Source organism: Marivita sp. (assembly GCF_048006345.1).
Taxonomy (GTDB): domain Bacteria; phylum Pseudomonadota; class Alphaproteobacteria; order Rhodobacterales; family Rhodobacteraceae; genus Marivita.
In genome coordinates this window covers 3272018-3326720 of sequence record NZ_CP180351.1, presented here as the reverse complement: position 1 = coordinate 3326720, position 54703 = coordinate 3272018, and the positions used below count along the sequence as shown (strand labels likewise).

The window sequence follows — 54703 nt, the reverse complement described above, 5'->3', positions numbered from 1 at the left end:
AAACGAGCCAGAAGCCCGTCGTGAAGACCGACCAGAACATCAGCATCGCACCACAGACCGACGGATAAATGATGCGCTTGGGCGTGTCTTTGAACCCGACCAGAGACACCACGACCAACAGCGCCGCAAGCACCCAGAGCAGCCCCATCGCGAAGATGTTCACCTCGATGAAACAGGACAGGCTGTCGATCCCGAAATCCTGCGCCACCGGCACCGCATCGCCGAAGGCATCGGGCAGGGCGGCAAAGGCCGCGCAGCCCTTGCTTTGCGACGTAAGCGTGTCAGGCAGGGCCGCGAAAACGGATTGAAACTGTGCCCTCATCGCGTCGGCCGCAAACACGCTCAACGCCAGCAGCAGCGCCGCAAGCCCGGACCAGACCAGCACCCCCTGCCGGAACACGGTCATGAGAAACCGGGGATTCCTCGCACCGATATGTTTCAGATAGGCCCATAGGCCGACACCCAACCCGACATTCGCCACCAGAACCGACAGGTAGCCGACGCCGGGCAGGTAATCATGCCCCAGAACCAGAATCGTGCCCACCAACAGCATCGCATTGATGACCGCGATCCCACCGTAGAACACCCAGTTGAAGAAATGCACCAAGCCCCGGTCGAACAGAGAGGTCTTGGTGTTCTCGACATTGTCCATGGCGACATAGCCAAGGCCGAGAATCAGCTTCAGCAGATCGAGAATCGTTGCGATGGCGCCCTTCGGCGCGGGGGACAGATCTGACCAGTGGACCTCGGCAAAGACGGCGCGTTGCTGGCCATGCCCTGCCGGTTCCAATGTGTGCGTGTGACAGGTGAACACTGGCTGGACCGGGTCGTCGCTGCCTTCTGCGAAGTTCTGTTCCGTGAGCGTAAGATGCGAGGATTGCACCGATATCGGGGCCTCGGCAAGATCAGAGACAGGGCGTGACGGATGCCGGGCAATCGCTCCGGCAACAACTTGATCGACGGTTTCCCCACAGGATTGTTCGCCGATCCCGTGAACCACGAGGATGAGGTGCGTTTCTGAATGTGACATGTGACCAAAAAAGGTTCGTGCTTAAATGCCTATCAGGGTACGCCTCTGGCCGGGTTCCGACAAGAAAATTCGCAAAAACGCTTTCAGCCGCGTCTGAATGGTCTTGGCAATCGCTCGAAAAAGCCTGTGACAATCGCTCTGTGCAACACCCTTTCGCAGACGCAGCAAGTCCTGTAAGAGCCACGCTCAGTCCAGCAGCCGGATACGACAGCGGAGGCTGGCAAGTGAAAGGAGAGCCAAATGGGCTACAGAGTCGTCGTTGCAGGCGCCACCGGTAATGTGGGCCGCGAAATGCTGAACATTCTGGCCGAGCGCCAGTTCCCCGTTGACGAGATCGCCGCGCTTGCGTCGCGCCGGTCGCTTGGCACGGAGGTCAGCTTTGGCGACAAGACGCTGAAGACACAGGATATCGACACGTTTGATTTCACGGGCTGGGACATCGCCCTGTTCGCCATCGGCTCCGACGCGACCAAGAAATACGCGCCGATCTCGGCCAAGGCAGGCTGCGTGGTGATCGACAACTCGTCGCTCTATCGCTACGACCCTGACGTTCCGCTGATCGTGCCGGAATGCAATGCCGATGCGATCCACGGCTATTCCAAGAAGAACATCATCGCCAACCCCAACTGCTCGACTGCGCAGATGGTTGTCGCGCTCAAGCCGCTGCACGACCGCGCCCGCATCAAGCGCGTTGTGGTCAGCACCTACCAGTCCGTGTCCGGCGCGGGCAAGGAAGGCATGGACGAGCTTTGGGACCAGACAAAGGCGGTCTACAATCCGGTGACGGATGTGCCCCCCGCCAAGTTCCAGAAGCAGATCGCCTTCAACGTGATTCCGCAGATCGACGTTTTCATGGAAGACGGGTCGACCAAGGAAGAATGGAAGATGATGGTCGAGACGAAAAAGATCCTCGACCCGTCGATCAAGGTCACGGCCACCTGTGTGCGGGTGCCGGTCTTTGTGGGCCACTCCGAGTCGATCAACATCGAATTCGAAGATCATCTCGACGAAGACGAGGCCCGCGACATCCTGCGCGAAGCGCCGGGGATCATGGTGATCGACAAGCGCGAACCGGGTGGCTACGTGTCGCCGATCGAATGCGTTGGCGACTATGCCACCTTCATCAGCCGCATCCGTCAGGACAGCACCATCGACAATGGCCTGAACCTCTGGTGCGTGTCCGACAACCTGCGCAAGGGCGCTGCCCTGAACGCGGTGCAGATTGCCGAAGTGTTGGGTCGGGAAGTCCTGAAAAAAGGCTGACACCTTCAAAGTTTCGGGGAAAGGCGTCGCAGACATGCGGCGCCTTTTTTCGTGCGTGCATTGCTCCGTGATGCACTGTGACCACCTGTTTCCAAACGAGGCGGTGATCCACGGAATGGTCTTTATTCTCCTTATTGATGCCTAAAAATAGGTCAGTTCGCCCCGTATGCATCCTTAGTTGTGCATAGAAGAAAGCGGGTCGGTATCATGTCTGAAACTGAAATTCCCTTGCTCTTCGAGAAGGGTCCACTGCGGATCAGATATCTCGAAGGTGATGGGCCCGATCTTGTTGTAAGCTTTTCTGGCGTCGGCAAGAAAAGGAACATCGAACCCCCACCCGAATTTCCCGGCATTGCATCGGCTGGCCGTCAGAACCATGTGCTGTTCGTCAGTGACAAGTCGCGAAGTTGGCTCAATGCCGATGGAATGGCCGATCAAATCCTGTGCTGCATCCGGGCAACGGCTGAACATGTGAACGCCGAGCGTGTGATCGCAATCGGCAATTCGATGGGTGGCACCATGGCGTTGCACCTGTCGCGCTTCTTCGACTTCGAACGTGTGATCGCGTTTACCCCGCAATTCTCTGTGTGCTCCGAAGAGGTGCCGGAAGAGGATCGCTGGTTCTACTTCAGAAAGCAGATCAAGACGTTTCATTTTCCGAAAGTCGAGGCTTTGCGGCCCAACGCGACCAAGTATTACATCTTCCACGGCGACGAAAAACGCGAGCTGGCCCATGCTCTGCGGTTTCCAAATGCACCGGGAATTTCGCATTACATCATGCCAGAAACCGACCACAACGTGGCTGCAAAGCTCAAGGATCGCGGCCTCTTGGCCCCGATGGTGCAGAATCTGATCGGTGGACAGCCGCGAAAATTCCGACGCCAAGTGGAAGACCTCGGCGGTATTCCGATCCTTCGGTTCACCCCACCAGCCGCGATTGGTCCAGCGCAAAACTTCGCTGCGATCCACTGATACGCGCGTCCCGTTTTGAACATGTCCCGCGCTGGCGAATACCAGCGCGGGTATTCGCTATGCCTGAACAATGCTCACGGAACCCAACCGTCTGTTGCGAGTTCTTCACACCAAGGAGCGGTTCTTTTGGCTGCCCCATTCTTGCCGCAATTGACTCGCACCCTTTTCGGATGCGTTAGGAAACAGTGAAGGCGCCTCCGATGGCAGTACAATCCGTTCCGTTCTCGACTGAAACAACGTCCGGCATGCCCCTGCCGCTCGACAGTGAAACAGCGATGCTTCTGCGCACTGTTCTCTTGCCGCACTTCGAACGCGCGACAAGCTGGGGTGATCTCTGCGCCCGTCTCGCGGCCAAAGGCTACGAGATCACGTTCCGCAACGGCCATCTTGTTCTTGCGGACGAAAGCGGCAAGCCCGTCTGTACCGGGTCAATGATCGGGTCTCCGCTGGCACGACTGGCCGAACGGCTTGGTCGGCCCAAGCTGCGGACCGATTGCACCGGCGCATGCGCCACTTTGCAGAACTGATCAGACGGGGTGGAAGTCCCGGCTCTTCGGGTCGAAAAATTCCAGACCCCCTTCGCCGATATCGGTCCACAGACCATGTAGCGTCAGCAAATCCTGCTCGACGGCCTCGCGGATGAACGGGAAGGTCATCAGGTTCTCAAGTGAGACGATGACCGATTCCTTTTCAAGCGCGCGAACTTGCCCTTCGGGTGTGTTCATCGCCTTGACCCGCTCATAGCCAGGTCGCAGGATATCCATCCAGCGCCCGACAAAGCTCGATTGTTCCTCAAGATGCGGCGCATTGCCGGAACACATGTCAAGGCAGCCCTGAACCCCACCGCAATTCGAATGTCCGAGCACGATCAGATGGGCGACGTTCAGTGCCGTCACGGCATATTCCACCGCAGCAGATGTGCCGTGGTGGTCGCCATCCGGCTCATAGGGCGGCACAAGGTTCGCGATATTCCGGTGGATAAAGAATTCGCCCTGATCCGCGCCAAAGATGGACGTTACATGCACCCGGCTGTCGCAACAGGAAATCACCATCGCCCGCGGGCGCTGCCCTTCGGTCGCCAGACGTTTGTACCACGCGCGGTTGTCCGAATAGGTTGTGGCTTTCCAGCCTTGGTACCGTTGAATGAGATACGCGGGCAGCGGCTTCGCGGCGTTCATGAAATCCTCCGCCTCTAGGGTCGTCGTTCCCAGCGGGATACGTGGAATTTGAACGGAATTCGAGAGAAAAACCGCAGCGAGCTTACCAATTGGCAAGACTGCTCTGCAAGAGTGCGCGTCGGGTCGGGGTGAGAAAGGATTTAACATGATGCAGAAGATCTCGGTCTTGCATCCGCGCGATACCGCATATTTCGACGAAGAAACGCTGAACGGTCTGAGCCGTGATCTGGGTCAGTCCGTTGCCGAAAACATACTGTGCCGCGCGCTCGAAGACATCGCAGCGCGCTTTGTCCTGATCCGCGACGAATATACGACCGGCAATCATCCTGCCTTGCGCAAGTCGGTTCACGCGATCATCCCGATGGCGGATCAGATCGGTCTGCGGGGTTTGGCTCAGATCGGGCGGGATGTCGTCGCCTGCGTCGACACGGGCGACCCCGTGGCGCTTGCTGCGACGCTGTGCAGGTTCCTGCGCTCGGGTGAAATGGCGATGGCCTACGCCGATATGGGCATCGATCTGTCTCTGTGATTCCACTTGCAGCGCCTGTGCAAGGGCGTACCTTCTCTGCATCGGAGAAGGGGATTTCCATGACTGTCGCACTCGCGCCTGCGGGCACTAAAGCTTTGCCAATCCACGTTCTGGGCACAGAGGATGTCGCCCTCTGGGCGGGGCAGCAAAGCGACCGCATTCGCACCTGGGTCGAAGCCAGCACGTTTAAGGGCAACATCGGAACGGCGTTGATGATCCCCGACGACGCCGGCCACCCCGCGATGGCCTTGGTCGGCTACGGGACGCCCGCTTCGCGCAAACGCGACCGATTTACCCTTGCAGCGGCGCTGTCGAAACTTGCGCCCGGCACCTACCGCATCGAAAGCGGGATCGACGCGGATCACCTTGAGCAGGAATCGCTGGGTTGGCTCTTGGCCAGCTACGGCTTCAACCGGTACAAGGACCACCCGAAAGAGCATCCGTCGCTGGTCACACCCGAAGGCGTCGATGCCGACCGGGTTTCGATCATGGCAGAGGCGGAATTTCTCACCCGCGACCTGATCAACACCCCGGCCTCTGACATGGGCCCGGCAGAGCTTGAATCCGCTGCGCGCGGCTTGGCTGACAAACACAAGGCCAAGATCACGGTCATAACCGGCGACGCGCTGCTCAAGGAAAATTTCCCGATGATCCACACCGTGGGTCGCGCCTCCGATCGCGCACCCCGGCTGATCGACATGTCCTGGGGCAATCGCGGCCCGAAGATCACGCTGGTGGGAAAAGGCGTCTGTTTCGACACAGGTGGCCTGAACCTCAAACCGGGCAGTTCGATGGGCCTCATGAAAAAGGACATGGGCGGCGCAGCCAACGTGCTGGGTCTCGCCCATATGATCATGGCCTCGGGACTTGAGATGCGGCTCCGCGTCCTGATCCCCGCAGTCGAAAATTCCGTCAGCGGCAACAGCTTCCGCCCACAAGACATCCTGACCTCGCGCAAAGGCCTCACGGTTGAGATCAACAACACCGACGCCGAAGGCCGTCTTGTGCTGGCGGATGCGCTGGCCCTCGCCTCCGAAGGCGAACCGAACCTGATCGTGTCGATGGCAACTTTGACGGGCGCGGCCCGTGTTGCCGTGGGCCCAGACCTCGCGCCCTATTACACCGATGACGATGTCGCGGCGACCTCGCTTGATCTTGCCGCGCGGCGTATGGCCGATCCTGTCTGGCGCATGCCCTTCCATGAGCCTTACGAGGCGATGATCGAACCCGGCATCGCGGATCTCGACAACGCGCCCAAGGGCGGGTTCGCGGGCTCCATCACGGCAGCACTTTTCCTGCGTCGCTTCGTCAACGCGCAAGACCGCTACATCCATTTCGACATTTATGGTTGGCAACCCAGCGCCGCTCCGGGAAGACCGAAAGGCGGCGCATTGCAGGGGGCGCGTGCATTGTTCGCAGCCTTGCCGGACATGATGGATCTATGACCGACAGGCGCACGTTCTGGTCTACTGCCACGGCAGACGAGATCGCACAGGTCTGTGCGCAACAGGGTCTGGAACGGGTCGCCCCAGAGGTCAGGCGAATTGCCCGACCTGTCGCTGATCTCTGTGTGTCCCCCAAAGGGGCGCGGGACCGCCAGATGTTGTACGGTCAGAGCTTTACGCTCCATGCCATGTCAAACGAGGGGTGGGCGTTCGGGGAAACAGTGGCAGATCGCTATTCGGGCTGGATCGAGCTGTCGCATTTGAAAAACCAAACGGACGCCGCACCAACCCATCGGATCACCGCAGCAACATCTTATGCGAAATCCACGGAAGGCCTGAAAACACCGGGACAGGTGACGCCCTTATCCATGGGCTCCGAACTGGTGGTTGCGGAAGACACGGACGGATGGTCGCGCGTTGCATCGTCCAATAAAGAGCATGCGCGGGCATGGTTCGTGCCGTCCCTTCACCTTTCCCCGATCAATTCAACAGACCCCGACCCGGTCACCATCGCCGAACGTCTGCTCGGAACGCCCTATCTTTGGGGCGGCAACTCCGCCTTTGGCATAGATTGCTCGGGCCTCGTGCAAATCGCCTGCCATGCCTGCGGCCATGCCTGTCCCGGTGACAGCGATCAGCAGATGGCACAACTTGGCGAAACTCTTGATCCCGGCACACCACCCCAGCGCGGCGATCTGCTGTTCTGGAAAGGCCATGTCGGCTGGGTGTCGGACCCGGCCACGCTGCTGCACGCCAACGCCCATTCCATGTCGGTGACCTATGAACCCCTGCAGGCGGCCATCGCACGGATTGCGGCACAGGGCGATCTGGTCCTGCGCCATGCCCGCTTGACGCTCCGCTGAAAAGGCGTCTAATCGCGCCAGTTTCGGAGCACTCTTATGCAACCCCGCGCCTCCATTTTCACCCCCGTGCTCATCGGCGGGTGCATCATCATCCTTGTGTCCTTCGCGATCCGCGCCAGTTTCGGCGTGTTCCAGATCCCGATTGCCGAGGAATTCGGCTGGCTGCGTGCCGAGTTCTCGCTCGCGCTGGCGATCCAGAACCTCGCATGGGGCATCGGGCAGCCGCTCTTTGGGGCGCTGGCCGAAAAGATCGGCGACCGGAAGGCGATCATGCTGGGGGCACTCACCTATGCCGCGGGTCTGGTGTTGTCGTCCTTTGCCGTCACACCGACCGCGCACCAATTCTACGAGATCCTCGTTGGGTTTGGCGTTGCAGGCACTGGCTTAGGCGTCATCCTTGCCGTTGTGGGCCGCGCCAGTTCCGATGAAAACCGCTCCATGAGCCTTGCTATCGTCACCGCTGCAGGCAGCGCCGGGCAGGTTTTCGGCGCGCCGCTCGCGGAATGGTTGCTGACCTTCCTAAGCTGGCAAACGGTGTTCCTCTGCTTCGCCGCGTTCATCCTTGCAATGTTGCTTGTATTGCCCTTTATGCGCTCGCCCACGCCACCAGCAACCAAGGCCGAACTTGAGGAAAGCATGGGCACGATCCTTGTCCGTGCCTTCCGCGACCCGTCCTACACGCTGATCTTCCTGGGCTTCTTCAGCTGCGGATATCAGCTGGCCTTCATCACCGCGCATTTCCCCGCCTTCGTGACCGAACTTTGCGGGCCGATCCAACCGGGCGGCATGCTCCACTCGATCGGGATCACCACCACCTCGGCGCTGGGCGCGATATCGATTTCGCTCATCGGGATCATGAATATCGTCGGCACCCTGACCGCAGGCTGGGCCGGCAAACGCTTTACCAAGAAATACCTGCTTGCAGGAATCTACACAGGCCGCACGATCATTGCGGCGCTCTTCATCATGTTCCCGATCACACCGGCATCTGTGCTCCTGTTCTCGGCGGCGATGGGCAGTCTTTGGCTCGCAACAGTGCCGCTCACGTCGGGGCTGATCGCGCATATCTACGGGCTTCGCTACATGGGCACGCTTTATGGCATCGTGTTCTTCAGTCACCAATTGGGCAGCTTCATCGGTGTGTGGCTTGGGGGCCGGATGTATGACCTTCACGGCGACTACACGCTGGTCTGGTGGATCGGTGTCGGCGTCGGAGCCTTTAGCGCTCTGGTCCATCTGCCGATCCGCGAGAAACGCCAACCCGTCCCGCTCGCCGCCTGACAGGGGCGCGTTTCGGTCAACCGAAACGCGCGATGCGCCGACGCATCGTCCCCCGGCCCTACCGATTTCGCCAGCGGTCCAGAATGTAGCGGCTGACCATCAGGTCCAGATGCGCCCCGCCGCCATTCTTGAACACCGTGATCTCATCGTCTGACCGTCGTTCGAACGCACCCAGATCATAGTAATCCGCGACGATGTCACCCTCGCGGATGACCCCCCGCGCAATAGGATCCTTGATCTCCCCGATATGCCCGACAGTTGTATCCCGCGAATCCACGAACAGCCGCCCCTGCGCCAGTACAGCGTCATCCGCCTCTCTCATGTCGGGCCTATATGCGCCGATCAGGTCCACATGGGCACCGGGCCGCAGCCAATCCCCCCGCAAGACAGGCGCGGTCGACATGGTGGCACAACTGACGATATCGGCCCGCCCCACGGCATCAGCCAAGTTGTCCACCGCCGTCGCATGCGCGAACTGTTCCGCCAACTCCTGCGCCTTCGCACCCGTCCGGTTCCAGATCATGAACCGCGCCTCCGGAAAGGCCGCCGAATAAGCCTCGACCAAGGACCGCGCGACTGTGCCCGCCCCGACGATCAGGATAACGGCACTGTCTGCCCGAGCCAGCCGGCGCGCCGCAAGAAGACTGTCGCCTGCGGTTTTCCACTTGGTCACGAGGTGAAAATCGACAATCGCTTCCAGAGTGCCGTCGACATCGGAATAGACCGACACCCCACCATTCACCGCAGGTTTGCCAAGACCGGCATTGCCCGGAAAGATCGTCGCCGATTTCACGGCAAGCCCCATCCCGTCGATCCACGCCGCCCGGTTCAGGAGCGTGTCTCCCCCGCGATAGAGAAAACTGTCAGCAATCTCGGCTTTGGGCAGGTCATGCCCCGCAGCCATCGCATCGGTCAGGCCGATCCAGTCCAGCTGCGCCTCACCTTCTGCAAAGGGAATGATCTCGGGTGTTGTCATCGCGGCTTCTCCCCTCAAATCCTAGCGCGGCACATCCTGCGCCGCCGCCCGCATCTCGCGCTCCAGCGCATCCAGAAACCGCGACCGATCCGCCTTGGAAAACGGTTTGCCACCGCCTTGCCGGAAGGGATCGGCGGCACGCAGATCCGCCATCAGGTCGCGCGTCGCCAGCACTTGCCCGATATTGCGGGCATCCAACCGCTCGCCAGTGTGCTTGAGCACCCGCGCGCCATTCTCGACACAGCGCGCCGCCAGCGCAATGTCCCCGGTGATCACGACATCGCCGGGTCCGGCCCGCTCCGCGATCCACATATCGGCCACGTCCGGTCCGTCGGGCACCACGACCACCTCGACAAACGGGTTCTCGGACATTCGCAGCCCGCCGTTTGACACCAGATACATCTGCGCCTTGTGTCGCGTCGCAACCCGCTCTGCCTCGGCCTTCACCGGACAGGCGTCCGCATCGACGAAAACCCGCGTCACAGCCCCAGCGCGTCAGCGTGGAACGCGATGTGATCGGGAATGAAGGTCGAGACAAAGAAATACGAATGGTCGTAGCCCTTCTGCATCCGGAACACGCCGTCCTGACGCCGTGCGGCCATCGCGTGGCTCAATGCCTCTGGCTTGAGCAGGTCGAGGAACTGATCAGACGCACCCTGATCCACCAGCACCGGTCCATCAAACCCGACCGCCTGCATCTGCACCGTCGCATCATGCTTGCCCCAAGTGCTTTCATCCGCCCCCAGATAAGCACCCAGCTGCTTGCGGCCCCAATCGCTCTGGCTCGGATTGGCAATGGGCGCAAAGGCCGACACCGAGGCAAACCGCCCCGGATGCGCCATCGCAATCGTCAGCGCGCCATGACCGCCCATCGAATGCCCGGTGATCGCCTGCCGATCCAGATTAACGGCAAACTCCTGGCTCAACAGCGCAGGCAACTCCTCGGCCACGTAATCCCACATGCGGAAATGCGGCACCCAAGGGTCTTGCGTCGCGTTCACATAGAACCCCGCGCCCTTGCCCAGGTCATAGGCGTCGTCATCCGCCACCGCGTCTCCACGCGGGGACGTGTCCGGGAACACCACCGCCATGCCGGCGTCAGCGGCAAAACCTTGTGCCGCCGCCTTGGTCATCGCGTTCTCATGCGTGCAGGTCAGCCCCGACAGGTACCACAGAACCGGCACCGGCCCGTTCTTGGCTTGCGGCGGCAGATAGAGCCCGAAGGTCATGTCGCAGCCACAGACGTCCGACGCGTGGGAATAGACGCCCTGTACCCCTCCGAAACAGGTGTTCTCCGATACGGTTTGCATGGCGCTTCCTCTCCTAAACAAGAACCTGACTGATCACGTAGGACACGGTCACGATGCTGACCGTGGTCGAGATCAGGATAGCGGCAGACACCCGTTGCGGCGCCACCTTGTAATGCTGGGCCAAGATGAACACGTTGCCCGCCACTGGCAAGGACGCGGCGGCCACCACCACACCCGCCTTGTAGGGGTCAGCCGGAAACAGCACGTAAACGCCAAGCGCCACAGCCGCCGGGTGTATGATCAGTTTGCAGCAACTCAACCATCCCGCGATGTTCAGCCGCTCAGCCGATTTGCTGGCCAAGGATGCTCCGATGGCGAACAACGCGCCGGGTGTCGCGGCAGCCCCAAGGATGGACAGGAATTGATTGACCGGCTGGGGAATCGGCGCGCCGGTGGCAGACACCATGAACCCCGCCACGATCGACACGATCATCGGGTTTTTCAGCAGCCCCAGACCCACCGTCTTGAAGATGCGCATCGACATGCGCCCTTCGCGCGATCCCACCACAAGGATGACGATCAGCGAAGAAAACACCACAAGGTCGATGGTCAGAACAAGAAGGATCGGCCCAACCGCCTCTTGCCCCATCAAGAGCGCCAGCATCGGCACACCCAGAAACCCGGTGTTTCCAATCGCGGCGACCTGACCTTCGAACGCCGCTGTTTCGGTGTTCATGCCGCGCAGGAAAGCGACCGCCATGCCAACACCGTAAACAAAAGCGGTGCCCCAGAGATACCCCGCCGCGATCCGCCAGTCGAAAATCTCGGCCAGAGACAGGTTCGCCGAAAAGCGAAAGATCATCGCGGACAGGGCAAAGTAAAACACGAACTTGGTCAGATAGGCGGTCGCTTCCTCGGTGAAGAACCCGGTCTTGCCCGCGCCGTAACCTACGGCGATCAAGGCGAAAAACGGCAGGGTCTGAAGGAAGATGTCCGGCATATGTGCCGTGTTACCATGCAGACGGGCGGGGTCAATCTCGACAGGGTTCTGTTAACCACCTATATTTAGACTAGGCGTGTATTTCTGTTCGGGACGCTTCAATGACACTGCAAGAACAATCCATTGCCGACGACAAGATGCGCGCGGAAATCGCGAAGCTTGTCGCTGAAACCTCTGAAATCAACCAGAACATGAAGTATCGCTTCTGGGTCTTGATGGCTGCCTACGTCAGCGCGATGGGTATTCTGTTCAAGTTTTTCTGACGGAAAAGCATCCCAAAACCCCATAGAAGAATCGCGCGCTGCATGCTACATCTCGTGGCATGAACTCACACGCACCCAATATACGCGCCTCAATTCAACTGCTTGAGGAAAGTGCGATCAACCGCATTGCTGCGGGTGAGGTGGTTGAGCGTCCGGCATCAGCGGTCAAGGAACTGGTGGAAAACGCCATTGATGCCGGGGCGACGCGTATCGACGTCGCCATCGCTGACGGTGGCAAGACTTTGATCCGTGTCACCGATGACGGCTGCGGTATTCCTCCCGATGAACTGCCGTTGGCGATTGCGCGCCACGCCACCTCCAAGATCGACGGCTCGGATTTGCTGAATATCCACAGCTTCGGGTTTCGCGGCGAAGCGCTGGCATCACTTGGGTCTGTTGGTCGCCTGACCCTGACCAGCCGGGCCGACGGCCATGATGCGGCTGAACTGTCGGTCACGGGCGGCAAGTCCGACCCGATCAAACCCGCCGCTCTGTCGCGCGGTACCGTTGTCACATTGCGCAACCTCTTCTTCGCCACACCCGCGCGGCTGAAATTCCTCCGCTCGGACCGGGCCGAGATGCAATCGATTTCCGATGTCCTAAAGCGCCTCGCGATGGCGGAACCTTCGGTCAGCTTTACCCTGCGCGATGTGTCCGGCGGCGGCGAAGGCCGCGTGACCTTCCGCGCCGATGCGGTGACGGGCGATCTGTTCGACGCATTGCGAGGGCGGTTGACCCAAGTGATGGGCCGCGAGTTCACCGACAACGCCGTTGCAATCGACGCGGATCGTGAAGGTGTGCGACTCACTGGACTGGCAGGTCTGCCCACCTATTCGCGCGGTGCTGCGGTGGCGCAGTTCCTGTTCGTCAACGGACGCCCTGTGCGAGACAAACTTCTGATTGGCGCATTGCGCGGGGCCTATGCCGATTTCCTCAGCCGCGACCGTCATCCGGCTGTGGCGCTCTTCATCGACTGCGACCCGCACAAGGTGGATGTGAACGTGCATCCGGCGAAATCCGAAGTGCGGTTCCGTGACCCCGGTCTGGTCAGGGGCATGATCGTGTCCGCCCTGCGCCACGCCTTGGCCGAGGCAGGGCACCGCGCGTCGACTACGGTTGCCGGTGCAACGCTTGGCGCGATGCGACCCGAGGCCCCGCAAGGGCAACCACGCATCTACCAGATGGACCGCCCGAGTTTCGCGGCGAAACAGACGGCCTATGCGATGCAATCGCCCGGTTTTGCGGATATGCAATCCAGCTATTCCGGGCGCGTGGTCGAGGTTGAGGAGGACTCGGAAGAGATCGCCGACACCCCACGCGAACACCGACCGCTCGGCGCCGCGCGGGGCCAGGTGCACGAGAACTACATCATCGCCCAGACCGAAGATGGCATCGTCATCGTCGATCAACATGCCGCGCATGAGCGTCTGGTCTATGAGAAACTCAAAGCCCAGATGGCGCAAAATTCCGTACCGGCCCAGGCGCTGCTGATTCCGGATGTGGTCGAGATGAGCGAAGGTGACAGCGCCCGCTTGCTCGAAATCGCAGACGATCTGACCCGTATGGGCCTTACCATCGAACCCTTCGGCAACGGGGCTGTCGTGGTGCGCGAAACCCCTGCCATTTTGGGAGAGGTCAATTCCGATGCCCTGCTGCGCGACATCCTTGACGAACTTGATGACCAAGGCGAAGCGCGCGCGGTGCAGGACCGGATCGAGGCGATCCTGAGCCGGGTGGCGTGCCATGGCTCCATCCGGTCGGGCCGTCAGATGCGGGCGGAAGAGATGAACGCTTTGTTAAGAGAAATGGAAGCAACGCCCTATTCCGGCCAGTGCAACCATGGCCGACCCACCTATGTCGAACTGAAACTCAGCGACATTGAAAGACTGTTTGGCCGCACATGATCCAGATCGGTGATCTTGTCCTCGACCTGAGCGATCCGGTCGTCCTTCTGGCTCTTGGCTTGGGTGGGCTGGTTTTTGTGCTGCTCATCATGTCGCTCCTGTCCGCTCGTCGCGCTGCGAAACTGTCTGAGCCGTTAGTCTACCAGCTGGCCCAAGTCGGCCAGCGCGTGCAAAGCCTGAGCGATGGGCAGGAACGGCTGTCGGGTGGTCTGCATCATGTGAGCGAAGCACAGGCGCAAAGCCAAACCGCGATGCTGCAACTGATGGAGCGGCGTTTGGCGCAGGTGCAGGAGCAGATGAACGAGAACCTGCACGGCTCCGCCCGGCGCACGGCGCAATCGCTGGGGGATTTGCAACAGCGACTCCAGAGCATCGACAAGGCTCAAGAGAACATCACCAAGCTGTCGGGCGACGTGCTGTCCTTGCAGGACATCCTGTCGAACAAGCAGACGCGCGGCGCGTTCGGGGAAATCCAGTTGACCGACATCGTGGGTAAGGCACTGCCCAAGGACAGCTATACGCTGCAGGCGACACTCTCGAACGGCAAACGGGCGGACTGTCTGATCCACCTGCCGAACCCGCCGGGGCCAATTGCCATCGACAGCAAATTCCCGCTGGAGGCCTATGAGCAACTGCGCCGCGCCGAGACGCAAGAGCAACTGACCCGCGCCGCGCAGCAGCTTCGGCTTTCGCTGCGAAAGCACATCAAGGACATTTCCGAGAAATACATTATCGAAGGCGAAACCGCGGATGGTGCGCTGATGTTCCTGCCATCCGAGGCGGTCTATGCCGAACTGCACGCGAACTTCCCCGAAGTGGTGCGCGACGGGTTCGCGGCGCGGGTGTGGATCGTGTCTCCAACCACCTGCATGGCTACGCTGAACACGATGCGGGCCATCCTTAAGGATGCGCGGATGCAGGAACAGGCGGGTGCCATTCGCAAGGAACTGGGCCTGCTTTACGCGGATGTGGACCGGCTGGGCAGCCGGGTCGAGAACCTCGACCGGCATTTCGGGCAGGCGGCGAAGGACATCGCGGATATCAAGATCAGCGCCGACAAGGCGGGGCGCAGGGCGCGGCGGCTTGATAATTTCGATTTCGAGGAACTGGCCAAGGATGACCCTGTGCCAGTGGTGCGGCTGGCGACCCCACCCGGGGAATAGGTCAGCATCCGTGCCGGAATGTTTCGCGCGCGAAACAATGGGACCGCTTCGGACCCTTTAACCGTTTGTTAACAGATGCGCCGAATGCGATGCGTCGACGCATCGCGCGTTTCCGTTGACGGAAACGACCCCAGCGTAACATGTTACTTGTCAAAACACGGTTGGATTGGGATAAATTCTCATGAACTCGATTGAACTGGATCAATTCGACAAGGCAATCCTGCGCATCCTGCAACGCGATGCCAGCCTCAGTGTCGAAACCATCGCCGATCAGGTTGCCCTGTCACGCAATGCCTGTTGGCGGCGGATCAAGGCGATGGAGCAGTCCGGAATCATCACCGGGCGTGTCGCGCTGGCAAACCCGGCCAAGCTGGGATGTCCCTTGGAAGTCATGGTGATGATCCGCGCCGGGCGGCATGACGCAGATTGGCTGGACAGCTTTCACAAGGCGGTGCGCACCATGCCTGAGGTGGTCGGAGCCTATCGGATGACAGGGGATCTGGATTACCTGTTGCGGGTCCGCGTGGCGGACGTTCCGGCCTACGATTCGTTCTACAAGCGCGTGATCGCACGGATTCCGCTCTCGGATATTTCGGCCAGTTTCGTTATGGAAGAGATCAAGGAAACGACGGCCTTGCCGATCTAGGGGGATGATATGGCCCAGGACATTCGCACTACGGCGGAATATGCCGAAGCCGATGCATTGCCACGCAAATATGATTCCCACGCCAAGGGATGCGGCGAAAGCGGAGAAAAAACGCTGCCGGACATGGTGATGCGGCGGTCGTTCAAACAGAAAAGCGACGCAGAATGGGCCTATGAGCGCTTGATCCTCTATATCCAGAATTTCGAGGAACAACTGGACAACGAACACGAGGTCGCGATGGGCTTTGCCGGAAACGACACCGGTGTGCTGCGCATCGAGGGGCTGGGCTATTTTGACCCTGATATCGTGACCTTCTACGGATCGGACGAAGAGGGCGGACGGATGCAACTGATCCAGCATGTTTCGCAGCTCAACGTGACGCTGCGCGCGCTGCCGATCCCCAAGGAAGACGCAGCACCGCGTCGGATCGGGTTCGAACTTGCTGCAGAATTGGAACAATCCACCTAGACCGCGACACACTGCGCGCTTGGCATGGGTGACAGGGTCGGGCAAATCGGGTAGCGACTCGAAAACATTAATGAGGGATGTCTCAAATGGCTGAACACAAGCACGGTACAATGGATACAACCGCTCAGGAAAAGACCTTTGATGGCTTTGTCCGCTGGTCTGTCCGGGTTGCCGCTTTCTCGATCGGGGTTCTGATCTTCCTCGCGATCTTCAACTCCTGAGTTCTGCCCAGAGGCTGACATGACCATCGTATCGCGCATTCTTGCCGGACTGGCCCTGTTGGCCTTGATGGGGTGCGGCGCGGGCGCGGAATTGCGCCCGAATGCCTCACCCGAAGTGATCAGCAGCGCGTCCTACCGCCATCCCGGCCCGACCGCGCTGACGCTGTTCACGATGATCAACAATCGCACCGGTCAGGGCGCCCACACCAGCCTGATGATCAATGGATCGCAACGGGTGATCTTTGATCCAGCGGGGTCTGTCCGGCTGAGTGCGGTGCCGCAAAGAGGAGATGTCCTCTATGGCATCACGCCCGCTGTTGCGGATTTCTACGCGCGCGCTCATGCGCGGGAAACCTTCCACGTCGTGATACAGACCATCGAGGTCTCGCCCGAGGTGGCAGAACGCGCGCTGCGCCTTGCGATGTCGAACGGTTCTGTGGCTTCGGCGCAATGCGCGCTGAGCACAGCGGCGATCCTGCGGCAGCTCCCGGGCTTCGAAAGCATCGGATCGACCTGGTTTCCGAAACGTCTGATGGATGATTTTGAAAGTTTGCCCGGTGTGCAGACGACCAAGATTTTCGAGAATGACAGCGACGACAAAGCTGTCGCCATTGCCCAGTTCGAACAGGCGCTTGCGGGTCAGTGACCCACGTCAGAACAGCAGGCTGAGCGACACCAGAACGGCCGCGCCGACACCCATGGCCGCAAACACATTCTTTGTCAGATACCCCACAGCAAAGGTCGCAACCGCAGCGGCAAGGCGGGTGGCGTCCGGCTCTCCGCCGGTGGCAGTGGGCCAGATCACCAGCGGCGCGACCAGCGCCGGGATCACGGCAACAGCCGTATAGCGCAGGTGCCGCAGCAGCCATTCGGGCATCGCGCGGTCGCCCACAAGCCCGAGGAAAGCAAAGCGCAGGCAGAAACTGCCCAGCCCAAGCGCGATGATGATGGTCCAAAGTTCGGTCGTGTCGGTCACGGTTTGATCCCCAGACGAAGTTCAGCCTGAGCACCCGCCATCATGCCGCCCAGACCGGCGACCAGAAGGCCCATATTGTAGGGCAGCCAGGCAAAGGCCAGCGCGAGGATGACGGACACCAAGGCGGCAATCCGATGCGCGGGCGTACGAAGCATGGGGCCGACCATGGCTAGAAAGGCGATGGGAAGTGCGAAATCAAGCCCGAGGCTGGGTGGAATGCTTTCTCCCAGAACCGCGCCGACGAAGGTGAACAGATACCACGGCGGGCAGATCGGTGTCATCACACCAAGAAAATAGGCGAATTTTTCGGCCGTGGTCTGATCCGGGTTCTTCTCATAGTCGAGGATCGATTGCGCATAGGTTTGATCGACGAGGAAATACGCCACGATCCCGCGCTTCCAGAGCGGCAGCGGCCCCAGATGCGGGGTGATCGACGCGGAATACATCGCCATGCGCAGATTGACGGCCAATGCCGAGGCGAGCACCACCAGAGTCGGCGCGTTTTCATTGATCAGTTGCAGCGCGGTGAATTGGGCTGCCCCTGCGATCACCACAATGGAAAAGCCCATGGTCTCGTACACGGCCAGCCCGGCCTCGGTGGCGAGAACGCCAAAGAGCATGGCAAAGGGGCCGACGACGGCAAGGAAGGGCAGCCCGTCCCGGAGGCCCCGCCAGTAGCTTGACATTGCGGTCCCTGCCGCCATCACTGTGCCTCGTCTGCTGTGTTCGGATCGGACGTAGCCTTGGACGAGGGGAGATGCAATCTATGCCGGATGACGTGCTTCGGGACTACCTCATCGCGCCCGATCCGGGCGCGCCACGGCTGACGCGCCGGGTGGTGGGCACCGATCACACCGGGGCCGAGACCGAGATCAGCGTGGTCGAGGAACGGCCCCTGACGATTTTCCTGAACGCGCAGGAAATCGTGACGGCGATGACGATTGGGGATTATCCCGAGTATCTTGCGGTTGGGTTTCTGCGCAATCAGGGCATGCTGCGCGACGATGATGTAGTCACCAAGGTCGAGTATGACGATGACCTTGAAGTGGTCGTTGTGCGGACCGAGCGGCAGACCAGCTATGAAGAGAAGGTCAAGAAAAAGACCCGCACCAGTGGCTGTGCCGTGGGTACTGTCTTTGGCGACATGATGGAGGGGCTCGACAAGGTGGTGTTGCCGCAGGTCGAGCTGCGGACCTCTTGGCTTTATGCGCTGGCGCACAAGATCAACACGACGCCCTCGCTGTATCTTGAGGCGGGGGCCATTCACGGCACGGTGCTCTGCCACCAGGATCGCCCGCTGGTCTATATGGAAGACGTGGGCCGCCACAACGCTGTCGACAAGATCGCGGGCTGGATGTTTCAGGAAGGTGTCGGGCCCGAGGACAAGATCCTCTACACCACCGGGCGGCTGACGTCTGAGATGGTGATCAAGACGGCGTTGATGGGCATCCCGGTGCTGGCCTCGCGGTCGGGTTTCACCGCATGGGGGGTCGAGATCGCGCGGCAGGTGGGGTTAACCTGCATCGGGCGGATGCGTGGCAAACGGTTTGTGTGCCTGTCGGGTGAAAAGCGTTTGGTGCGCGACATGGATCCGGACTCTGTGCCCGAAGAAAGCCGCAAGAGCCGCAGGAAGAGTGCGGAATGAGTTTGCCCTTGGGAGTGATCCTTGCCGGTGGGCTGGCCACCCGCATGGGCGGCGGTGACAAGGCGCTGTTGCAGGTCGGGGGGCAGACGCTGCTGAACCGGGTGATCGACCGGTTGCAGCCGCAGGTCGCGGGAATGGCTTTGAACGCCAATGGGGATGCGGCGCGGTTCGATGGGTTCGGATTGCCGGTTCTGCCTGACAGCATCGACGGCTTTCCCGGCCCGCTGGCGGGTGTTCTGGCGGGTCTTGATTGGGCGGCGGAGCAGGGCGCAGAGGCGATTGTGACCGTGGCTGCGGACACGCCGTTTTTCCCAGCCGATCTCGTCGCGGTGCTGCAGGACACCGTCCAAGGCATGGCCCATCCGCTGGTTCTGGCTGCGACGCCGCGCGGTGAGGAAAAGACCAAGTCCATGAGCCGCTCTGGCCTGATCCGGCATCCGACCTTTGGCCTCTGGCCGGTGGCTTTGCGGGACGATCTGCGCGCGGCGCTGGAGGAGGGGATCAAGAAAGTGGTGATCTGGACCGAAAAACACGGCGGGCGCGAGGCGGTGTTCGACACGGAGAATGGCGATCCGTTCTTCAACGTGAACACACCCGACGACCTGAAGGCAGCAGAGGCGATGGTATGAGGATTTACGGGGTCACCGGCTGGAAGAACGCGGGCAAGACCGGGTTGATGGAACGTCTGGTGACCGAGATCACCGGGCGGGGGATCGCCGTGTCGACGGTCAAACACGCGCATCACACCTTTGACGTGGACCATCCCGGCAAGGACAGCCACCGCCACCGGGTTGCGGGCGCAACCGAAGTGCTCTTGGCTTCGCGCAACCGTTTTGCACTGATGCACGAGCTGCGCGATGAGACGGAACCGACGCTGGAAGAGTTGCTGTCCAAGCTGATGCCCGTCGATCTGGTTCTGGTCGAAGGCTACAAGCGCGACCGCCACCCCAAGGTCGAAGCATTCCGGGCCGAAACCGGCAACGACCTGATCGCGCCGGGCGACCCGACTATTCGCGCTGTGGCAAGCGACACGCCGATGGACCTTGACCGTCCGGTGTTTGACCTCAACGACACCAAGTCGATTGCCGATTTCATCCTGTCAGAGGTTGGGCTTTGACGGCGTTCGACACGATTGCGATTGTCGATTGGTCCGCCGGGAAACGCGCGCCTGCCCGCCCGTCGAAAGATGCGATCTGGATTGGTGTTGTGCGCGAGGGTGCAGAGCAGGAGCCGGTTTATTGCAGATCACGCATCGAGGCCGAGGGATGGCTCGCCGGGTTTCTTGATGCCGAGGCGCAGGCCGGGCGGCGCGTGCTGATCGGGTTCGATTTCCCGTTCGGCTACCCAAGCGGATTCGTGCGGCATGTCACGGGTACCGACGACCCGCTGGCGTTTTGGGATTGGCTGGAGGCGCGGATCACCGACAGCGAGGCGGGCGAGAACAACCGCTTCGATGTCGCGTCAGAGATCAACCGCCTGTTCGACGGGCCGGGGCCGTTCTGGGGCAAGCCGTCCGAGGAGGGTTGGCCGGATGTGCCCTATCGCAAGGTTGGTGTCACTTACGACAGTTTTGCGGAGCGGCGCGCCTGCGATCTTGCGGCAAAAGCATCGTCTTCCTGTTTTCAACTCTTCTTTAACCCGACTGTGGGAAGTCAGGCCTTGATGGGTCTACCGATGCTCGCGCGGTTGCGGCGACGTGCGGGTGTGTCGGTCTGGCCGTTTCAAAACTGGGCGGAGGCACAGACTGTCTTGGTCGAGATTTGGCCGGGCTTGATCGAACCGGCGGTGAAGGAGGTTCAAAGCGACGGAATACGGGATGCTGTGCAGGTCCGGCTGTTGGCGCGGGCATTGGCTGGGCTGTCATCCGAGCGATTGACCGCGCTGTTGGCGGATGTCGGACCAGAGGCCAAGGAGGAAGCCTGGATCCTCGGCGCCGGGCATGCCGAAACGCTGACATTTGCGGCGCGGGGTCGGGTGGCGCTGGAGCCACCCCCCTTGCGCAACGATTGTTTCGCCTTGCCTGCCGGTGTGGACTGGACGCCGGTGGACGATGCGCTGGCGCTCTTGCGCGAACGGATGACCCCGGTGGTGGGTGTCGAAACGGTGCCTCTGATGCAGGCAGCCGGGCGCGTGCTGGGCGGTGATGTGGTGGCCAAGCGGTCGAACCCGCCACATCCGAACACGGCTGTCGACGGGTATGGATTTGCTGGTGAGGCGATCGGCGATGGTCCGCAAATCCTGCCATTGGTCGAAGGGCGTGCGGCGGCGGGTGCGCCCTTTGCGGGCTCGGTTCCAACAGGGCACGCGATCCGTGTCCTGACCGGGGCCGACCTGCCCGACGGTGTAGACACCGTCGTGTTGGACGAGGACGTGCGTGTTGGCGACGGTCAGGTCGCCTTTCGCGGACCGTTGAAGCGCGGTGCGAACACGCGCAAGGCAGGCGAGGATATGCTTCAAGACGAGGTCGCGCTTGTAGCAGGGCGGGTGCTTACCCCGGCGGATCTCGCGCTGGCGGCGGCGGTGGGGCATGGCGCGCTTGACGTGCGCCATCGGCTGCGCGTTGCGGTTCTGTCGACCGGGGACGAAATTGTCGAACCCGGTGCTCCGGCGGCAGAGGGGCAGATTTATGATGCCAACCGTCCGATGCTGCTTAGCCTTTGTGCCGGGTTCGGATTTGAGGTGGTCGACATGGGCCGCGCTGCGGATGATCGCGCTGCGGTGCGGGCGGCCTTGGATGCGGCGGCCGCGCGGGCGGATGTGATCCTGACTTCTGGCGGCGCGTCTGCGGGCGACGAAGACCATATCTCGGCCCTCTTGCGCGACACGGGGGCAATGCAGGAATGGCGGATCGCGCTGAAACCCGGTCGACCGCTGGCCTTGGGCCTTTGGCAGGGTGTTCCGGTGTTTGGCCTGCCGGGCAATCCCGTTGCGGCGCTGGTCTGTACGCTGATCTTCGCGCGCCCGGCGATGCGGGCGCTGTCAGGTGCCGGCTGGGCAGAGCCTCAGGGGTTCACCGTGCCTGCGGCTTTCGAAAAGCGCAAAAAGCCGGGCCGTCGTGAATACTTGCGAGCACGGATGCGCGATGGCCGGGCAGAGGTGTTCAAGTCGGAAGGATCGGGGCGGATCAGCGGGTTGAGTTGGGCGGAGGGCCTGGTCGAGTTACCGGATGGTGCCGTGCATGTTCAGCCGGGTGACCCGGTTCGGTATGTCCCGTTCTCGTCTTTCTCCACTTAGGTCCGCCCCGATTTTTCGTACGAAAAATCGGGTCCCGCGAAGACATGTCAGGAAATGGTTAAGGCTTCGTGACTGTTTACGAAACGCGTCAGTCGAACGTCCCGGTCACTCGGCCCAGCAGCATGAAGGCGCGCGCGGTCCGTGTGCTTGCAAGGTCAGAGATCTCTGCGTCCGACGCAGTGTTTTCGAACCGCGCAAATCCCTTGTCGAACAGCCGCAGGAAGTGATGCGCGGCATCGCGAAAGATGGGGTCCTGTTTCATTCGACCCGCGGTCAGCGCCAGTGACGAGCGGTCGCGCACGCCGCCCAAAGCAGCGATCGTGCGCCCGCGTTCGCCCTTCGCAAAGCGCCGCCACATCTCGGGGCGCGCCATGTCGGGGCGCAGGTCGTCCATGTAAATCCCGTCCTGGCTGAGCAGGGTCAACACGTCCTGTGCCGCCTGTACCAGTTGCGCAGAGGGTCGGTCTTTCAAGGCGCGACGCAGGGCTGCAAAACCCTCTTTGTCGTCGGCGGTTTCCGGGAAATGCAGCGCTCGGATGAAATCCGAATTCGACAGCGGCGGCTGCAACGCCTCTGCCGGTGTTCCCAAGGCCAGCGTGGGCTGGTCGCCGATTTCGGGGTCCGGTGCACCAGCCTGCACGGCAATCTGTGCGGCGCGGGTCGAGGTGAACATTGCCAGGGTGGTTTCGGCCTTTTTCTGCGCGTCGGCGATCTCTTCCAGTTTCTTCACGATAGACGGGTGCGGGGCCTGATCGCGCCCACCCGCCTGGTTCTGGGCAATATAAGCCTGACGGATCGCGTCGATTGCGGTTTGCAGCCGCGCGCTTTCTTCTCGCATGATGCGGGACGACCGTGCGCCGACAGCGGCCACCCAGATCATGCCGACCGGAAAGAAGATCACCATCAGCGTCAGCAGAAAGCGCAGGCCGTCTGTACCGTCATCGCCTGAGAACAAGAAAAACGCAGCCGAGATCACCAGCCAGACCACGCTGAGCGCTGCCGCGGTGAGTTCGATTCCGCTCAGCCCACGGGTGATCTCTCCAGGGCGCGCCTGGATGGCTTTTTGTCCGGAGCGTGCGTCTTTTTGCTGTGTCATGGCGGGGGTTCGACCCATCAGATGTATTCAATCTTCAACACTTCGTAGGACTTGTCACCACCTGGAGTGTGGACTTCGACACTGTCACCCTCTTCCTTGCCGATCAGCGCACGGGCAATGGGCGATTTGATGTTGAGCAGACCCTTTTCGATATTGGCCTCATGTTCGCCGACGATCTGCCAGGTCTTTTCCTCGTCCGTGTCTTCATCGACCAGAGTCACGGTTGCGCCAAACTTGATCGGGCCGGACAGCTTGGTCGGGTCGATCACCTCGACGAGGCTCAGCACACCTTCAAGTTCCTTGATGCGGCCTTCGATGAAGCCCTGCTTTTCGCGGGCAGAATGATATTCCGCGTTTTCCTTGAGGTCGCCCAACTCGCGCGCTTCGGCAATCGCCTGGATGACGGCGGGACGCTCTTCGGACTTGAGCGTTTTCAATTCGGCTTCCAGCGCGGCGTGGCCCGCGCGGGTCATGGGCAGCTTTTCCATGGGACGGTTCCCTCTAGGTCGGCAGAGCGAAAACTCTGGCGCCATATTACGTTGGCGCGGTCTAAACATGTCACTTGCGTTGGCGCAACAGTGACCTGACCCGCCATCGAAACGCAAGAGGCGTTGCGCCGGATTGGCGGGGTATGGCGCAGGAAAATGCTGCAATTCCCGTGCAAACCGGGTTGTAACGCCGTGTCGCAATTGACCGCTCTTGACCTGCACGTTACGTGACCCAGCAGGTTTTCGACACGTGACATTCAGGAAAGAGCCCGACATGACCGAACACACGCGCGAAGCGATGGAATATGATGTTGTCATCGTTGGCGCAGGCCCCGCTGGCCTGTCCGCCGCGATCCGTCTGAAACAACTCGACGCCGAACTGAACGTCGTTGTTCTGGAAAAAGGCTCGGAAGTGGGCGCGCATATCCTGTCGGGTGCGGTTCTTGATCCGTGCGGTCTTGATGCGCTGATCCCCGATTGGAAGGCAAAGGGCGCGCCGCTCAACGTTCCGGTCAAGGACGACAATTTCTACATGCTGGGCGAAGCGGGCCAGATCCGCATCCCGAACTGGCCGATGCCGCCGCTGATGAACAACCACGGCAATTACATCGTGTCGATGGGCAATGTCTGCCGCTGGATGGCCGAACAGGCCGAAGAGTTGGGTGTCGAGATTTTTCCAGGCATGGCGTGCTCGGAAATCGTCTACGGCGACAATGGCGAGATCAAAGGCGTGGTTGCCGGCGAATTCGGCAAGAATTCAGATGGCACACCGGGGCCGGGCTATGAGCCGGGGATGGAGCTGCACGGCAAATATGTTTTCCTGAGCGAAGGCGTGCGCGGCAGCCTCGCCAAGGAAGTGATCGCCAAATACGATCTTTCGAAAGGCAAGGAACCGCAGAAATTCGGCCTTGGCATGAAGGAAATCTGGGAGATCGACCCCGAGAAGCACCGCGAAGGCTCCGTCACCCATACGATGGGCTGGCCGCTGGGCAGCAACGCGGGCGGCGGTTCGTTCATTTACCACCTCGACAACAACCAGGTCTATGTCGGCTTCGTGGTTCACCTGAACTACGAGAACCCGCACCTCTATCCCTACATGGAATTCCAGCGCTTCAAGCACCACCCGATGGTGGCCGAGCTGCTCAAGGGCGGCAAGCGTGTGGCCTATGGCGCGCGGGCGATTTCCGAAGGGGGTTACCAGTCGATGCCCAAGATGGTGGCACCGGGTGTGGCGCTGCTGGGCTGCTCGGTTGGCATGGTCAACGTGCCGCGCATCAAGGGCAACCACAACGCGATGCTGTCCGGCAAAGCTGCTGCCGAAGCCGCCTATGCCGCCATTCAGGACGGCCGCGCCTCGGACGAACTGACCGCTTACGAAACCGAAGTGCGCACCGGCGCCATCGGCACTGACCTCAAGAAGGTGCGCAACGTGAAACCGCTCTGGTCCAAGCGTGGGCTTCTGGCCTCGCTCACCGTCGGTGGGTTCGACATGTGGACCAACACGCTGGGCTTTTCGCTGCTGGGTACACTGGGGCATGGCAAGTCCGACGCCGAAGCGACGGGTGAGGCGAAGAACTTCAAGCCGATCGACTACCCCAAGCCGGATGGCAAACTGTCCTTTGACCGCCTCACAAACGTGTCCTTTGCGGCCACCAACCACGAGGAAAGCCAGCCTGCGCACCTGAAGCTGAAAGATCCGTCCATCCCGGTGTCGGTCAACCTGCCGAAATACGGCGGCCCATCAGCGCGGTATTGCCCGGCGGGTGTCTATGAATTCGTCAAAGACGAAAAAGGCGATGACAAGTTCGTGATCAATTTCCAGAACTGCGTGCACTGCAAAACCTGCGATATCAAGGACCCAAGCCAGAATATCAACTGGACAGTGCCACAAGGTGGGGATGGGCCGAACTATCCGAACATGTAAAGCGACGAGGCCGGGCCAACGCCCGGCCTTTTGCTTTGGTTGCGTGTGCCCAAGCGCCGCGCTACGCTTCGCCAAATTCGCCTTTTTCAAGGAGAAAGACATGGCGCAATCGAGCATGAAACGGCTTCTGGGAACTGCGGCGCTTGCGCTCTGCCTGATGACACCCGGAGGCGTGTTCGCCAACAGTCTGTCGGGGGATTACCTTGCCGGCCGGCAGGCCAGCATCGAAGGCGATATTCAGGCGGCGGCGTCCTACTATGGGCGCGCGGTCATGCATGACCCCGAGAACCCCGTGATCCTCGAACGGGCGGCACTGGCCGAGATGTCGCTCGGCGACTTGGAGCGGGCCGCCGCGCTGTCCAACAAGCTGGTCAATGAAGGTCATCGCAGCCAGGTCGCGCAAATGGCGATTGTCGCGCAACTGGCAGCGGCCGAGGATTACGATGCGCTCGTTGCCAAGGTGAACGAGGACCGCGGTGTCGGCCCCTTGGTCGATGGTCTTCTTCTCGCGTGGTCGCAACTGGGCCGTGGCGACATGTCGGCAGCCCTTGTGCAGTTCGACGATCTGTCCAAACAGCAGGGTATGCGCAATTTCGCGATGTATCACAAAGCCTTGGCTCTGGCATCGGTAGGGGATTTCGAAAGCTCTGCGGCGATCCTCGAAAACGCGGGCACCGGAGGCATGCAACTCACCCGGCGCGGCGTGATGGCCCATGTCGAAGTCCTGAGCCAGCTTGACCGCAACGACGATGCCCTGACGCTGATCGAGACCGCCTTTGGCGCAGAGCTTGACCCCGGCCTGAGCCTGATGCGCGATGCGCTGCAAACGGGCGAAGCAATCCCCTTTACCCATATCCGCGGGGCGCGCGATGGTCTGGCCGAAGTGTTCTACACACTCGCCGCGGCCCTTGCGAACGAGGCGAATGACGAATTTACCCTGCTCTACACACGGGTTGCGGAATACCTGCGCCCCGATCACATCGACGCCATTCTGCTGACCGCCAGCCTGCTGGACGATATGGGCCAGTCCGAGCTTGCCGTCAAAGCCTATGCCGAGGTGCCCGAAGACCACCCGGCTTATCACGCCGCCGAACTGGGCCGCGCTGCCGCCCTGCGCGACAGCGACAAAGTGGATGCGGCGGTCGAAGTGTTGCAGAAACTGGCCAAGACCCATGGTGATCAGCCCATCGTCCATTCGACGCTGGGCGATACGATGCGGCAGCTGGAGCGCTATCAAGAGGCCATCGACGCCTACACTCAGGCGCTGGACCTCTTTGAGGTGGAAACCCGAAGCCAGTGGTTCCTGCACTATGCCCGCGCGATCTGCTTTGAGCGGCTTGATCGCTGGGACGAGGCCGAGGCCGATTTTCGTGCGGCTTTGGAGCTGAACCCGGATCAGCCGCAGGTGCTCAACTACCTTGGCTATTCCTTGGTCGAAAAGAAGATCAAGCTGGACGAGGCGCTCGATATGATCGAACGTGCCGCCGCAGCGCAGCCCGACAGCGGCTACATCATCGACAGCCTGGGTTGGGTGCTGTACCGCCTTGGCCGCTACGAAGAAGCCGTTGGCCACATGGAACGGGCTGCCGAACTCATGCCGGTTGATCCAATCGTCAACGACCATCTGGGCGATGTCTACTGGGCCGTGGGCCGCAAGACCGAAGCGCGGTTCCAGTGGCGGCGGGCCTTGTCGTTTGTCGTCTACAGCTCGACCGCCGAAGAGGTGAACGCAGAGCGCATCCGCGCCAAGCTGGATGTTGGTCTGGATCAGGTTCTGGCGGACGAGGGAGCGCCGCCGTTGCAGGTGGCGAATGACAGCAGCGACTGAATTCGCTCCGGCCAAGATCAACCTCGCTCTGCACGTCACTGGCCAACAGGCCAACGGCTATCATCTGCTTGATTCCCTTGTGGTCTTTGCGGGTGTCGGAGATGCCCTGTCGGTCACCTCTGCGGAGCGCACGTCTTTGACGGTGGATGGTCCCTTTTCCGAAGGTGTGCCCAACGACCCGCGCAACCTTGTCTGGAAGGCTCTGGACCGTGCCGGTGTGACGGCGCAGGTCGCCCTGACCAAGAACCTGCCCCATGGGGCGGGGATCGGGGGCGGATCGTCTGATGCGGCCGCCATCCTGCGCGCGGTTGGACGTCCTGATCTGGCGCTTGGTCTCGGTGCGGATGTTCCGGTGTGTCTGGGGGCACAGCCGCAGCGGATGCAGGGCATCGGTGACGTGCTGAGCGATGTGGCAGACTGCCCGCGTTTTTGGCTGGTGCTGGTCAACCCCGGCGCCCATGTCCCGACCATGGACGTCTTTGGTGCGCTGTCGTCCAAACAAAACCCACCCATGGACCCGATGCCAGAGGATGGTGACTGGCTGGCTTGGCTGGCTGCGCAGCGCAACGACCTGCAAGACCCGGCAATCGCCTATGCGCCTGTCATCGGTGACGCACTCGCGGCACTTGGCGATGCACAGCTTGCGCGGATGTCCGGATCAGGTTCGACCTGTTTCGGGATTTACGAGGATGAGGCATCTGCCAGCGCCGCGCAGGCCCGCATTGCAGGTACCGAACCCGATTGGTGGGTGGTGGCAACGCAAACCTTTGGTGCCGGGGTCAGTTGACCCGCGCCACCACGTAATCGGCCAGATCGTCGAGCATTTCGCGGATCGGGTGCTCTGGCAGCGTGGCCAGTGCGGAGCGTGCCTTGGCGATCCAGTCATTCGCTTCTGCCCGCGTGGCCTCGAGCGTGCCGTGCTTGTTCAGAAGCGCGATCGCGTGCTCAAGATCGCCCTCTTCCTGACGCCCCTTTTCGATGGTGCGTTTCCAGAACGCACGTTCCTCATCGTCGCCCAATGCCACCGCCTTGATCACCGGCAGCGTCAGCTTGCGTTCGCGGAAATCGTCGCCGACATTCTTGCCGGTGGCATCCGAGCCCCAGTAATCCAATAGATCATCAACGATCTGGAATGCGATCCCCAACGCATCACCATAATCGAACAGTGCCTTGATCTGCGCCTCGTCCATGTCGGCAATCACGCCGCCGACTTCGGTTGCGGCGGAAAACAGCGCCGCCGTCTTGCCGCGCACCACTTGCAGGTAGATCGCCTCGGTTGTGCGCAGGTCCTGCGCCGCCGTCATCTGCAACACTTCGCCTTCCGCAATGGTGGCGGCAGCGTCAGACAGGATGCGCAGCACGCGGATGTTGTTGGTCTCGGTCATCAACTGGAACGACCGCGCAAACAGGTAGTCGCCGACCAGAACGCTCGATTTGTTGTCCCAGAGCAGGTTCGCGGTGGGCCGTCCCCGCCGCTTTTCGCTCTCGTCAACCACGTCGTCATGCAGCAGCGTCGCGGTGTGAATGAACTCAACCGTTGCCGCCAGCTTCACATGGTTGTCGCCCTCGTAGCCGCACATCCGTGCCGCTGCGAGCGTCAGCATTGGACGCAGGCGTTTGCCCCCCGCCTCGACCAGATGCGCGGTCACTTCGGGAATGCGCGGCGCGTGTTCCGACGCCATCCGCGTGCGGATCAGAGTGTTCACTTCGGCCATGTCATCGGCCAAAATCTCTGCCAGCCGATCATGCGGTTTCTGGCTTTGTTTATCCAACATCATCACCATTCCTTCAGGAAGGCTCGACAAAGCGGGCCCGGTGTTCCTACATCATGGTCATGGAAGAGCTTTTGCGCACCAATGACATCACACTGATACCGCTCGCCCGAGCCGTTCTTGAGGACGAGGGTATAGACAGCTTTGAATTGGACGTAAACATGAGCATCCTCGAAGGCTCCATCGGCATTTTGCCACGCCGCCTCATGGTCCGAAGCGACGAACTTGACGACGCAAGGCGTGTCTTGCGCGAATACGGTGTCAAGTTTGAGGACTGACCCCTTTGCGGGGGACGAGTTGACCCGCGACGATTTTCTGGGCGGAGCGGTTCGTTTGTGGCAGCCAAAGGACGGATATCGCGCGGGCGTCGATCCGGTTCTGCTTGCGGCCTCGATCCCGGCGGAAACCGGGGACAGCGTGCTTGAGTTGGGTTGTGGCGGTGGCGCTGCGCTGGCCTGTCTGGCCAAGCGCGTGCCGGGAATCCTTTGCACCGGGGTGGAAATGCAACCGGCCTATGCCGCTTTGGCGCAACGCAATCTGGACGACAACGGTTTGGCCGGGTCCGTGCACTGTGCTGACCTGTCCAATCTGCCGCCTGCCGTCAAATCGCAGCGTTTCGACCACGTCATCGCCAACCCCCCCTATTTCGAGGATTTCCGCGCAGTTAAGGCACGGTCGCAGGAACGGGCGGTTTCGCGGTCGGGCGCCCTGCCTCTGGAAAAATGGGTGAGCGTCGCGTCGAAACGGCTCAAGCCCGGTGGTGTCGCAACCTTCATCCAGCGGGCGGACCGTCTGCCCGAACTCATGAGCGCGTTTTTCGCCTGCTTGGGCGCGCTTGAGCTTTGGCCGATCCATCCGCGCAGCACACGTCCCGCACGTCTTGTCCTGTTGCGCGGTCGCAAGGAGCGGCGTTCGGCGTTCGTTTCTCACCCGCCGCTCGTGCTGCATCGCGGCGAACGCCACGAGAGAGATGCCGATTCGTATACAGAGCTGGTATCGAAAGTATTGCGATCCGCGCAGGCCTTGCCGTTTCCGGTTCAAAACCGCCGTGTAATGCGTCGCAGTCAGCCATAATTCACCAACCATGCGGGTGCAGCGTGACAGAATTGTAAAACTGTGATCGACTGAAGATCCAATCAGTCACAGGAGGACTTCATGAGCTTGACTTCACATCTTCAGGAACTGAAGCGGAAGCACCAAACCCTGTCTGAAGAGGTCGAACAGGCCCAACGCGCCCCAGGAACGGATGACCTGATGATCGCGTCGCTTAAAAAGCAGAAACTCCGACTAAAAGAAGAAATCGAACGACTTTCCTAAAACCTACAAGCCCGGGTCTCCCCCCGGGCTTTTTCATATCTGATCGACCGGGATCAGCTGCTTCTCTGGCAGTTGCGCCACCAAAGCCCCTATCTTTTTGTCGAGCCAATCAGAAAACGCCGCGACCTGCGGTTTCTTTTCGTGTCCCAACGGGCAGACAAAGCGGAAATGCGCGTCCGTCGACAAGGCTATGTCGAAGGGTGCCACCAGCTGCCCGTCGTTCAATGCCCCGGCAGCGAGGGTGCTGCGGGCCATGACAACGCCACCCCCCGACAGCGCTGCATCCACAGCGTGATCGGCATGGCTGAAATGCGATCCCGTCAGCTTTGGCGGGGTGATCCCGTTTGCCCGGAACCATTGTGCCCAGTCCGCGCGGGGCCGCAGGAAATCGACGCTGTCGTCAAAGATCAGCGGTGCGCTGCATAGTTTTTCCGGTGTGTCGTACAGCTTGGCCATCGCAGGTGTCATCATCGGTGCAAACCAGTCTCGCATCAGCACGCGGGAATAGAGCCCTTCATCCGGGCCATACCCAAACCGGATCGCGGCATCTACGTCGTCGCGGACAAAATCGACCAATCGCAAGCTTGCCGAAAATCGCAGGTCGATATCCGGGTGGGCTTGCGCAAATTCAAAAAGGCGCGGCGCAAGCACCTTGGCGGTGAACGCGGGACCCGCGGTCACTGTCAGAATGTTCGATTGCGCCTGTCTGCGGGCCGATCGCCATGCCGCAAGGATCAGGTCGAACCCGTCTCGCACGCCTGATTGTAACGCCACGCCTTCGGGCGTGAGCTCGACCGCACGGTTCAAACGTCGGAACACCGGTGCGCCCAAATGTTCCTCAAGCGACTTGATCTGAAAGGACAGCGCAGCAGGGGTCACATGCAATTCCGCAGCGGCCTGCGCAAACGACATGTGGCGCGCGGCGGCCTCAAAGGCGCGCAAAGCGGTCAAAGGGGGCAGGCGGTCGCTCATGTTCACATAAGTATATCTTAACTGAAGCGGTGAAAAGTCTCGTTTGTCTCCAACTTACATAGCCTGCATATAAGGGACAGTTAAATTCTGCAAATGTGAGGAAAGACAAATGATCGAATATGCCAAAGACGCCCGCCACCGCGACGCCATCCGCGCAGCCCACGAAGCCCGTGGTGACATGATGCGCAGCCTTTTGAAGGCCTTGTTCCGCTGATGGTCAAAAAGCTGAAGCTGGAAAACAGAACGCCCCCGCACCATGATTGGCCGGGGGCGTTTTTCGTTCAGAGCATGTTGGCCTGTATGGCGGCCAGTTCGGATTGCACCAATTCATGCCCGCCGGGGTGCCAGTGTTCTGTGACATCAGCACCTTGCGCACGCAGGTAATCGGTCAGGGATCGGGTCAACGGTGCCGGGCAGATCGGATCGCGTTCACCTGCCGTGATCAGCCAGCGTGTTGCCGCCAGGCCGGTCTGCGGGGCGGGGGTCCACGGGATCAGCGGGTGCATGGCGATCACATCGGTGAACAGATCAGGGTCCTCGAACGCCACCGCCGCCGCGATGTTCGCGCCATTCGAATAGCCAAGGGCGATCACCCGCGCAGCGCCCGTTTCGGCGATCCTGGATCGGACGAATCCGGCCATGGCCGACCGCCGCTTGGACAGATCGTCCATGTCATAGACACCTTCGCCCGTACGTCGGAAATAGCGGTTCATCCCGTGTTCCGACACGTCACCGCGCGGGGATACGACATGTGCCCCCGGCCAAAGCTGTTCCGCCAACCCGTGAAACTGGGTTTCGTCCCCACCTGTGCCATGGAAGGTGAACACCAAGGGCGCGCCGGGCGTGCCCTTGGTTTCGCGTGTCACGTAGTCAGTCAACGATCGGCTCCAAGTACTTTTCTTCCAGAACCTTGCGCAGATGCTCGTGCTGTGTCGGCAGCTTCAGCGCCTCACCCAAATGTGCCGTATCCTCGTCACGGTCAAAGCCTGGCTCGTTGGTCGCCACTTCGAACAGCACCCCGCCCGGCGTGCGGAAGTAGATCGCGTAGAAGTAGTCGCGGTCGATCACCGGGGTCACCTGGTAGCCGGTGTCCATCAGTGCCTTGCGCACTTCGAGCTGCTTTTCCCGGTTGTCCACGGAAAACGCGATGTGGTGCACCGAACCTGCCCCCTGGTCCGCGCCGGGCGCGTTCACCTGCGTGATGTCGATCACATTGGCCTCATTGCCACCGGGCACGTGGAAGCGCGTGACGTTTTCCTGCCGATCCAGCTCCTCGTAGCCCATGTATTTCAGCAGTTCGGCACTGGCCGCCGCATCCCGCAAACGCATGTCTGCACTGTGAAAGCCACGGATGGCCGCATCGGCGGGCACACCATTGTTGGTCCACGGATCGCGCGCATCGTCCTCGGTTTCCACCAACACAAACCCGTCACCATCCGGCCCGTCAAAGCGCAGACGGTTTTCGCCAAATGTGGCCTCGGTCTGCATGTTCTTCACATCAAACGTCGCCAGCCGCTCCTGCCAGTAGGGCAGGCTGCCCTTGGGAACGGCAAAGCCGGTGATCCCCACCTCACCCGTACCGGGCCGACCGCGCCGTGCGTTCGGGAATGGGAAATAGGTCATCACGGTGCCGGGCGTCCCTGCCTCGTCGCCGTAATAGAGGTGGTAGACTTCGGGCGCATCGAAATTGACCGTCTTCTTGATCCGGCGCAGGCCCAGTGTCTTGGTGAAGAAATCGTTATTCGATTGTGCCCCACTTGCGATCGAGGTCACGTGATGCAGTCCGTTGATCTGGTTGATCATGTCAGGTCTCCCAAAAATCCAAATCTGTTCTTGGCGATCTATCTAACTCTAACTTTGCGCACATAAAGACACGTAAGCGCGCCATTTTTGTGCATATCCGCACCTAGGCCCGGCGCGAGGCGAGCGCCGCGATGCCTGCGCCGACAGTGATCAGCACGGCTGCCGCCACCAATTGCCAAGAGGCTTGGGCAAATCCTGCAACGATCAGAACAAGGGTCGACAAGAGCGGCGCGGCATAGCTTGCCACGCCCAAAAGCTGAATGTCACCGCGTTTTACGCCGATATCCCAAACGTAGAACGCCAGTCCCACGGGACCAAGCCCAAGGGCCAGCACCGACACCCAGCCGAACGTGCTCTGGGGCCAAACGGTCGTTTCAAACGCCAGATGCGCAGGCACAGACAGGATCGCGGTCAGCACGCAGAACACCGCGACCGCTTCCGTCGGCGTGGTGCCAAGGCGGCGCGACAAAACCGAATAGCTGCTCCATGTCAGCGCGCAGAACCCTGCAAGGATCAGGCCCGGCGTGGCCGATGCCTCAAAGCTGAAGCCATTGCGCAGAACGATCAGCGCCGCGCCGGCGAAAGACACCAGAGCGCCGATGATATGCCCCGCGCGCAAACGTTCCCCCGGCAAGAGCCCGGAAAACAAGACGATGAACAGCGGCCAGAGATACGCGATCAACCCGGCCTCGGCGGGCGGTGCCAGCCGCAATGCAGAGTAATAAAGCGCGTGATAGCCGAACAAGCCCGCCGTCCCGAACGCGTAGACGGTCCACGGCACCAAGCGCAGCACCGACAGCCGACCCCGCAGCAACACCCACACAACGCCCACCGCGCCGCCGATGGCAAAGGTCAATGCGTTGAGCAGAAAGGGCGGAACCGGAGCCGACCCTGCGGTGAACAGCGCCAGAAGCGCCCAAAGCAGGACGGCGACAAATCCGATGGCTGTGGCGGTGGTGCGGGTCATGCCCCCCGCTAATCCGCGCCGCAGAAAAAGAAAAGGCCCGCGCAACAGGCGGGCCTTTCCAGAAACTGACAGCAAGGCTCAGACGAAGAATTGCGCCCCGTTGGCCGAGATGGTCGAGCCGTTGATGAAGCCCGACTGCTCGGAGGCAAGGAACACCACGCAGCGCGCGATTTCCTCGGGCTCGCCCAGACGGCCTGCCGGAATGCCCGCGACGATCTTCTGGCGCACCTCTTCGGGGATCGCCATGACCATTTCGGTGGCGATATAGCCCGGGCAGATCGCGTTTGCGGTGATGCCCGCGCGCGCGCCTTCCTGCGCCAGCGACTTGACGATGCCCAGATCGCCCGCCTTGGTCGCGGCATAGTTCACCTGACCGAACTGGCCTTTCTGACCATTGATCGACGAAATGACGATCACGCGGCCGAACTTGCGCTCGCGCATGCCGGGCCAGACGGGGTGCACGGTGTTGAACACGCCGGTCAGGTTGGTGTCGATCACCTCTTTCCACGCCTCGGGGGTCATCTTGTGGAACGGCGCGTCACGGGTGATGCCTGCGTTGGCGACAACAATGTCAATCGGGCCCAGATCGGCTTCGACCTGTGCAATGCCAGCCTTGGACGACTCGTAGTCGGCCACGTTCCATTTGTAGGTCTTGATGCCGGTTTCAGCAGTGAAGGCCGCAGCCTTCTCGTCGTTGCCTGCATAGGTGGCTGCGACGTCATAGCCTTCGGCCTTGAGCGCTTTGGAAATGGCTTCGCCGATGCCGCGGCTGCCGCCGGTGACGAGTGCTACACGTGCCATGGTTGTCTCCTCTTGGGTGTTCTGGCTTGGTAAGGTTGTTATAGAATTGATAACTCTAGCGCAACATTATTGCGCAGTGATATCTGTTGATGGCGCGCAGCCACGAAAAAGGGGCGCTCGCGGCGCCCCTGATATCCGTGCAAGCCGCGAAGGGTTATCCGCGCTCCACGCAGAGCGCGACGCCCATTCCGCCACCGATGCAGAGGGTGGCAAGACCTTTCTTGGCATCCCGGCGCTGCATTTCGAACAGCAGCGTGTTCAGAACACGGGCACCGGACGCGCCGATCGGGTGACCGATGGCGATCGCGCCACCGTTGACGTTCACGATGGCCGGATCCCAGCCCATGTCCTTGTTCACCGCGCAGGCCTGCGCCGCGAAGGCTTCGTTCGCTTCGACAAGGTCCAGATCGCCAACCGACCAGCCCGCCTTTTCCAGCGCCTTGCGCGAGGCGTGGATCGGGCCGACGCCCATGATCGCGGGGTCAAGACCGGCTGTCGCGTAAGACGCGATGCGGGCCATCGGGGTGATGCCGCGCTTGGCTGCGTTTTCTTCGCTCATCAGCAGAACGCCCGCAGCACCGTCATTGAGACCAGATGCGTTTGCTGCTGTGACCGACCCGTCCTTGGTGAAGGCAGGGCGCAGTTTCTGCATGCTTTCAAGGGTTGCGCCGTGGCGGATGTATTCGTCCTTGTCGACCACGATGTCGCCCTTGCGGGTCTTGATGGTGAACGCGATCACCTCGTCATCGAACTTGCCGGCTTTCTGGGCTGCTTCGGCCTTGTTCTGGCTGGCCAGCGCGAATTCGTCCTGCTGTTCGCGGCTGATCTGCCACTTCTCGGCGACGTTTTCGGCGGTCTGGCCCATGTGATAGCCGTTGAACGCGTCCCAAAGGCCATCACGGATCATCGTGTCGATATAGCTGACATCACCCATCTTGTGACCGGCGCGCAGATGCGCGGCATGGGGGGACAGCGTCATGTTTTCCTGACCACCGGCGCAGACCACGTCCGCATCACCCAGCATGATGTGCTGCGCACCCAGTGCGACGGCACGGAGGCCCGAGCCACAGACCTGGTTGATGCCCCAGGCCGCGCTTTCCTGCGGCAGACCGGCATTGATATGCGCCTGGCGCGCCGGGTTCTGGCCCTGAGCGGCGGTCAGAACCTGACCAAGAATGGTCTCTGACACGGCCTCTTTCTCGATCCCGGCCCGTTCGACCAGTGCGGTCAGAACGGCAGCGCCCAGATCATGTGCGGGTGTGTTTGCAAAAGAACCGCCGAACGAGCCAACGGCTGTCCGAGCGGCGGATGCGATAACGACGTTGGTCATATGTCCCTCCACCAAAGTCATGGTCCAGAAGTGATTCCGTAGAGAGTATCGCGTAATTGCGCCTACAGCCCCAGACCCATTCACGCGCCCTCCTAAAGGAATGGTGGACGCTCGCATACCGGACAGGGTGTCTCAGGCCCAGTATGCATGGCGGGGTTGACCTTACGTCATGGCGACAAAGTCAGTGCATCACCTGCTTGCCGTCGATGGGTCGCCAAGGCGGATCAACTGTCGGAGCGCCGAAATAGTAACCCTGAAGGAAATCGACGCCCAGTTGACCCAGCATATGCGCATCGGGCGCGGATTCGACGAATTCGGCCACGGTGAACATATCGAATTGCTGCGCGATGGCGATCACCGCGCGGGTCAGGACCTGATTGTCCGGATCGGTTGCAATGCCGCGAATGAACTGTCCGTCGATCTTGAGGATGTCGAACTGGAATTCCCGCAAATACCTGAGCGCTGTATAGCCTGCTCCGAAATCATCGAGTGCGAAACTGATCCCGAGCTTTTGCAGATCGCGCATGGCCTGGACCACAAGTTCGGGGACAAGCATCGCCGAGGCCTCTGTTATTTCGAGGATCAGGCGTTGCGCGACCGACGGATCCCGTGAAAGGCCCCGTTCGAGCACCTTTCGCCATTTCGGATAGCCGATGGATCGCGCCGACAGATTGATGGCTAGTCGGATGCCCGGTGTCTGCGTCAGGGTCCGCAACCCATGCTCCAACGCCAGACAATCCAAAAGCCGACCGGTTTCCCGTTCTTCGATGGCGTCGATGAATTGACCGGCGGGGATGATGCGCCCGGTTGGGTCGGTGACGCGGATCAGCCCTTCGTAGAACGCGGCCTGCCCCTGTTCCTGCGCTTGCACCACGGGTTGAAAGGCCAATCGAACCTCCCGATGATGTACGGCGTCTTCGACAATCTGCAGGATGTTCTGATCGCGGTTATGGACAGCCATATCCAGCGGTGATGGTCCAAGTGTTCTGCGCGTGGACTTGTACGGCATGGATACCCCTTCTGATTGGTGCGGGGAGCTTCCGCCAAAGACCTTAAACAACACTTAAGACAACTGCCGAATTCCCATGTTGACTCTGTCACCCGCCGCCGTATAAGCGCGGCTTCATTGGTGTTGGTGGCCCCCGCAAGGGGATGCCTGTCATGGATTTCGATCCAAGAGGACAACGCCCTTCATAGTCGCCCTTCGGGGCGTCGTTCCAAGAAGGAGATCAGTCGTGACAAAACGCACGTCTGCCAAGTACAAAATTGACCGCCGGATGGGTGAAAACATCTGGGGTCGTCCGAAATCCCCCGTCAACCGTCGTGAATACGGCCCCGGTCAGCACGGTCAGCGCCGTAAGGGCAAGATGTCTGACTTCGGTCTGCAGCTTCGTGCCAAGCAGAAGCTCAAGGGCTATTACGGCGATCTGACGGAAAAGCAGTTCCGCCGCATCTATGCCGAAGCAGAGCGTATGCGCGGTGACACCGGTGAACAGCTGATCGGCCTGCTCGAGCGCCGTCTGGACGCGGTTGTCTATCGCGCCAAGTTCGTCGCGACGATCTTTGCTGCACGTCAGTTCGTCAACCATGGCCACGTGACCGTCAACGGTCAGCGCGTCAACATCCCGTCCTACCGCGTGAAGGAAGGCGACGTAATCGAGGTTCGCGACAAGTCCAAGCAGATCGCGGTTGTCCTCGAAGCGACCCAACTGGCAGAGCGTGACGTGCCCGACTACATCGAGGCCGATCACTCCAAGATGAAAGCAACGTTCGTCCGCACCCCGGGTCTCAGCGATGTGCCGTACCCGGTGATGATGGAACCGAACCTCGTCATCGAATACTACGCTCAGAACTGATCCGGGCAGGCGTACGGTCCATCCGTACGCCTCAGACCAGCGATCCGTACGTTTCAAAGCCGTCCCCTGGGGACGGCTTTTTTGCATGCGGGCATCGGAAAAAGAAAAAGGCCGCGCGATCTGCGCAGCCTTTTTTCCCAATCAGGTCTCGCAAAGAGCCAGATTACATCCAGTACAGATCCCGGAAGACGTAACGCACGATGTCATCGCGACGAATGCCCTTGGCCGCCAGGGCCTCGTCGGACATTGCCTGAAGCCGTTCGACTTCACGGATCCGCGAATTCGCTTCCACAACCTGGCTCATACCGCGAGTCAGGCCATCGAGCAGACTGGAAAAGAAACCCGGCTTTTGGCCGTGGTAGGACTGTGTCAGCGCCATGATATGCCTCTGCAATGCTCAAAGTTTACTCATGACGATCTAAGTCGTTGAAATCGCGCTGAGTAGCTCTGCTTTGGAATACCCGCCACGTCTAAAATGCATATCGCCGCAGTGCAGCATCAGGCAAAAAGCGCGGGTTTGAAAATTTTACCAGTTGATAAAATTTTTGACCCGTGAGAGCGTTTGACAAAAGAACAAGCTGACCTCGGAGTGTGAAGATGGACCCCAGAGCTTTGAAAGAAGGGATTGTTTCGGGCCGATTGGACGCCGATGCGCTCAGCGCCGGATTTGCCGATCTGCACGCGCCCCTCACTGATCACGAGGCCTTGGTGGCCGCGGATCGCTGCTATTTCTGCCATGATGCGCCCTGCATCACGGCCTGCCCGACCGATATCGACATCCCTCTTTTCATCCGTCAGATCGCCACCGGCACCCCCGAGGCGGCGGCCAAGACGATTCTGACGCAGAACATCATGGGCGGCATGTGCGCCCGGGTCTGCCCCACCGAAACGCTATGCGAACAGGCTTGTGTGCGTGAAAAAGCCGAAGGTGAGCCGGTTCAGATCGGCCGCTTGCAGCGCTACGCCACGGACACGCTGATGGCGCAGGGGGTTCATCCTTTCTCCCGGGCGGCCTCGACCGGCAAACGTATTGCCGTCGTCGGGGCCGGTCCGGCAGGATTGTCCTGCGCTCACAGGCTGGCGATGCACGGGCATGATGTGGTTGTGTTCGATGCGCGCCCCAAAGCGGGTGGTCTGAACGAATACGGCATCGCCGCCTACAAGAGCACTGAGGATTTTGCCGCACGCGAGGTCGACTGGCTGCTTCAGATCGGTGGCATCGAGATTCGCAACAACATGGCGCTGGGCCGCGATGTGACGATGGCTGATTTGCAGAGCGAGTATGACGCGGTGTTCCTTGGCATGGGTCTGGGCGGTGTGAATGCATTGACCGCCCCCGGAGCGGACAAGGAGGGGGTTCTGGATGCCGTGGATTTCATCGCTGACCTGCGTCAGACCACGGACTTGGGCAGCCTGCCGGTGGGTCGGGATGTTGTGGTCATCGGTGGCGGTATGACAGCGGTTGATGCTGCGGTGCAATCCAAGTTGCTTGGTGCCTTGAACGTTACGATTGTCTATCGTCGCGGTCGAGACCGTATGAATGCCAGCGTCTGGGAACAGGAACTGGCCGCCGCCAAAGGTGTGCGGATCATCACCAATGCCTCGCCCGTTGCCGTACATGGGAATGGTGCCGTGCGGGAGATCGAGTTCGAGTTCACAGACGACGATTTGAACCCGACCGAGCAAACCTTCCGCCTCGCCGCAGATCAGGTTTTCAAGGCGATCGGTCAGACATTGACCGGCGATGACCTCCCCGATCTCGACGGGCGCAAGATTGCCGTCACCGGACCTGGCCGCACCTCGGTCAAAGGAGTCTGGGCGGGCGGAGACTGTGCCGCCGGAGGTGAAGACCTGACCGTGACGGCGGTCGCCGAAGGGCGCGATGCCGCCGAAGACATCCACGCCGCGCTGATGCGCGCCTGATCCGGGAGGATTGAGAATGGCTGACCTGACTACAGACTTCGTGGGCATCAAAAGCCCGAACCCGTTCTGGCTCGCCTCTGCGCCACCGACGGACAAGGAATACAACGTCCGCCGCGCTTTTGAAGCGGGGTGGGGCGGCGTCGTCTGGAAGACCTTGGGTGAGGCTGGCCCGCCCATCGTGAACGTCAATGGCCCGCGTTATGGCGCGATCTGGGGCGCAGATCGACGTTTGCTTGGCCTAAACAATATCGAGCTGATCACCGACCGGCCTTTGGAAGTGAACCTGCGCGAGATCAAGGCGGTCAAGCGGGACTACCCCGACCGTGCGATGGTGGTCTCATTGATGGTGCCTTGCGTTGAAGAGGCGTGGAAAGCCATCCTACCGCTGGTGGAAGAGACCGGGGCAGACGGTGTCGAACTGAACTTCGGGTGCCCACATGGCATGTCCGAGCGCGGCATGGGCAGCGCTGTTGGGCAGGTGCCTGAATATATCGAGATGGTCACGCGCTGGGTGAAACAGAACACCCGGATGCCCTGTATCGTCAAACTGACGCCGAACATCACCGACATCCGCAAACCCGCGATGGCCGCCCATGCGGGTGGGGCCGATGCCGTGAGCCTGATCAACACGATCAACTCCATCACCTCGGTCGATCTGGACCTGTTCGCGCCAGAGCCGACGATTGACGGCAAAGGCGCACATGGCGGCTACTGTGGGCCGGCCGTGAAGCCCATCGCGCTGAACATGGTGGCCGAGATCGCGCGGACACCAGAGATGCGCGGTCTGCCGATTTCGGGCATTGGCGGTGTGACCACTTGGAAAGATGCCGCCGAATTCATGGCGCTGGGCGCGGGCAATGTTCAGGTCTGCACCGCTGCGATGACCTATGGGTTCAAGATCGTTCAGGAGATGATTTCGGGGCTATCGCAATACCTTGACGAAAAGGGTCTGGACTCAACCGCCGACCTGGTTGGACGCGCCGTGCCGAATATCAGCGATTGGCAAAACCTGAACCTCAATTACGTCACCAAGGCGCGGATCAATCAGGATTTGTGTATTTCGTGCGGGCGGTGTTTCGCCGCGTGCGAAGACACCTCGCACCAGGCGATTGCCATGTCCGAGGACCGGGTGTTTACCGTCAAGGATGACGAATGTGTCGCCTGCAATCTGTGTGTGAATGTCTGTCCGGTAGAGGATTGCATCACGATGGAAGAGCTGGCGGCAGGTGCCGTCGACGAACGGACGGGGCGTCTGGTCGCGGCGGAGCATGGGGATTGGACCACGCATCCGAACAATCCGGCAGTCCGGCAGGCGGCGGAGTAGAGTGAGAGCTTTTTTTCGCATGCGCTTAACAGAATTTTATGGGGTGGCGTGAGAATCTTCGTACGAAGATTCTCGAACGCTCCCATAAAATTCTGGAGTTCTGGGCGAACGCCGAGCCGACTGTCAGCGGCCCGACCAGTCCCCGGTCGTGACGGTCGACTGATCCGCCTTCAACCGATGCGTGTGATTGGTTGGGAATGGCACACGATCAGATAATCCGTGCCAACATCGAAAAGTTGAAACCCACGCGCCTGTACTTCGGCCCGAAGAAGGCTCAACCCGACCTCCCGATGGATCGCGCCTTTCTTGCGACGCACGACACCTTTGCGCCGAACCGCATCGGCGCTGAACAATTGGTCTCTCCATGCCGGGTTGTAGGCTGTGGGCGACTCGAAGGGCGTGTTCATCAACATGCCGCAAGTGTCTGCCAAGTATGCTTAACTTTAGGTAAACGCCGCTATGGCGTCAGCACCTTCCGAAACATCATCTCGACGAATTGGTCCGCGCCGCGTGCCCGTTTGTCATCCCCCGGCAACAGAACTGCGATTTGTGCTTCGAAATCGGCATAGTGCTGGGTCACGGCCCAGATCGAAAAGATCAGATGGGCCGGGTGCATCTCGGCGATTTTGCCATCCTTCATCCATTTCGTGATGATGCCACACTGCTTGTCAAAGAGCGGTTTCAGTGTGCTTTCCAGATGCGGCAACATTCGCGGTGCGCCTTGGACGATCTCATTAGCAAAGAGGCGGGATTCGCGTGGATAGAGACGATTCATCTCCATTTTCCGGCGGATGTAGTCGAGGATTTCCTCAAGCGGGTCGCCATCCGGGTTCATCGCGCCGAGCGGGCTCAGCCATTCTTCCATTAGGGTGTTCAGAAGGTCGATATGGATCGCTTCCTTGCTGTCGTAGTAATAGATCAGGTTGGGTTTGTGCATCCCGCAGGCGTCCGCGATCTGATCGAGCGTGGTGCCGCGAAACCCATGCGTTGCGAAAAGCCCAAGGGCGGCGTCGCGGATGCGTTGGCGGTTTTCGGTCTGGATCCGGCTTGGCTTTCGGGCGGGTGTACTCACAGGCGATCTCTCTCATGCATCTTTTACAGGCACGGCCTCCGAATTCGGGGCTGTGCAAACCAACTCGTTCAAGAACATACCTTGACAGCTTGGGGGCGCGTTGCAATCGTAACTTTACCAAATGGTAAAAAACTTGCGGGTGGCGATCTGTCGTGACGCAAGAGGCACCAGCGGCGAGGGGAACAAGACATGGCAGCACCCGGGGAGAACCTGCGGATCAATGGCGACCGGCTGTGGGACAGTCTCATGGAAATGGCGAAGATCGGTCCGGGCGTAGCGGGTGGCAACAACCGTCAGACCCTGACCGATGAAGACGCCGAAGGCCGTGCGCTGTTCCAGAAGTGGTGCGAGGACGCAGGCTGCACGATGGGTCTCGATGAAATCGGCAACATGTTTGCGCGGCGCGAGGGCACGGACCCGGACGCGCTGCCGGTCTATGTGGGATCGCATCTCGACACGCAGCCGACGGGTGGCAAGTACGATGGTGTGCTGGGTGTTTTGGGGGGACTTGAGGTGATCCGGTCGCTCAATGATCTGGGAATCAAGACCAAACATCCCATCGTCGTCACCAACTGGACCAATGAGGAAGGCACGCGCTTTGCCCCGGCGATGCTGGCCTCGGGCGTCTTCGCAGGCAAACATGACCTGCAATGGGCCTATGACCGCGTGGATGCCAAGGGCAAGAGCTTTGGCGATGAATTGGAGCGGATCGGCTGGAAGGGCCCCGAAAAGGTCGGGGACCGCAAGATGCACGCCTTCTTCGAGCTGCATATCGAACAGGGTCCGATCCTCGAAGCGGAGGGCAAGGATATTGGTGTTGTCACCCACGGGCAGGGTCTGCGCTGGATCGAATGTACGGTGACAGGCAAGGAAAGCCACACCGGGTCGACGCCGATGCATATGCGCAAGAATGCAGGACGCGGTTTGGCGTTGATCACCGAGCTGGTGCATGAGATTGCCATGAAGAACCAGCCGAATGCGGTGGGGGCGATCGGGCATATCGACGTCTACCCTAACAGCCGGAATATCATTCCGGGCAAGGTTGTGTTCACGGTCGACATGCGGACGCATCTTCTGGACAAGCTGAACGCCATGGTCGACGAATTCATGGAGCGCGCGCCGAAGATTTGCGCAGAGATCGGTGTCGAGTTCGATTGCCACATCGTTGGCCAGTTCGATCCTCCCGCTTTTGACGAAGCCTGTGTGAGCGCCATCCGGGACGCCGCAGAACGGCTGGGATACAGCCATATGGATATCGTGTCGGGCGCGGGACATGACGCCTGCTGGATCAACGATGTCGCGCCGACAGCGATGGTGATGTGCCCGTGCGTCGACGGGCTGTCACACAACGAGGCGGAAGAAATTTCCAAGGAATGGGCGGCTGCCGGCACGGATGTGCTTTTTCATGCAGTTGTCGAGACGGCGGAAATCGTCAGCTAGCAGGGGGCGCTGCCCCCGTCGCGCGATGCGCGACTCCCCGAAGTATTTTTGAACCAGAGAAGATCAGGACCACGGAGTACACCATGACCACAGTCATCAAGAACGGAACGGTTGTCACAGCGGACCTGACCTATGAGGCGGATGTTCTCATTGAGAACGGGGTGATCACCGCGATTGGGCCGAACCTGAAGGGCGACACCGAACTGGACGCCACCGGATGCTATGTCATGCCCGGTGGGATCGATCCGCATACGCATCTCGAGATGCCGTTCATGGGCACCTATTCCAGCGACAATTTCGAAAGCGGGACGCGGGCTGCGCTGTCGGGGGGCACCACGATGGTGGTGGACTTTGTGCTGCCCGGTCAGGGTCAGGGACTCGTCGATGCGATGAAGGGCTGGCACAACAAGTCGACGATGGCCAATTGCGACTACTCGTTCCACATGGCGGTGACGTGGTGGGGGGAACAGGTTTTCAACGAGATGCCGACTGTGATCAACGATCACGGCATCAACACGTTCAAGCATTTCATGGCCTATAAAGGCGCGCTCATGGTCAATGACGATGAGCTGTTTGCGTCTTTCAACCGCCTCGCGGAACTGGGCGGGATCGCGATGGTCCATGCCGAGAACGGCGATGTGGTGGCGGAACTGACGGCAAAGCTTCTGGCTGAAGGAAATACCGGGCCGGAGGGGCACGCGTTTTCGCGGCCGAGCCAGGTTGAAGGCGAAGCGACCAACCGCGCCATCATGATTGCGGATATGGCAGGTGTGCCGCTTTACGTCGTGCACACCTCTTGCGAGGAAGCGCATGAGGCAATCCGCCGGGCCAAGATGCAGGGCAAGCGCGTCTGGGGTGAGCCGCTGATCCAGCATTTGACGCTGGATGAGAGCGAATACTTCCATGCCGATTGGGATCATGCCGCGCGGCGCGTGATGTCGCCGCCCTTCCGCAACAAGCAGCATCAGGACAGCCTTTGGGCGGGTCTACAATCGGGCACGCTGTCGGTGGTGGCAACCGACCATTGCGCCTTCACGACGGAACAGAAGCGCTATGGCGTGGGCGATTTTTCGAAGATTCCCAACGGCACGGGTGGCCTTGAAGACAGGATGCCGATGCTCTGGACCCATGGCGTGGCGACCGGGCGGCTGACGCCGAACGAGTTTGTTGCCGTGACTTCGACCAATATCGCCAAGATCCTGAACTGCTATCCCAAGAAAGGGGCGGTTCTGGTGGGTGCGGATGCCGACCTGGTGGTCTGGGATCCGGAGAAGGAAAAGACGATTTCCGCCAGCACGCAGCAATCGGCCATCGACTACAACGTCTTTGAAGGACACCATGTCAAAGGTCTGCCACGGTTTACGCTAACGCGTGGCCATGTGGCGATCCACGATGGCGAAGTGCGGACGCAGGAAGGCCATGGTCAGTTCGTCAAACGGCCGGGCAATGGCACGGTAAACCGGGCACTTTCGACGTGGAAGGAATTGACCGCACCGCGCCCAGTACAGCGGACTGGGATTCCGGCGACGGGTGTTTGATGCAAGACCAAGCCAAGGCTCCGGTCGTTGACCGGAGTATGACCAAACCTGTGATTTCGGCACGATCGCTTGACCTCACATTCCAGACCAATGACGGGCCGGTGCACGCGCTCTCCAGTGTCGATCTCGATATCGGCAAAGGCGAGTTCGTCAGCTTTATCGGGCCGTCGGGCTGCGGAAAGACCACCTTTCTGCGGTGTATTGCGGCGCTTGAGACGCCGACAGGCGGGACGCTGACGGTCAACGGCATGACGCCAGACGAGGCGCGGCGGGCGCGGGCCTATGGCTATGTGTTTCAGGCGGCGGGGCTTTATCCGTGGCGCACGATCGAAAAGAACATCGCGCTGCCTTTGGAGATCATGGGGTATTCGAAGGCCGAGCAGGACGAGCGGATCGCGCGGGTGCTCGACCTCGTGGAGCTTTCGAATTTCGGCAAGAAATATCCCTGGCAATTGTCCGGCGGGATGCAGCAACGCGCGTCGATTGCGCGGGCACTGGCGTTCGACGCCGACATTCTGCTGATGGACGAGCCATTCGGGGCGCTGGACGAGATCGTGCGCGATCACCTGAATGAACAGCTTTTGGAGCTTTGGGCGCGGACGGAAAAGACCATCGGGTTCGTGACCCATTCGATCCCCGAAGCGGTGTATTTGTCGACCAAGATCGTCGTGATGTCGCCGCGTCCGGGACGGATCACTGATGTGATTGACAGCCCCCTGCCCAAGGAACGCCCGCTCGACATTCGTGACACGCCGGAGTTTCTGGCGATTGCCCATCGGGTGCGCGAGGGGCTGAGGGCGGGGCATGCCTATGATGATTGACGCATCATGAGGAGCCTGCTGCCCATTCTCACGGTTCTCGCCGCGATTGCTGCATTGTGGTATGCGGCGGTTGCGCCGATGAACATTCGCGGCGCGCTGGACGTCGCCGAACGGGCTGGCGCAGAGGTTGTCCCGGCTGAATCGCGCGCTCGGTTTGATACGTCGATCTGGCAACTCATGGTCGACAACGCAGAGCATATCGGCCTTGGCTACAATTTGGAGCGGCCGCGCCTGCCGACTCCGGTTCAGGTCGGTACGGAGCTTTGGAAAACCACCGGTGAGATGGCGTTGAACGGCAGGCCCATGTCGAAACGGTCGCTCATCTATCACGGGTGGATCACGTTGCAATCGACGCTCTGGGGGTTTGCGCTTGGCACCGTACTGGGAATGGCGGGGGCGATTGCCATCGTCTACAGCCGGGTGGTGGACATGAGCCTGATGCCTTGGGCGATCATCAGCCAGACGATACCCATCGTGGCGCTGGCGCCGATGATCATCGTGCTGTCCAGCCAGGTCGGGATCGAAGGGCGCACTGTACCGAAGGCGATCATTTCGGCCTATCTGTGTTACTTCCCGGTGCTTGTCGGGATGGTCAAAGGGCTACGGTCGCCGGGGGCGGCGCAGCTTGATCTGTTGAAGACCTATTCCGCGTCCGGCTTGCAGGCGTTCCTGAAACTGCGGCTGCCCGCATCGATGCCGTATCTCTTCACCTCGCTGAAGATCGGGATCGCGGCGGCTTTGGTGGGGACCATCGTGGGTGAATTGCCGACCGGGGCCATTTCCGGGCTGGGCGCGCGTATCCTGATCGGGGACCAGTTCGGCACGCCGCTGGCCATCTGGGCAGCGCTTTTTGCAGCGGCGATCCTTGCGGGCGTATTGGTGACGCTGCTGGATCTGATGCAGCGCGTAACGCTTAGGCGGATGGGGATGCAGGCATGAGTTGGCTGGTCTTCGCGCTGGTGTTCTGGATCGGGGCCTGGGCGCTAAACACTTGGCTTGCCAATTCGCCATGGCGCGCGTTGCTTGTGGTGCGGGTGCTGATCCCGGTTCTGTTTGGCGTGACACTTATTGTGCTCTGGGAAGGGATCGTGCGCGGCTTTGGCGTGTCGCCGGTGATCTTGCCGGCCCCGTCGACTGTGGCGCAGACCTTTGCGGCCTCGACAGATATCCTGTGGGAGGATTTCCAGCAGACCGTTCTGAAAGGTGCGCTGTCCGGTTTTGTCATGGGCGTTCTCGCAGCGTTTGCCACGGCGATCCTGATCGACCGGTCGTCGTTCCTGACCCAAGGTCTCTTGCCCATCGGCAATTTCGTCGCTGCCCTTCCCATCGTCGGGATCGCGCCCATTCTGGTCAGCTGGTTCGGGTTCGACTGGCATTCCAAAGCGGCTGTAGTCGTGGTGATGGCGTTCTTCCCGATCCTTGTGAACACGGTGCAGGGCTTGCGCGAAACGGATGCGATGCAGCGCGATCTTATGCGCACCTACGCTGCGAGTTATTTCGACACTCTGCTCAAGCTGCGCCTGCCTGCGGCACTTCCTTTTGTGTTCAACGGGCTGAAGATCGCAACGACACTTGCATTGATCGGCGCAATCGTTGCTGAGTATTTCGGATCACCCACGCGCGGGATGGGGTTCCGAATTTCAACCGGGGTCGGCAGCCTGTCGATCGACCTCGTCTGGGCTGAAATCGCGGTGTCGGCGATGGCAGGAACCGCGTTCTACGGGCTGGTGGCCTGGGTCGAAAAACGCGTGACGTTCTGGCACCCGTCGCATCGCGGACATGGATGAACAACAAACCAAAACACGGAGGTACTACCATGAAGACGAAACTACTTGGCGCCTTGGCAGCCATCGGACTGGCTGCCCCGGCCTGGGCGGCGGACGATGTCACGCTGCAACTCAAGTGGGTCACGCAAGCCCAGTTCGCGGGCTATTATGTGGCGCTGGAAAACGGCTTTTACGAAGAGGCCGATCTGGACGTCACGATCAAACCGGGTGGACCGGACATCGCGCCGACGCAGGTGATTGCCGGTGGCGGTGCCGATGTGACTGTCGAATGGATGCCCGCCGCATTGGCTGCCCGCGAAAAGGGTCTTCCGCTGGTGAACATCGCGCAGCCGTTCAAAAGCTCTGGCATGATGCTCACCTGCTGGAAGGATGCCGGGATCGCAACGCCGGAGGATCTCAAGAACCGCACTCTGGGTGTCTGGTTCTTCGGTAATGAATTCCCGTTCATGTCGTGGATGAGCTCGATGGGCATTTCCACCGACGGCAAGAGCGAGAACGGTGTCGAGGTTCTCAAGCAGGGCTTCAACGTGGACCCGCTGCTGCAGCGTCAGGCCGACTGCATTTCGACCATGACCTATAACGAATACTGGCAGGTGATCGACGCGGGCGTGAGCCCGGACGACCTTGTCACCTTCAAGTATGAAGATCAGGGTGTGGCAACGCTTGAAGACGGTCTTTACGTTCTGGAAGACCGGCTGTCCGATCCTGCATTCGTCGACAAGATGCAGCGCTTTGTTGCGGCGTCGATGAAGGGCTGGAAATGGGCCGAGGAAAACCCCGATGAGGCCGCGATGATCGTTCTCGAATATGACGAGACGGGCGCTCAGACCGAAACACATCAGAAGCGGATGATGGGTGAAGTGGCCAAGCTGACTGCAGGCTCGAACGGTACATTGGACCCTGCCGATTACCAGCGCACGGTCGATACGCTGTTGGCCGGTGGCTCTGATCCGGTGATCACCGCCGATCCGGGTGAGGGCGCATGGACACACGCGATTTCCGATGTCCTGAATTGATATTGCGTGACATCGTTTGACACGGGAAGGGGCCTTTATGGCCCCTTCTTTTATCGCCTCAGCGTGTCGCCGTAGCTGATCTTGGGTGTCAATTCGACGACCTTGGGGGTGTCCGCGTCAGGTGAATTCACCCGCTCCGAGATGATCTCGGCCGCTTTGCGTCCGATTTCGCTGCGGCACGCATCCATCGTCGCCAGCTGCCGGGGGAGGCCGTCCAGCAATTCGACCCCGTTGAATCCGGCCAGACCGATCTGGTTGGGTATATCGATGCCCTTTTCCAGCAACGACAGCAGGCCGCCCGCAGCGATCATATCGTTGGAATAGTAGAGGAAATCCAGTTCAGGATCGCGCTTGAGCATGGCTTCGGTCATTTCCCGCCCCTTCGCGAGCGCAGATCCCCCGGAATAGAATTCCTGATCCGCAACTTCGACCCCACCTTTCGCAAGCGCGCCGGTAAACCCTTCGAACCTTTTGCGAGCGCGGTGATCGAGCGGCATCTTGGTGCCAAGGAACCCGATCCGCTGGTAGCCAGCTTTCAGGATCGCCTCCGCCATCTTGCGGCCCGCGCGACGGTGCGAAATACCGACCATCGCGTCAATCGGCGTGCCATCGACATCCATGATCTCGACCACGGGAATCCCGGATGCCTTGAGCATGGCACGCGAGGCATCTGTGTGTTCGAGCCCAGCAATGATCACGCCGGAGGGGCGCCATGACAGCATTTCGTAAAGGACGCGTTCTTCCTTTTCGGGCAGGTAGTCCGTCACGCCGACCACCGGTTGCAGTTCGGTTTCCTCGAGAACCGCACTGATCCCGGACATGACTTCGGGAAACACCATGTTCCGAAGGCTGGGAATGATCACCGCGACAAGGTTGACACGCTGGCTGGCCAAGGCTCCCGCGATCTTGTTCGGCACATAACCGAGGGACTTTGCGGCCGTCAGAACGCGTTCGCGCGTCGCGGTCGAAACATCACCGCGATTGCGCAGGACACGGCTGACTGTCATTTCGGAAACGCCGGACGCTTCTGAAACGTCGCGCAGCGTAAGAGGGCGGGTATCGTCACTGGCCAAGGGCGTCATCCTGTTCTGTCATCTTGATGTTACCGCAATCTCTTGCGCACCAGCAAGCGATTGCGGTCCTTGTGAAAAAATGACTCGAGGGATGACAAGCCCGGATAGGATCAGTATGCCTGTGGCGCGTGGTCCCGTGGCTCAACTGGATAGAGCAGCCCCCTCCTAAGGGGCAGGTTGCAGGTTCGAATCCTGCCGGGATCACCAGCCCGATAGAAGGCTTTAATCAAGCGGGATGTCCGCGTTGCGGCCGGCCAGTTCGACGCTGATTTCGTATGCCTTTTCGGGGGTCATGCCCGCCATGATACGTGCCGCGTTGTCTGACGCCATTCGGCCAAGGAATCCTGCGGCAAAGGTCGATTCCATCTGTTCGAAGAGGGCGGCCGCCTGTTTCGGCTTCATGCTGGCATAGACTGCGGTGAGTTGAGACAGATCGTTTTCTGCCGCGGTGGCGGCAAGTGAAATCGTCTCACGCAGGTTTTTTTCCGCCTGTTCCAGCTTGGCCAATTCGGCATCGATGGCGTCTTCGGCGGCTGAAAGAATGACCTCGCGTTCCGCAATTTCGGCTTCGCGCTGGATCAAGAAGGCCTCGCGTTCCTTGATCGCGTTCAACGCTGCCGTCAGGTTGTCAGGCCGGGCGAGATCGGGAGATCGCACTTGCAGAGACTCCGCCGGCGTGTCTTCGGCCGTGCCTTCGCTTGCGACGACCTGACCGGCCTCAGTTGCCAGTCTCACCCCAGCGGATAACAGAAGAAGAGTCCCGATGATCGCCAAAGTGCCTTTGCGCGAAGGGTTGCCATGCCGCTTCGGACCTCGGGTCATCCTGTACCTCCGGCGTGGCGCGCAAAGACCGGGCCGGAAGGTACGGCAGGTGGATCGGCTCTTGGGGCAATGGGTGGCAAATCGTGCATGGAGGCAACCATCAGCTCCAGCCTCTTGGCAGCGTCTTCGGCCCGCCGCGTAAGATCATCGAGACTGTCGGTCGAATGGCTTGCGGTTTTCTGCGCCGATTCCAAAACAGATTGCAGATCGGTCACTTGTGCAGAAAGCACGGCAACAGCGGCACCGACCCCGTTTTCAAGATCCGTGAAGCGGGTCAAACGGCGCGACAGGACAAAGCAATAGAGCCCGGCACCAAGCGCACCGGCCATCAAAAGGATATCAGCCACCAATTCCATGATCGCTCCTCAGTTCAGGATGAATTCAGTCACAAGCAGGCTGTTTGCCTTGCCGAGGCCGACAACCACGACGATGCGGCGGAACATCTGCAACCGGATTTTGAACAGGGCACCTGGCCCTTCGATGTCTTCTGCGGTCAGCGCGCGCAGATACCCGTTCAGAACGTCCTGGATACGCGGCATGAGAAATTCGACATCGCCCTGATACTCTGTCGGGACCTCGATCTTTGCAGAGAATCGGAGATGTTCGTTCTGCGCGCCGGGCGGGAGCGTGACAATCATGGTCGGAATTTCGACAAAGGCGACATTGGGTAAAGCCGCGGGACTGACCTTGTTTTCCACCTCAACCGTCGTGGCCTTGCCAAGAGGGAGCAGCCCGCTGGACAAGGCAAAATACCCCAAGGCCGCCCCTGCAACGCACAGCAGCACAGACAGAATCAGCCCGATCTTCGACGATTTCTTCTCGTCTTTGTCTGTGTTGGTTTGTGTCGCTTCAGCCAGTGCCATATGCATTCCGCCCCAAAGTTCATGGGCTTGTTTTAGCGGGCAGGCACTAACCGATTGTTAACACGAACGCGCAATAACGGACCCATCGAAGAAGCAGAATGTTTTGGGTTCGGAGGATATCGGTGCAGCAACTTTTGCCAGTCTGGCGAAGTCTTTCAAACGTGCGCAAGGCGATCGTGATCGGATCGACCATCGCGGTTTTTCTTGCGATTCTCGGCATGTCGCGGCTCGTGAACCAGCCGCGCATGACGCTTCTGTATTCCGGGCTTGATCCCGCTGCCGCCGGGGAGGTGATCCAGTCGTTGCAGCAGATGGGTGTCCCGTTCGAAGTGCAGGGCACGTCGATTCTTGTTGCGGCGGAGAACCGCGATCAATTGCGACTGACCCTTGCGACCGAAGGGTTACCGGCATCGTCCGGTCAGGGATACGAGCTTCTGGACAGGCTCTCGGGCTTCGGCACCACATCCCAGATGTTCGACGCGGCCTATCTGCGTGCCAAGGAAGGTGAATTGGCACGGACCATCGTGTCGTCCCCGGATATCGTCTCTGCACGGGTCCATATCGCCACAGGAAGCGACAATCCCTTCCGCCGCGACCTTGCGCCAAGTGCCTCGGTTCACGTGACGGCGCGATCGGGTGGGATCGACGGGTCGCAGGCGAAGGCTATCCGGCATCTGGTGGCGTCTGCTGTCGCCGGATTGGTCCCGGCGGAAGTGGCGTTGATCGATTCACAAATGGGGTTGCTGTCGGACGACAGCGACATGACCAACCCTGCGCGAGATCAGGATCGGAGCGACTTGCTCAGGGATCGGGTCGTGCGACTGGTCGAAGCACGGGTCGGGCGGGGCAATGCTGTGGTCGAAGTGAGTATCGATTCGATCACCGAAACCGAATCCATCACCGAGCGCCGTTTTGATCCCAGCAGCCGTTTCGTCATCAGTTCGGACAGCGAGGAACGGTCGGATCAATCGGAAAACACAGGTTCCGGGGCGGTGACGGTGGCGTCCAACCTGCCTGATGGGGACGCTGGCGGATCGGACACGGAAACCCGTCAGACCGCCGAAACCCGCGAACGGCTGAACTACGAAGTGTCCCAGACAACGCGCGAAATCGTAAAGGTCCCCGGCGCAATCAAGCGTCTGACCGTGGCGGTCATGGTAAACGGCACCTTGCAGACCGATGCGCAAGGCAACACGACCTTTGTTCCAGTGCCGGAAGAGGAACTGGCTGCTCTGCGCGATCTCGTCGCTTCCGCAGTCGGGTTCGACGAGGCGCGCGGCGATGTGATCACGCTCAAATCGCTGTCCTTCGAACCATTGCAAACAGTTGGTTCTTTGCCTTCGGAACCCGGCTTGTTCGCGGGCCAAATCGACGCGATGCGGCTTCTTCAGATTGCGGTGCTCGCCGTGGTCGCGCTCATTCTGGGTGTCTTTGTCATTAGGCCCCTGTTGATGCCCGGCCGACGGGTGGCGGCTCTGCCAGCCTTGTTAAACGGAAGCGCTGCGACTGCAGTGGCAGATGACCTTCCCGTGTTGAACGGCATCATCGAACCCGACACCGGTGATGCAGGTCTGCCCGCTTTGCCCGAGGGTCGTCAACAGCCCGGTGTGCTGAACTCCGAAGATGCGGTCGCCCGGTTGAAGACCCTGATCGAGGAACGTCGAAGCGAGACGGTCGAAGTTCTTCGAAGCTGGCTTGATGAGCCGAAGCCGGAGGATGCGCGATGACCTCTCTTGCTGCATATCTCGAAGACTTTGGCGCCCCGCTGTCCGAGGTGAACGGATACGCTGTCTCGGACGAGGTTCTGGAAACGGAACGGCTCGAATCTTTTGACAAGGGATATCGCGCCGGATGGGATGACGCGATCAAGGCAAAGATTGACGAGGGTACACAGCAGGCTGATGCGGTGGTTCAGGCGCTTCAGGACTTCTCATTCACCTATCACGAAGTTCACGCACAGCTTCTGTCGAACCTGAGCCCGCTGCTTGATGAGATCCTGCAAAAGATCCTGCCATCTCTCGCTCGCGAAACGTTGGGGGCGCATGTCGTCGATCAACTCTCCCAGATCGCGCGGGATATCGGAACGGTGCAGGTCGAGATTGCCGTGGCGCCGGGTGCTGGTGAACGGGTTTCGCAATTGGTTAACAACGCTGCATCCAGCCTGCCGATTTCTGTGATCGAAACCGACGACGTACCAGAGGGTCGCGCAGACATGCGTCTGGGTCGCAAGGAGCTGTCTGTCGATCTTTCGGAGGTAACCGCCCAGATCACCGAGGCCGTTCGTTCCGTTTTTTACGACCAAAAGGAAATACGCGCCCATGGATAACCTCAGCCAGAACGCCGATATCCGCAAAACGAAAGCCGCATTCACCCACGTCCCGATCGAGATCATGGTTTCTGTAGGCCGCGCACGACCTTTGGTGCGGGATCTCCTGCAACTCGAGGAAGGGTCGGTTCTGCTGCTCGACAAGCGGGTGGAAGACTTGGTGGAGCTTTACGTTGGGGATCGGCTTATTGGAATGGGCGTGCTCGAGATCGCTGAGACTGGAGAACAACAGGGGCA

The 54703-nt window shown here is 60.4% G+C and carries 61 protein-coding genes and 1 tRNA gene (2 of these 62 cut by a window edge); 37 read left to right on the top strand and 25 right to left on the bottom strand.

Features of this window, described 5'->3' with window-relative positions; all coding sequences use genetic code 11:
* Positions 1-1030: the start of a hypothetical protein gene (locus ACMVPR_RS16330; protein ID WP_416883740.1), read on the bottom strand. 1034 nt of this gene lie to the left of the window's left edge; only the first 1030 of its 2064 coding nucleotides appear in the window; it begins with the start codon at positions 1028-1030; its stop codon lies beyond the left edge, outside the window.
* A 240-nt stretch (positions 1031-1270) separates the two neighbouring features.
* Here ACMVPR_RS16330 and ACMVPR_RS16325 point away from each other — a divergent pair, with 240 nt between their 5' ends.
* From ACMVPR_RS16325 to ACMVPR_RS16315, 3 genes are all read left to right on the top strand, one after another.
* Entirely contained in the window at positions 1271-2293 is a 1023-nt protein-coding gene (locus ACMVPR_RS16325; RefSeq protein ID WP_416883739.1) for an aspartate-semialdehyde dehydrogenase, read from the top strand.
* 207 nt (positions 2294-2500) lie between these two features.
* On the top strand, positions 2501-3265 hold the full coding sequence (locus ACMVPR_RS16320) for an alpha/beta fold hydrolase (protein ID WP_416883738.1): 765 nt from the start codon (positions 2501-2503) through the stop codon (positions 3263-3265).
* A 200-nt stretch (positions 3266-3465) separates the two neighbouring features.
* Positions 3466-3792 (top strand): hypothetical protein, encoded by a 327-nt coding sequence (locus ACMVPR_RS16315; protein ID WP_416883737.1) that lies wholly within the window; start codon positions 3466-3468, stop codon positions 3790-3792.
* On the opposite strand, the gene ACMVPR_RS16310 is transcribed toward ACMVPR_RS16315, so the two are convergent.
* On the bottom strand, positions 3793-4443 hold the full coding sequence (locus tag ACMVPR_RS16310; RefSeq protein WP_416883736.1) for a carbonic anhydrase: 651 nt from the start codon (positions 4441-4443) through the stop codon (positions 3793-3795).
* A gap of 145 nt (positions 4444-4588) precedes the next feature.
* On the opposite strand from ACMVPR_RS16310, the gene ACMVPR_RS16305 reads away from it, so the two are divergent.
* From ACMVPR_RS16305 to ACMVPR_RS16290, 4 genes are read left to right on the top strand one after another with little or no spacing between them, the layout of a single operon-like run.
* Positions 4589-4972, top strand: a complete 384-nt coding sequence (locus ACMVPR_RS16305; RefSeq protein WP_416883735.1) for a hypothetical protein — start codon at positions 4589-4591, stop codon at positions 4970-4972.
* Between the two features lie 59 nt (positions 4973-5031).
* The gene (locus ACMVPR_RS16300) at positions 5032-6417 is read left to right on the top strand and encodes a leucyl aminopeptidase family protein (RefSeq protein ID WP_416883734.1); all 1386 of its coding nucleotides are present in this window, start codon (positions 5032-5034) and stop codon (positions 6415-6417) included.
* Positions 6414-7280 (top strand): NlpC/P60 family protein, encoded by an 867-nt coding sequence (locus ACMVPR_RS16295; protein ID WP_416883733.1) that lies wholly within the window; start codon positions 6414-6416, stop codon positions 7278-7280. Before ACMVPR_RS16300 ends, ACMVPR_RS16295 begins: the two co-directional genes overlap by 4 nt.
* Before the next feature lie 36 nt (positions 7281-7316).
* The gene (locus ACMVPR_RS16290) at positions 7317-8561 is read left to right on the top strand and encodes an MFS transporter (RefSeq protein ID WP_416883732.1); all 1245 of its coding nucleotides are present in this window, start codon (positions 7317-7319) and stop codon (positions 8559-8561) included.
* A 58-nt stretch (positions 8562-8619) separates the two neighbouring features.
* On the opposite strand, the gene ACMVPR_RS16285 is transcribed toward ACMVPR_RS16290, so the two are convergent.
* Genes ACMVPR_RS16285 through ACMVPR_RS16270 form a run of 4 tightly spaced genes read right to left on the bottom strand, consistent with a single transcriptional unit; the run spans position 8620 to position 11787 of the window.
* Positions 8620-9537, bottom strand: coding sequence for an ornithine cyclodeaminase family protein (locus ACMVPR_RS16285; RefSeq protein WP_416883731.1), 918 nt, complete (start codon positions 9535-9537; stop codon positions 8620-8622).
* Positions 9538-9558: 21 nt separating this feature from the next.
* A complete protein-coding gene (locus tag ACMVPR_RS16280; protein ID WP_416883730.1) occupies positions 9559-10020 on the bottom strand; it encodes a YaiI/YqxD family protein in 462 nt (153 codons plus the stop codon).
* Positions 10017-10847, bottom strand: a complete 831-nt coding sequence (gene fghA, locus ACMVPR_RS16275) for an S-formylglutathione hydrolase (RefSeq protein ID WP_416883729.1) — start codon at positions 10845-10847, stop codon at positions 10017-10019. The genes ACMVPR_RS16280 and fghA overlap by 4 nt, the downstream gene beginning before the upstream one ends.
* Before the next feature lie 13 nt (positions 10848-10860).
* Positions 10861-11787: an AEC family transporter gene (locus ACMVPR_RS16270; protein ID WP_416883728.1), complete on the bottom strand. Its 927-nt coding sequence runs from the start codon at positions 11785-11787 to the stop codon at positions 10861-10863.
* Between the two features lie 101 nt (positions 11788-11888).
* Between ACMVPR_RS16270 and ACMVPR_RS16265 the strand changes: the two genes are divergently transcribed.
* The 7 genes from ACMVPR_RS16265 (at position 11889) to ACMVPR_RS16235 (ending at position 17098) form a co-directional block, all read left to right on the top strand.
* Complete coding sequence (locus ACMVPR_RS16265) at positions 11889-12050, top strand: hypothetical protein (protein ID WP_292264372.1); 162 nt, start codon at positions 11889-11891, stop codon at positions 12048-12050.
* Positions 12051-12109: 59 nt separating this feature from the next.
* Complete coding sequence (gene mutL, locus ACMVPR_RS16260; RefSeq protein WP_416883727.1) at positions 12110-13954, top strand: DNA mismatch repair endonuclease MutL; 1845 nt, start codon at positions 12110-12112, stop codon at positions 13952-13954.
* Complete coding sequence (locus ACMVPR_RS16255; RefSeq protein WP_416883726.1) at positions 13951-15117, top strand: DNA recombination protein RmuC; 1167 nt, start codon at positions 13951-13953, stop codon at positions 15115-15117. The genes mutL and ACMVPR_RS16255 overlap by 4 nt, the downstream gene beginning before the upstream one ends.
* Before the next feature lie 181 nt (positions 15118-15298).
* Positions 15299-15763 carry an Lrp/AsnC family transcriptional regulator gene (locus tag ACMVPR_RS16250; protein ID WP_300588339.1) on the top strand — a complete coding sequence of 155 codons (465 nt, stop codon included), beginning with the start codon at positions 15299-15301 and terminating at the stop codon, positions 15761-15763.
* A 9-nt stretch (positions 15764-15772) separates the two neighbouring features.
* Complete coding sequence (locus tag ACMVPR_RS16245; RefSeq protein ID WP_416883725.1) at positions 15773-16231, top strand: DUF6173 family protein; 459 nt, start codon at positions 15773-15775, stop codon at positions 16229-16231.
* An 86-nt stretch (positions 16232-16317) separates the two neighbouring features.
* Positions 16318-16452: an aa3-type cytochrome c oxidase subunit IV gene (locus tag ACMVPR_RS16240; protein ID WP_292269264.1), complete on the top strand. Its 135-nt coding sequence runs from the start codon at positions 16318-16320 to the stop codon at positions 16450-16452.
* A gap of 19 nt (positions 16453-16471) precedes the next feature.
* On the top strand, positions 16472-17098 hold the full coding sequence (locus ACMVPR_RS16235) for a hypothetical protein (protein WP_416883724.1): 627 nt from the start codon (positions 16472-16474) through the stop codon (positions 17096-17098).
* A gap of 6 nt (positions 17099-17104) precedes the next feature.
* Here the strand turns inward: ACMVPR_RS16235 and ACMVPR_RS16230 are convergent, their stop codons facing one another.
* Together ACMVPR_RS16230 and ACMVPR_RS16225 are read right to left on the bottom strand one after the other, a co-directional pair.
* A complete protein-coding gene (locus tag ACMVPR_RS16230) occupies positions 17105-17428 on the bottom strand; it encodes an AzlD domain-containing protein (protein ID WP_416883723.1) in 324 nt (107 codons plus the stop codon).
* The gene (locus tag ACMVPR_RS16225; RefSeq protein WP_416883722.1) at positions 17425-18132 is read right to left on the bottom strand and encodes an AzlC family ABC transporter permease; all 708 of its coding nucleotides are present in this window, start codon (positions 18130-18132) and stop codon (positions 17425-17427) included. The genes ACMVPR_RS16230 and ACMVPR_RS16225 overlap by 4 nt, the downstream gene beginning before the upstream one ends.
* Before the next feature lie 62 nt (positions 18133-18194).
* On the opposite strand from ACMVPR_RS16225, the gene ACMVPR_RS16220 reads away from it, so the two are divergent.
* From ACMVPR_RS16220 to glp, 4 genes are read left to right on the top strand one after another with little or no spacing between them, the layout of a single operon-like run.
* Complete coding sequence (locus ACMVPR_RS16220) at positions 18195-19073, top strand: formate dehydrogenase accessory sulfurtransferase FdhD (RefSeq protein WP_416883721.1); 879 nt, start codon at positions 18195-18197, stop codon at positions 19071-19073.
* A complete protein-coding gene (mobA, locus tag ACMVPR_RS16215; protein ID WP_416883720.1) occupies positions 19070-19702 on the top strand; it encodes a molybdenum cofactor guanylyltransferase MobA in 633 nt (210 codons plus the stop codon). Before ACMVPR_RS16220 ends, mobA begins: the two co-directional genes overlap by 4 nt.
* Complete coding sequence (gene mobB, locus ACMVPR_RS16210) at positions 19699-20190, top strand: molybdopterin-guanine dinucleotide biosynthesis protein B (protein ID WP_416883719.1); 492 nt, start codon at positions 19699-19701, stop codon at positions 20188-20190. The genes mobA and mobB overlap by 4 nt, the downstream gene beginning before the upstream one ends.
* Positions 20187-22307, top strand: coding sequence for a gephyrin-like molybdotransferase Glp (gene glp, locus ACMVPR_RS16205; RefSeq protein ID WP_416883718.1), 2121 nt, complete (start codon positions 20187-20189; stop codon positions 22305-22307). The genes mobB and glp overlap by 4 nt, the downstream gene beginning before the upstream one ends.
* Positions 22308-22395: 88 nt before the next feature.
* Here glp and ACMVPR_RS16200 read toward each other — a convergent pair whose 3' ends face one another.
* Both ACMVPR_RS16200 and greA read right to left on the bottom strand, forming a co-directional pair.
* Entirely contained in the window at positions 22396-23403 is a 1008-nt protein-coding gene (locus ACMVPR_RS16200; protein WP_300588358.1) for a hypothetical protein, read from the bottom strand.
* A gap of 17 nt (positions 23404-23420) precedes the next feature.
* Complete coding sequence (greA, locus tag ACMVPR_RS16195) at positions 23421-23891, bottom strand: transcription elongation factor GreA (RefSeq protein ID WP_292269279.1); 471 nt, start codon at positions 23889-23891, stop codon at positions 23421-23423.
* A gap of 274 nt (positions 23892-24165) precedes the next feature.
* Here greA and ACMVPR_RS16190 point away from each other — a divergent pair, with 274 nt between their 5' ends.
* The 3 genes from ACMVPR_RS16190 to ACMVPR_RS16180 all read left to right on the top strand — a co-directional run bounded on the left by ACMVPR_RS16190 (position 24166) and on the right by ACMVPR_RS16180 (position 28430).
* Positions 24166-25815: an electron transfer flavoprotein-ubiquinone oxidoreductase gene (locus ACMVPR_RS16190; protein WP_416883717.1), complete on the top strand. Its 1650-nt coding sequence runs from the start codon at positions 24166-24168 to the stop codon at positions 25813-25815.
* A gap of 100 nt (positions 25816-25915) precedes the next feature.
* A complete protein-coding gene (locus tag ACMVPR_RS16185; protein ID WP_416883716.1) occupies positions 25916-27643 on the top strand; it encodes a tetratricopeptide repeat protein in 1728 nt (575 codons plus the stop codon).
* Entirely contained in the window at positions 27627-28430 is an 804-nt protein-coding gene (locus ACMVPR_RS16180) for a 4-(cytidine 5'-diphospho)-2-C-methyl-D-erythritol kinase (RefSeq protein ID WP_416883715.1), read from the top strand. The genes ACMVPR_RS16185 and ACMVPR_RS16180 overlap by 17 nt, the downstream gene beginning before the upstream one ends.
* Here the strand turns inward: ACMVPR_RS16180 and ACMVPR_RS16175 are convergent.
* Positions 28423-29418 (bottom strand): polyprenyl synthetase family protein, encoded by a 996-nt coding sequence (locus ACMVPR_RS16175; protein ID WP_416884673.1) that lies wholly within the window; start codon positions 29416-29418, stop codon positions 28423-28425. The two genes, ACMVPR_RS16180 and ACMVPR_RS16175, sit on opposite strands and share 8 nt — an antisense overlap.
* 59 nt (positions 29419-29477) lie before the next feature.
* On the opposite strand from ACMVPR_RS16175, the gene ACMVPR_RS16170 reads away from it, so the two are divergent.
* The 3 genes from ACMVPR_RS16170 (at position 29478) to ACMVPR_RS16160 (ending at position 30732) form a co-directional block, all read left to right on the top strand.
* Positions 29478-29693 carry a DUF2007 domain-containing protein gene (locus tag ACMVPR_RS16170; protein WP_085630564.1) on the top strand — a complete coding sequence of 72 codons (216 nt, stop codon included), beginning with the start codon at positions 29478-29480 and terminating at the stop codon, positions 29691-29693.
* On the top strand, positions 29674-30489 hold the full coding sequence (locus ACMVPR_RS16165; RefSeq protein ID WP_416883714.1) for a tRNA1(Val) (adenine(37)-N6)-methyltransferase: 816 nt from the start codon (positions 29674-29676) through the stop codon (positions 30487-30489). Before ACMVPR_RS16170 ends, ACMVPR_RS16165 begins: the two co-directional genes overlap by 20 nt.
* Positions 30490-30570: 81 nt before the next feature.
* Positions 30571-30732: a YdcH family protein gene (locus tag ACMVPR_RS16160; protein WP_085630368.1), complete on the top strand. Its 162-nt coding sequence runs from the start codon at positions 30571-30573 to the stop codon at positions 30730-30732.
* A gap of 33 nt (positions 30733-30765) precedes the next feature.
* Here the strand turns inward: ACMVPR_RS16160 and ACMVPR_RS16155 are convergent, their stop codons facing one another.
* The 7 genes from ACMVPR_RS16155 to ACMVPR_RS16125 form a co-directional block, all read right to left on the bottom strand.
* Positions 30766-31704, bottom strand: a complete 939-nt coding sequence (locus ACMVPR_RS16155) for a transcriptional regulator GcvA (protein ID WP_416884672.1) — start codon at positions 31702-31704, stop codon at positions 30766-30768.
* Positions 31705-31985: 281 nt separating this feature from the next.
* Positions 31986-32582, bottom strand: coding sequence for an alpha/beta hydrolase (locus ACMVPR_RS16150; protein WP_416883713.1), 597 nt, complete (start codon positions 32580-32582; stop codon positions 31986-31988).
* Positions 32575-33507 carry a VOC family protein gene (locus ACMVPR_RS16145; protein WP_416883712.1) on the bottom strand — a complete coding sequence of 311 codons (933 nt, stop codon included), beginning with the start codon at positions 33505-33507 and terminating at the stop codon, positions 32575-32577. Before ACMVPR_RS16145 ends, ACMVPR_RS16150 begins: the two co-directional genes overlap by 8 nt.
* Positions 33508-33610: 103 nt before the next feature.
* Positions 33611-34474 (bottom strand): DMT family transporter, encoded by an 864-nt coding sequence (locus tag ACMVPR_RS16140; protein ID WP_416883711.1) that lies wholly within the window; start codon positions 34472-34474, stop codon positions 33611-33613.
* Positions 34475-34552: 78 nt separating this feature from the next.
* The gene (gene phbB / locus ACMVPR_RS16135) at positions 34553-35275 is read right to left on the bottom strand and encodes an acetoacetyl-CoA reductase (RefSeq protein ID WP_292268360.1); all 723 of its coding nucleotides are present in this window, start codon (positions 35273-35275) and stop codon (positions 34553-34555) included.
* A gap of 154 nt (positions 35276-35429) precedes the next feature.
* Positions 35430-36605: an acetyl-CoA C-acetyltransferase gene (locus ACMVPR_RS16130; protein ID WP_416883710.1), complete on the bottom strand. Its 1176-nt coding sequence runs from the start codon at positions 36603-36605 to the stop codon at positions 35430-35432.
* A gap of 181 nt (positions 36606-36786) precedes the next feature.
* Positions 36787-37614, bottom strand: a complete 828-nt coding sequence (locus ACMVPR_RS16125; RefSeq protein WP_416883709.1) for an EAL domain-containing protein — start codon at positions 37612-37614, stop codon at positions 36787-36789.
* Positions 37615-37840: 226 nt separating this feature from the next.
* On the opposite strand from ACMVPR_RS16125, the gene rpsD reads away from it, so the two are divergent.
* Positions 37841-38461, top strand: coding sequence for a 30S ribosomal protein S4 (gene rpsD, locus ACMVPR_RS16120; RefSeq protein WP_292268356.1), 621 nt, complete (start codon positions 37841-37843; stop codon positions 38459-38461).
* Between the two features lie 163 nt (positions 38462-38624).
* Here rpsD and ACMVPR_RS16115 read toward each other — a convergent pair whose 3' ends face one another.
* The gene (locus ACMVPR_RS16115; protein ID WP_416883708.1) at positions 38625-38840 is read right to left on the bottom strand and encodes a DUF1127 domain-containing protein; all 216 of its coding nucleotides are present in this window, start codon (positions 38838-38840) and stop codon (positions 38625-38627) included.
* A gap of 218 nt (positions 38841-39058) precedes the next feature.
* Between ACMVPR_RS16115 and ACMVPR_RS16110 the strand changes: the two genes are divergently transcribed.
* A complete protein-coding gene (locus ACMVPR_RS16110) occupies positions 39059-40384 on the top strand; it encodes an NAD(P)-dependent oxidoreductase (RefSeq protein ID WP_416883707.1) in 1326 nt (441 codons plus the stop codon).
* Positions 40385-40400: 16 nt separating this feature from the next.
* Complete coding sequence (preA, locus tag ACMVPR_RS16105; RefSeq protein WP_416883706.1) at positions 40401-41708, top strand: NAD-dependent dihydropyrimidine dehydrogenase subunit PreA; 1308 nt, start codon at positions 40401-40403, stop codon at positions 41706-41708.
* Between the two features lie 170 nt (positions 41709-41878).
* Here the strand turns inward: preA and ACMVPR_RS16100 are convergent, their stop codons facing one another.
* Complete coding sequence (locus ACMVPR_RS16100; RefSeq protein WP_292306242.1) at positions 41879-42121, bottom strand: hypothetical protein; 243 nt, start codon at positions 42119-42121, stop codon at positions 41879-41881.
* A 44-nt stretch (positions 42122-42165) separates the two neighbouring features.
* Positions 42166-42780, bottom strand: a complete 615-nt coding sequence (locus tag ACMVPR_RS16095; RefSeq protein WP_416883705.1) for a TetR family transcriptional regulator C-terminal domain-containing protein — start codon at positions 42778-42780, stop codon at positions 42166-42168.
* A gap of 189 nt (positions 42781-42969) precedes the next feature.
* Between ACMVPR_RS16095 and ACMVPR_RS16090 the strand changes: the two genes are divergently transcribed.
* The 6 genes from ACMVPR_RS16090 (at position 42970) to ACMVPR_RS16065 (ending at position 49382) form a co-directional block, all read left to right on the top strand.
* On the top strand, positions 42970-44220 hold the full coding sequence (locus tag ACMVPR_RS16090; RefSeq protein WP_416883704.1) for a Zn-dependent hydrolase: 1251 nt from the start codon (positions 42970-42972) through the stop codon (positions 44218-44220).
* Between the two features lie 83 nt (positions 44221-44303).
* The gene (hydA, locus tag ACMVPR_RS16085; protein WP_416883703.1) at positions 44304-45758 is read left to right on the top strand and encodes a dihydropyrimidinase; all 1455 of its coding nucleotides are present in this window, start codon (positions 44304-44306) and stop codon (positions 45756-45758) included.
* 38 nt (positions 45759-45796) lie between these two features.
* Positions 45797-46579, top strand: a complete 783-nt coding sequence (locus ACMVPR_RS16080) for an ABC transporter ATP-binding protein (RefSeq protein WP_292268344.1) — start codon at positions 45797-45799, stop codon at positions 46577-46579.
* 6 nt (positions 46580-46585) lie between these two features.
* Positions 46586-47518, top strand: coding sequence for an ABC transporter permease (locus tag ACMVPR_RS16075; protein ID WP_416883702.1), 933 nt, complete (start codon positions 46586-46588; stop codon positions 47516-47518).
* On the top strand, positions 47515-48366 hold the full coding sequence (locus tag ACMVPR_RS16070) for an ABC transporter permease (RefSeq protein WP_416883701.1): 852 nt from the start codon (positions 47515-47517) through the stop codon (positions 48364-48366). The genes ACMVPR_RS16075 and ACMVPR_RS16070 overlap by 4 nt, the downstream gene beginning before the upstream one ends.
* 29 nt (positions 48367-48395) lie before the next feature.
* A complete protein-coding gene (locus ACMVPR_RS16065; RefSeq protein WP_416883700.1) occupies positions 48396-49382 on the top strand; it encodes an ABC transporter substrate-binding protein in 987 nt (328 codons plus the stop codon).
* Positions 49383-49432: 50 nt separating this feature from the next.
* Here ACMVPR_RS16065 and ACMVPR_RS16060 read toward each other — a convergent pair whose 3' ends face one another.
* A complete protein-coding gene (locus ACMVPR_RS16060) occupies positions 49433-50455 on the bottom strand; it encodes a LacI family DNA-binding transcriptional regulator (protein ID WP_416883699.1) in 1023 nt (340 codons plus the stop codon).
* Between the two features lie 130 nt (positions 50456-50585).
* Here ACMVPR_RS16060 and ACMVPR_RS16055 point away from each other — a divergent pair.
* Positions 50586-50662: transfer RNA gene (locus ACMVPR_RS16055), tRNA-Arg, on the top strand.
* A 15-nt stretch (positions 50663-50677) separates the two neighbouring features.
* On the opposite strand, the gene ACMVPR_RS16050 is transcribed toward ACMVPR_RS16055, so the two are convergent.
* From ACMVPR_RS16050 to ACMVPR_RS16040, 3 genes are read right to left on the bottom strand one after another with little or no spacing between them, the layout of a single operon-like run.
* A complete protein-coding gene (locus tag ACMVPR_RS16050; RefSeq protein ID WP_416883698.1) occupies positions 50678-51277 on the bottom strand; it encodes a MotE family protein in 600 nt (199 codons plus the stop codon).
* The gene (locus tag ACMVPR_RS16045; RefSeq protein ID WP_416883697.1) at positions 51274-51633 is read right to left on the bottom strand and encodes a hypothetical protein; all 360 of its coding nucleotides are present in this window, start codon (positions 51631-51633) and stop codon (positions 51274-51276) included. The genes ACMVPR_RS16050 and ACMVPR_RS16045 overlap by 4 nt, the downstream gene beginning before the upstream one ends.
* 9 nt (positions 51634-51642) lie before the next feature.
* The gene (locus ACMVPR_RS16040) at positions 51643-52140 is read right to left on the bottom strand and encodes a flagellar basal body-associated FliL family protein (protein WP_416883696.1); all 498 of its coding nucleotides are present in this window, start codon (positions 52138-52140) and stop codon (positions 51643-51645) included.
* Between the two features lie 122 nt (positions 52141-52262).
* On the opposite strand from ACMVPR_RS16040, the gene fliF reads away from it, so the two are divergent.
* The 3 genes in view from fliF to ACMVPR_RS16025 are tightly spaced (each overlapping or abutting the next) and all read left to right on the top strand, a layout consistent with a single transcriptional unit that may run on beyond the window.
* Positions 52263-53867, top strand: a complete 1605-nt coding sequence (fliF, locus tag ACMVPR_RS16035; RefSeq protein WP_416883695.1) for a flagellar basal-body MS-ring/collar protein FliF — start codon at positions 52263-52265, stop codon at positions 53865-53867.
* On the top strand, positions 53864-54466 hold the full coding sequence (locus ACMVPR_RS16030; protein WP_416883694.1) for an ABC transporter ATP-binding protein: 603 nt from the start codon (positions 53864-53866) through the stop codon (positions 54464-54466). Before fliF ends, ACMVPR_RS16030 begins: the two co-directional genes overlap by 4 nt.
* Positions 54459-54703: the 5' portion of a FliM/FliN family flagellar motor switch protein gene (locus ACMVPR_RS16025; RefSeq protein WP_416883693.1), read on the top strand. 52 nt of this gene lie beyond the right edge of the window; only the first 245 of its 297 coding nucleotides appear in the window; its start codon is at positions 54459-54461; its stop codon lies off the right edge, out of view. The genes ACMVPR_RS16030 and ACMVPR_RS16025 overlap by 8 nt, the downstream gene beginning before the upstream one ends.

Excerpts from the sequence above, each read along its gene's own strand:
- ACMVPR_RS16325 (WP_416883739.1), top strand. The coding sequence starts at position 1,271 with ATGGGCTACAGAGTCGTCGTTGCAGGCGCCACCGGTAATGTGGGCCGC.
- ACMVPR_RS16320 (WP_416883738.1), top strand. The coding sequence starts at position 2,501 with ATGTCTGAAACTGAAATTCCCTTGCTCTTCGAGAAGGGTCCACTGCGG.
- ACMVPR_RS16315 (WP_416883737.1), top strand. The coding sequence starts at position 3,466 with ATGGCAGTACAATCCGTTCCGTTCTCGACTGAAACAACGTCCGGCATG.
- ACMVPR_RS16310 (WP_416883736.1), bottom strand. The coding sequence starts at position 4,443 with ATGAACGCCGCGAAGCCGCTGCCCGCGTATCTCATTCAACGGTACCAA.
- ACMVPR_RS16305 (WP_416883735.1), top strand. The coding sequence starts at position 4,589 with ATGATGCAGAAGATCTCGGTCTTGCATCCGCGCGATACCGCATATTTC.
- ACMVPR_RS16300 (WP_416883734.1), top strand. The coding sequence starts at position 5,032 with ATGACTGTCGCACTCGCGCCTGCGGGCACTAAAGCTTTGCCAATCCAC.
- ACMVPR_RS16295 (WP_416883733.1), top strand. The coding sequence starts at position 6,414 with ATGACCGACAGGCGCACGTTCTGGTCTACTGCCACGGCAGACGAGATC.
- ACMVPR_RS16290 (WP_416883732.1), top strand. The coding sequence starts at position 7,317 with ATGCAACCCCGCGCCTCCATTTTCACCCCCGTGCTCATCGGCGGGTGC.
- ACMVPR_RS16285 (WP_416883731.1), bottom strand. The coding sequence starts at position 9,537 with ATGACAACACCCGAGATCATTCCCTTTGCAGAAGGTGAGGCGCAGCTG.
- fghA (WP_416883729.1), bottom strand. The coding sequence starts at position 10,847 with ATGCAAACCGTATCGGAGAACACCTGTTTCGGAGGGGTACAGGGCGTC.
- ACMVPR_RS16270 (WP_416883728.1), bottom strand. The coding sequence starts at position 11,787 with ATGCCGGACATCTTCCTTCAGACCCTGCCGTTTTTCGCCTTGATCGCC.
- ACMVPR_RS16265 (WP_292264372.1), top strand. The coding sequence starts at position 11,889 with ATGACACTGCAAGAACAATCCATTGCCGACGACAAGATGCGCGCGGAA.
- mutL (WP_416883727.1), top strand. The coding sequence starts at position 12,110 with ATGAACTCACACGCACCCAATATACGCGCCTCAATTCAACTGCTTGAG.
- ACMVPR_RS16255 (WP_416883726.1), top strand. The coding sequence starts at position 13,951 with ATGATCCAGATCGGTGATCTTGTCCTCGACCTGAGCGATCCGGTCGTC.
- ACMVPR_RS16250 (WP_300588339.1), top strand. The coding sequence starts at position 15,299 with ATGAACTCGATTGAACTGGATCAATTCGACAAGGCAATCCTGCGCATC.
- ACMVPR_RS16245 (WP_416883725.1), top strand. The coding sequence starts at position 15,773 with ATGGCCCAGGACATTCGCACTACGGCGGAATATGCCGAAGCCGATGCA.
- ACMVPR_RS16240 (WP_292269264.1), top strand. The coding sequence starts at position 16,318 with ATGGCTGAACACAAGCACGGTACAATGGATACAACCGCTCAGGAAAAG.
- ACMVPR_RS16235 (WP_416883724.1), top strand. The coding sequence starts at position 16,472 with ATGACCATCGTATCGCGCATTCTTGCCGGACTGGCCCTGTTGGCCTTG.
- ACMVPR_RS16225 (WP_416883722.1), bottom strand. The coding sequence starts at position 18,132 with ATGGCGGCAGGGACCGCAATGTCAAGCTACTGGCGGGGCCTCCGGGAC.
- ACMVPR_RS16220 (WP_416883721.1), top strand. The coding sequence starts at position 18,195 with ATGCCGGATGACGTGCTTCGGGACTACCTCATCGCGCCCGATCCGGGC.
- mobA (WP_416883720.1), top strand. The coding sequence starts at position 19,070 with ATGAGTTTGCCCTTGGGAGTGATCCTTGCCGGTGGGCTGGCCACCCGC.
- mobB (WP_416883719.1), top strand. The coding sequence starts at position 19,699 with ATGAGGATTTACGGGGTCACCGGCTGGAAGAACGCGGGCAAGACCGGG.
- ACMVPR_RS16200 (WP_300588358.1), bottom strand. The coding sequence starts at position 23,403 with ATGACACAGCAAAAAGACGCACGCTCCGGACAAAAAGCCATCCAGGCG.
- greA (WP_292269279.1), bottom strand. The coding sequence starts at position 23,891 with ATGGAAAAGCTGCCCATGACCCGCGCGGGCCACGCCGCGCTGGAAGCC.
- ACMVPR_RS16190 (WP_416883717.1), top strand. The coding sequence starts at position 24,166 with ATGACCGAACACACGCGCGAAGCGATGGAATATGATGTTGTCATCGTT.
- ACMVPR_RS16185 (WP_416883716.1), top strand. The coding sequence starts at position 25,916 with ATGGCGCAATCGAGCATGAAACGGCTTCTGGGAACTGCGGCGCTTGCG.
- ACMVPR_RS16180 (WP_416883715.1), top strand. The coding sequence starts at position 27,627 with ATGACAGCAGCGACTGAATTCGCTCCGGCCAAGATCAACCTCGCTCTG.
- ACMVPR_RS16175 (WP_416884673.1), bottom strand. The coding sequence starts at position 29,418 with ATGTTGGATAAACAAAGCCAGAAACCGCATGATCGGCTGGCAGAGATT.
- ACMVPR_RS16170 (WP_085630564.1), top strand. The coding sequence starts at position 29,478 with ATGGAAGAGCTTTTGCGCACCAATGACATCACACTGATACCGCTCGCC.
- ACMVPR_RS16160 (WP_085630368.1), top strand. The coding sequence starts at position 30,571 with ATGAGCTTGACTTCACATCTTCAGGAACTGAAGCGGAAGCACCAAACC.
- ACMVPR_RS16155 (WP_416884672.1), bottom strand. The coding sequence starts at position 31,704 with ATGAGCGACCGCCTGCCCCCTTTGACCGCTTTGCGCGCCTTTGAGGCC.
- ACMVPR_RS16145 (WP_416883712.1), bottom strand. The coding sequence starts at position 33,507 with ATGATCAACCAGATCAACGGACTGCATCACGTGACCTCGATCGCAAGT.
- ACMVPR_RS16140 (WP_416883711.1), bottom strand. The coding sequence starts at position 34,474 with ATGACCCGCACCACCGCCACAGCCATCGGATTTGTCGCCGTCCTGCTT.
- phbB (WP_292268360.1), bottom strand. The coding sequence starts at position 35,275 with ATGGCACGTGTAGCACTCGTCACCGGCGGCAGCCGCGGCATCGGCGAA.
- ACMVPR_RS16130 (WP_416883710.1), bottom strand. The coding sequence starts at position 36,605 with ATGACCAACGTCGTTATCGCATCCGCCGCTCGGACAGCCGTTGGCTCG.
- ACMVPR_RS16125 (WP_416883709.1), bottom strand. The coding sequence starts at position 37,614 with ATGCCGTACAAGTCCACGCGCAGAACACTTGGACCATCACCGCTGGAT.
- ACMVPR_RS16115 (WP_416883708.1), bottom strand. The coding sequence starts at position 38,840 with ATGGCGCTGACACAGTCCTACCACGGCCAAAAGCCGGGTTTCTTTTCC.
- ACMVPR_RS16110 (WP_416883707.1), top strand. The coding sequence starts at position 39,059 with ATGGACCCCAGAGCTTTGAAAGAAGGGATTGTTTCGGGCCGATTGGAC.
- preA (WP_416883706.1), top strand. The coding sequence starts at position 40,401 with ATGGCTGACCTGACTACAGACTTCGTGGGCATCAAAAGCCCGAACCCG.
- ACMVPR_RS16100 (WP_292306242.1), bottom strand. The coding sequence starts at position 42,121 with ATGTTGATGAACACGCCCTTCGAGTCGCCCACAGCCTACAACCCGGCA.
- ACMVPR_RS16090 (WP_416883704.1), top strand. The coding sequence starts at position 42,970 with ATGGCAGCACCCGGGGAGAACCTGCGGATCAATGGCGACCGGCTGTGG.
- hydA (WP_416883703.1), top strand. The coding sequence starts at position 44,304 with ATGACCACAGTCATCAAGAACGGAACGGTTGTCACAGCGGACCTGACC.
- ACMVPR_RS16080 (WP_292268344.1), top strand. The coding sequence starts at position 45,797 with ATGACCAAACCTGTGATTTCGGCACGATCGCTTGACCTCACATTCCAG.
- ACMVPR_RS16075 (WP_416883702.1), top strand. The coding sequence starts at position 46,586 with ATGAGGAGCCTGCTGCCCATTCTCACGGTTCTCGCCGCGATTGCTGCA.
- ACMVPR_RS16070 (WP_416883701.1), top strand. The coding sequence starts at position 47,515 with ATGAGTTGGCTGGTCTTCGCGCTGGTGTTCTGGATCGGGGCCTGGGCG.
- ACMVPR_RS16065 (WP_416883700.1), top strand. The coding sequence starts at position 48,396 with ATGAAGACGAAACTACTTGGCGCCTTGGCAGCCATCGGACTGGCTGCC.
- ACMVPR_RS16050 (WP_416883698.1), bottom strand. The coding sequence starts at position 51,277 with ATGACCCGAGGTCCGAAGCGGCATGGCAACCCTTCGCGCAAAGGCACT.
- ACMVPR_RS16045 (WP_416883697.1), bottom strand. The coding sequence starts at position 51,633 with ATGGAATTGGTGGCTGATATCCTTTTGATGGCCGGTGCGCTTGGTGCC.
- ACMVPR_RS16040 (WP_416883696.1), bottom strand. The coding sequence starts at position 52,140 with ATGGCACTGGCTGAAGCGACACAAACCAACACAGACAAAGACGAGAAG.
- ACMVPR_RS16030 (WP_416883694.1), top strand. The coding sequence starts at position 53,864 with ATGACCTCTCTTGCTGCATATCTCGAAGACTTTGGCGCCCCGCTGTCC.